This is a genomic window from Aeromonas intestinalis (genome assembly GCF_054052485.1).
The window spans coordinates 1-57,671 of the sequence record NZ_JBSTYK010000016.1 but is presented as its reverse complement, the minus strand read 5'-3'; the positions used below and the strand labels follow the sequence as shown (position 1 = coordinate 57,671).

The 57,671-nt window shown below is 61.6% G+C and carries 48 protein-coding genes and 1 tRNA gene (1 of these 49 running past the window's edge); 25 read left to right on the top strand and 24 right to left on the bottom strand.

Annotated features, from left to right (window positions below):
• The 4 genes from ACW5W7_RS18020 to ACW5W7_RS18005 all read right to left on the bottom strand — a co-directional run.
• On the bottom strand, positions 1-1,089 hold the 5' portion of the coding sequence (locus tag ACW5W7_RS18020; RefSeq protein WP_456502579.1) for a SpoVR family protein. The gene continues 432 nt to the left of window position 1, outside the view; the window shows 1,089 of its 1,521 coding nt (coding positions 1-1,089); its start codon is at positions 1,087-1,089; its stop codon lies off the left edge, out of view.
• A gap of 10 nt (positions 1,090-1,099) precedes the next feature.
• Positions 1,100-2,371: a YeaH/YhbH family protein gene (locus ACW5W7_RS18015; protein WP_456502578.1), complete on the bottom strand. Its 1,272-nt coding sequence runs from the start codon at positions 2,369-2,371 to the stop codon at positions 1,100-1,102.
• A gap of 25 nt (positions 2,372-2,396) precedes the next feature.
• Positions 2,397-4,319: a PrkA family serine protein kinase gene (locus ACW5W7_RS18010; protein WP_349917909.1), complete on the bottom strand. Its 1,923-nt coding sequence runs from the start codon at positions 4,317-4,319 to the stop codon at positions 2,397-2,399.
• Between the two features lie 560 nt (positions 4,320-4,879).
• Positions 4,880-6,802 carry a RecQ family ATP-dependent DNA helicase gene (locus ACW5W7_RS18005; RefSeq protein ID WP_456502577.1) on the bottom strand — a complete coding sequence of 641 codons (1,923 nt, stop codon included), beginning with the start codon at positions 6,800-6,802 and terminating at the stop codon, positions 4,880-4,882.
• A gap of 340 nt (positions 6,803-7,142) precedes the next feature.
• Between ACW5W7_RS18005 and sstT the strand changes: the two genes are divergently transcribed.
• Entirely contained in the window at positions 7,143-8,390 is a 1,248-nt protein-coding gene (gene sstT, locus ACW5W7_RS18000; protein WP_349917904.1) for a serine/threonine transporter SstT, read from the top strand.
• Positions 8,391-9,143: 753 nt separating this feature from the next.
• On the opposite strand, the gene ACW5W7_RS17995 is transcribed toward sstT, so the two are convergent.
• The 3 genes from ACW5W7_RS17995 to pabB all read right to left on the bottom strand — a co-directional run bounded on the left by ACW5W7_RS17995 (position 9,144) and on the right by pabB (position 12,726).
• The gene (locus ACW5W7_RS17995; protein WP_456502576.1) at positions 9,144-10,439 is read right to left on the bottom strand and encodes an HAAAP family serine/threonine permease; all 1,296 of its coding nucleotides are present in this window, start codon (positions 10,437-10,439) and stop codon (positions 9,144-9,146) included.
• 214 nt (positions 10,440-10,653) lie between these two features.
• A complete protein-coding gene (locus tag ACW5W7_RS17990; RefSeq protein ID WP_349922470.1) occupies positions 10,654-11,220 on the bottom strand; it encodes a CoA pyrophosphatase in 567 nt (188 codons plus the stop codon).
• A gap of 120 nt (positions 11,221-11,340) precedes the next feature.
• Positions 11,341-12,726 (bottom strand): aminodeoxychorismate synthase component I, encoded by a 1,386-nt coding sequence (gene pabB / locus ACW5W7_RS17985; protein WP_456502575.1) that lies wholly within the window; start codon positions 12,724-12,726, stop codon positions 11,341-11,343.
• Positions 12,727-12,928: 202 nt separating this feature from the next.
• On the opposite strand from pabB, the gene ACW5W7_RS17980 reads away from it, so the two are divergent.
• Positions 12,929-14,452 (top strand): fumarate hydratase, encoded by a 1,524-nt coding sequence (locus ACW5W7_RS17980; RefSeq protein ID WP_349917896.1) that lies wholly within the window; start codon positions 12,929-12,931, stop codon positions 14,450-14,452.
• 252 nt (positions 14,453-14,704) lie between these two features.
• Here ACW5W7_RS17980 and ACW5W7_RS17975 read toward each other — a convergent pair whose 3' ends face one another.
• On the bottom strand, positions 14,705-15,160 hold the full coding sequence (locus tag ACW5W7_RS17975; RefSeq protein ID WP_456502574.1) for a cell division inhibitor: 456 nt from the start codon (positions 15,158-15,160) through the stop codon (positions 14,705-14,707).
• A gap of 230 nt (positions 15,161-15,390) precedes the next feature.
• Between ACW5W7_RS17975 and ACW5W7_RS17970 the strand changes: the two genes are divergently transcribed.
• Both ACW5W7_RS17970 and ACW5W7_RS17965 read left to right on the top strand, forming a co-directional pair.
• On the top strand, positions 15,391-15,588 hold the full coding sequence (locus tag ACW5W7_RS17970) for a DUF4250 domain-containing protein (RefSeq protein ID WP_349917892.1): 198 nt from the start codon (positions 15,391-15,393) through the stop codon (positions 15,586-15,588).
• 394 nt (positions 15,589-15,982) lie between these two features.
• Positions 15,983-18,457 carry a glycogen/starch/alpha-glucan phosphorylase gene (locus ACW5W7_RS17965; RefSeq protein WP_456502573.1) on the top strand — a complete coding sequence of 825 codons (2,475 nt, stop codon included), beginning with the start codon at positions 15,983-15,985 and terminating at the stop codon, positions 18,455-18,457.
• 194 nt (positions 18,458-18,651) lie between these two features.
• Here the strand turns inward: ACW5W7_RS17965 and ACW5W7_RS17960 are convergent, their stop codons facing one another.
• The gene (locus ACW5W7_RS17960) at positions 18,652-20,037 is read right to left on the bottom strand and encodes an SLC13 family permease (RefSeq protein ID WP_349917887.1); all 1,386 of its coding nucleotides are present in this window, start codon (positions 20,035-20,037) and stop codon (positions 18,652-18,654) included.
• A gap of 154 nt (positions 20,038-20,191) precedes the next feature.
• Positions 20,192-20,632, bottom strand: a complete 441-nt coding sequence (gene trxC / locus ACW5W7_RS17955; protein WP_456502572.1) for a thioredoxin TrxC — start codon at positions 20,630-20,632, stop codon at positions 20,192-20,194.
• Positions 20,633-20,786: 154 nt separating this feature from the next.
• On the opposite strand from trxC, the gene ACW5W7_RS17950 reads away from it, so the two are divergent.
• From ACW5W7_RS17950 to ACW5W7_RS17940, 3 genes are all read left to right on the top strand, one after another.
• Entirely contained in the window at positions 20,787-23,585 is a 2,799-nt protein-coding gene (locus ACW5W7_RS17950; RefSeq protein ID WP_456502571.1) for a response regulator, read from the top strand.
• 140 nt (positions 23,586-23,725) lie between these two features.
• The gene (locus ACW5W7_RS17945; protein WP_456502570.1) at positions 23,726-25,462 is read left to right on the top strand and encodes an ABC transporter transmembrane domain-containing protein; all 1,737 of its coding nucleotides are present in this window, start codon (positions 23,726-23,728) and stop codon (positions 25,460-25,462) included.
• The gene (locus ACW5W7_RS17940; protein WP_456502569.1) at positions 25,459-27,210 is read left to right on the top strand and encodes an ABC transporter transmembrane domain-containing protein; all 1,752 of its coding nucleotides are present in this window, start codon (positions 25,459-25,461) and stop codon (positions 27,208-27,210) included. The genes ACW5W7_RS17945 and ACW5W7_RS17940 overlap by 4 nt, the downstream gene beginning before the upstream one ends.
• 72 nt (positions 27,211-27,282) lie before the next feature.
• Here the strand turns inward: ACW5W7_RS17940 and ACW5W7_RS17935 are convergent, their stop codons facing one another.
• From ACW5W7_RS17935 to ACW5W7_RS17920, 4 genes are all read right to left on the bottom strand, one after another.
• Entirely contained in the window at positions 27,283-28,464 is a 1,182-nt protein-coding gene (locus ACW5W7_RS17935) for a hypothetical protein (RefSeq protein WP_456502568.1), read from the bottom strand.
• Between the two features lie 509 nt (positions 28,465-28,973).
• Entirely contained in the window at positions 28,974-30,446 is a 1,473-nt protein-coding gene (locus tag ACW5W7_RS17930; protein ID WP_456502567.1) for an efflux transporter outer membrane subunit, read from the bottom strand.
• Entirely contained in the window at positions 30,439-33,522 is a 3,084-nt protein-coding gene (locus ACW5W7_RS17925; RefSeq protein ID WP_456502566.1) for an efflux RND transporter permease subunit, read from the bottom strand. Before ACW5W7_RS17925 ends, ACW5W7_RS17930 begins: the two co-directional genes overlap by 8 nt.
• Positions 33,519-34,613, bottom strand: coding sequence for an efflux RND transporter periplasmic adaptor subunit (locus ACW5W7_RS17920; RefSeq protein ID WP_456502565.1), 1,095 nt, complete (start codon positions 34,611-34,613; stop codon positions 33,519-33,521). The genes ACW5W7_RS17925 and ACW5W7_RS17920 overlap by 4 nt, the downstream gene beginning before the upstream one ends.
• A 166-nt stretch (positions 34,614-34,779) precedes the next feature.
• On the opposite strand from ACW5W7_RS17920, the gene ACW5W7_RS17915 reads away from it, so the two are divergent.
• Positions 34,780-35,700 carry a LysR substrate-binding domain-containing protein gene (locus tag ACW5W7_RS17915; RefSeq protein ID WP_456502564.1) on the top strand — a complete coding sequence of 307 codons (921 nt, stop codon included), beginning with the start codon at positions 34,780-34,782 and terminating at the stop codon, positions 35,698-35,700.
• 69 nt (positions 35,701-35,769) lie between these two features.
• Positions 35,770-36,243 carry a DUF4442 domain-containing protein gene (locus tag ACW5W7_RS17910; protein ID WP_349917862.1) on the top strand — a complete coding sequence of 158 codons (474 nt, stop codon included), beginning with the start codon at positions 35,770-35,772 and terminating at the stop codon, positions 36,241-36,243.
• Positions 36,244-36,320: 77 nt separating this feature from the next.
• Here the strand turns inward: ACW5W7_RS17910 and ybcJ are convergent, their stop codons facing one another.
• The gene (ybcJ, locus tag ACW5W7_RS17905; RefSeq protein WP_100860961.1) at positions 36,321-36,554 is read right to left on the bottom strand and encodes a ribosome-associated protein YbcJ; all 234 of its coding nucleotides are present in this window, start codon (positions 36,552-36,554) and stop codon (positions 36,321-36,323) included.
• 332 nt (positions 36,555-36,886) lie between these two features.
• Between ybcJ and ACW5W7_RS17900 the strand changes: the two genes are divergently transcribed.
• From ACW5W7_RS17900 to pdxY, 3 genes are all read left to right on the top strand, one after another.
• Positions 36,887-37,465, top strand: coding sequence for a VC2662 family protein (locus ACW5W7_RS17900; protein ID WP_456502563.1), 579 nt, complete (start codon positions 36,887-36,889; stop codon positions 37,463-37,465).
• Between the two features lie 76 nt (positions 37,466-37,541).
• Positions 37,542-38,297 (top strand): DUF429 domain-containing protein, encoded by a 756-nt coding sequence (locus tag ACW5W7_RS17895; protein WP_456502562.1) that lies wholly within the window; start codon positions 37,542-37,544, stop codon positions 38,295-38,297.
• 432 nt (positions 38,298-38,729) lie between these two features.
• Positions 38,730-39,593, top strand: a complete 864-nt coding sequence (pdxY, locus tag ACW5W7_RS17890) for a pyridoxal kinase PdxY (RefSeq protein WP_456502561.1) — start codon at positions 38,730-38,732, stop codon at positions 39,591-39,593.
• 33 nt (positions 39,594-39,626) lie between these two features.
• On the opposite strand, the gene ACW5W7_RS17885 is transcribed toward pdxY, so the two are convergent.
• The 4 genes from ACW5W7_RS17885 to cyaB all read right to left on the bottom strand — a co-directional run bounded on the left by ACW5W7_RS17885 (position 39,627) and on the right by cyaB (position 41,647).
• A complete protein-coding gene (locus ACW5W7_RS17885; protein ID WP_456502560.1) occupies positions 39,627-39,947 on the bottom strand; it encodes an antibiotic biosynthesis monooxygenase family protein in 321 nt (106 codons plus the stop codon).
• 125 nt (positions 39,948-40,072) lie between these two features.
• The gene (locus ACW5W7_RS17880; protein ID WP_349917850.1) at positions 40,073-40,579 is read right to left on the bottom strand and encodes a GNAT family N-acetyltransferase; all 507 of its coding nucleotides are present in this window, start codon (positions 40,577-40,579) and stop codon (positions 40,073-40,075) included.
• 106 nt (positions 40,580-40,685) lie between these two features.
• Positions 40,686-41,078: an NUDIX hydrolase gene (locus ACW5W7_RS17875; protein ID WP_349917847.1), complete on the bottom strand. Its 393-nt coding sequence runs from the start codon at positions 41,076-41,078 to the stop codon at positions 40,686-40,688.
• Between the two features lie 14 nt (positions 41,079-41,092).
• On the bottom strand, positions 41,093-41,647 hold the full coding sequence (gene cyaB, locus ACW5W7_RS17870; RefSeq protein ID WP_434662459.1) for a class IV adenylate cyclase: 555 nt from the start codon (positions 41,645-41,647) through the stop codon (positions 41,093-41,095).
• A gap of 265 nt (positions 41,648-41,912) precedes the next feature.
• Here cyaB and ACW5W7_RS17865 point away from each other — a divergent pair, with 265 nt between their 5' ends.
• The 4 genes from ACW5W7_RS17865 (at position 41,913) to ACW5W7_RS17850 (ending at position 44,284) form a co-directional block, all read left to right on the top strand.
• Positions 41,913-42,755, top strand: coding sequence for a DUF5718 family protein (locus ACW5W7_RS17865; RefSeq protein WP_456502559.1), 843 nt, complete (start codon positions 41,913-41,915; stop codon positions 42,753-42,755).
• Between the two features lie 213 nt (positions 42,756-42,968).
• On the top strand, positions 42,969-43,301 hold the full coding sequence (locus ACW5W7_RS17860) for a YnfA family protein (protein ID WP_456502558.1): 333 nt from the start codon (positions 42,969-42,971) through the stop codon (positions 43,299-43,301).
• A gap of 26 nt (positions 43,302-43,327) precedes the next feature.
• The gene (locus ACW5W7_RS17855; protein WP_456502557.1) at positions 43,328-43,780 is read left to right on the top strand and encodes an N-acetyltransferase family protein; all 453 of its coding nucleotides are present in this window, start codon (positions 43,328-43,330) and stop codon (positions 43,778-43,780) included.
• Positions 43,781-43,834: 54 nt separating this feature from the next.
• Positions 43,835-44,284, top strand: coding sequence for a GNAT family N-acetyltransferase (locus ACW5W7_RS17850; protein WP_456502556.1), 450 nt, complete (start codon positions 43,835-43,837; stop codon positions 44,282-44,284).
• An 84-nt stretch (positions 44,285-44,368) separates the two neighbouring features.
• Here the strand turns inward: ACW5W7_RS17850 and ACW5W7_RS17845 are convergent, their stop codons facing one another.
• Complete coding sequence (locus tag ACW5W7_RS17845) at positions 44,369-45,784, bottom strand: DEAD/DEAH box helicase (RefSeq protein ID WP_456502555.1); 1,416 nt, start codon at positions 45,782-45,784, stop codon at positions 44,369-44,371.
• Positions 45,785-45,991: 207 nt separating this feature from the next.
• Positions 45,992-46,468, bottom strand: a complete 477-nt coding sequence (locus ACW5W7_RS17840) for a glutathione peroxidase (RefSeq protein ID WP_456502554.1) — start codon at positions 46,466-46,468, stop codon at positions 45,992-45,994.
• 241 nt (positions 46,469-46,709) lie between these two features.
• Here ACW5W7_RS17840 and ACW5W7_RS17835 point away from each other — a divergent pair, with 241 nt between their 5' ends.
• Both ACW5W7_RS17835 and ACW5W7_RS17830 read left to right on the top strand, forming a co-directional pair.
• Positions 46,710-47,318 (top strand): 2OG-Fe(II) oxygenase, encoded by a 609-nt coding sequence (locus ACW5W7_RS17835; protein ID WP_456502553.1) that lies wholly within the window; start codon positions 46,710-46,712, stop codon positions 47,316-47,318.
• Positions 47,319-47,540: 222 nt separating this feature from the next.
• Positions 47,541-48,524 carry a D-alanine--D-alanine ligase gene (locus tag ACW5W7_RS17830; protein WP_349917827.1) on the top strand — a complete coding sequence of 328 codons (984 nt, stop codon included), beginning with the start codon at positions 47,541-47,543 and terminating at the stop codon, positions 48,522-48,524.
• A 63-nt stretch (positions 48,525-48,587) separates the two neighbouring features.
• Here the strand turns inward: ACW5W7_RS17830 and ACW5W7_RS17825 are convergent, their stop codons facing one another.
• Positions 48,588-49,001 (bottom strand): VOC family protein, encoded by a 414-nt coding sequence (locus ACW5W7_RS17825; protein ID WP_434662440.1) that lies wholly within the window; start codon positions 48,999-49,001, stop codon positions 48,588-48,590.
• Positions 49,002-49,174: 173 nt separating this feature from the next.
• Between ACW5W7_RS17825 and ACW5W7_RS17820 the strand changes: the two genes are divergently transcribed.
• A complete protein-coding gene (locus tag ACW5W7_RS17820; protein ID WP_456502552.1) occupies positions 49,175-49,948 on the top strand; it encodes a tRNA-uridine aminocarboxypropyltransferase in 774 nt (257 codons plus the stop codon).
• 144 nt (positions 49,949-50,092) lie between these two features.
• Positions 50,093-50,872: a TSUP family transporter gene (locus ACW5W7_RS17815; RefSeq protein ID WP_456502551.1), complete on the top strand. Its 780-nt coding sequence runs from the start codon at positions 50,093-50,095 to the stop codon at positions 50,870-50,872.
• Between the two features lie 3 nt (positions 50,873-50,875).
• On the opposite strand, the gene ACW5W7_RS17810 is transcribed toward ACW5W7_RS17815, so the two are convergent.
• Both ACW5W7_RS17810 and ACW5W7_RS17805 read right to left on the bottom strand, forming a co-directional pair.
• Entirely contained in the window at positions 50,876-51,754 is an 879-nt protein-coding gene (locus ACW5W7_RS17810; RefSeq protein ID WP_456502550.1) for a LysR family transcriptional regulator, read from the bottom strand.
• Positions 51,755-51,805: 51 nt separating this feature from the next.
• Positions 51,806-52,723: a DMT family transporter gene (locus ACW5W7_RS17805; RefSeq protein WP_349917817.1), complete on the bottom strand. Its 918-nt coding sequence runs from the start codon at positions 52,721-52,723 to the stop codon at positions 51,806-51,808.
• A 211-nt stretch (positions 52,724-52,934) separates the two neighbouring features.
• Between ACW5W7_RS17805 and ACW5W7_RS17800 the strand changes: the two genes are divergently transcribed.
• From ACW5W7_RS17800 to ACW5W7_RS17780, 5 genes are all read left to right on the top strand, one after another.
• Positions 52,935-53,825, top strand: a complete 891-nt coding sequence (locus ACW5W7_RS17800; protein ID WP_456502591.1) for a helix-turn-helix domain-containing protein — start codon at positions 52,935-52,937, stop codon at positions 53,823-53,825.
• 259 nt (positions 53,826-54,084) lie between these two features.
• Positions 54,085-55,719 (top strand): ATP-dependent endonuclease, encoded by a 1,635-nt coding sequence (locus tag ACW5W7_RS17795; RefSeq protein ID WP_456502549.1) that lies wholly within the window; start codon positions 54,085-54,087, stop codon positions 55,717-55,719.
• Positions 55,720-55,845: 126 nt separating this feature from the next.
• Positions 55,846-56,574 (top strand): hypothetical protein, encoded by a 729-nt coding sequence (locus ACW5W7_RS17790; RefSeq protein ID WP_456502548.1) that lies wholly within the window; start codon positions 55,846-55,848, stop codon positions 56,572-56,574.
• 57 nt (positions 56,575-56,631) lie between these two features.
• Positions 56,632-57,375: a hypothetical protein gene (locus ACW5W7_RS17785; protein WP_349917807.1), complete on the top strand. Its 744-nt coding sequence runs from the start codon at positions 56,632-56,634 to the stop codon at positions 57,373-57,375.
• A 210-nt stretch (positions 57,376-57,585) separates the two neighbouring features.
• Positions 57,586-57,662: transfer RNA gene (locus ACW5W7_RS17780), tRNA-Met, on the top strand.
• The last annotated feature ends 9 nt before the right edge of the window (positions 57,663-57,671 follow it).

Below are 57,671 nucleotides of genomic sequence, written 5' to 3'. Positions count from 1 at the left end.
GTTGGTGCCGGCATAGTCCGGGAACCAGTATCTGTCCTCCTCGGTCGGGTGTTCACAGATCCGCCGCAGATCGGTGAACATGGCAAACCCCAGGGCGTAGGGGTTGATGCCCGAGTAGTAGCGGCTGTTGTAGGGGGGCTGATAGACCACGTTGGTGTGGCTGTGCAGCACCTCCATCATGAAGCGGTCGCTGATCTTCCCCTCGTCGTAGAGGTGATTGAGGATGGTGTAGTGCCAGAAGGTGGCCCACCCCTCGTTCATCACCTGGGTTTGTTTCTGCGGGTAGAAGTATTGACTGATTTTGCGCACTATTCGCACGATTTCACGCTGCCAGGGTTCCAGCAGTGGTGCATTCTTCTCGATGAAGTAGAGAATGTTCTCCTGTGGCTCGGGAGGGTAGCGCCTGTCCTCGACTCCGGAGGCCTTGTGCTGCTTGGGCAGGGTGCGCCACAACTCGTTGACCTGGGTCTGCAGGTAATCTTCCCGCGCCTTCTGGCGCCGCTTCTCTTCGGCGAGTGAAATCTTCTGGGGCCGCTTGTAGCGATCCACCCCGAAGTTCATCAGGGCGTGGCAGGAATCGAGCAGCCGCTCGACCGCATCGATGCCGTGTTTCTCCTCGCACTCCGTGATGTAGTTCTTGGCAAACAACAGGTAGTCGATGATGGAAGAGGCGTCGCTCCAGGCCTTGAACAAATAGTTGTTCTTGAAAAAAGAGTTGTGACCATAGCAGGCGTGGGCCATTACCAGGGCCTGCATCGGCATGGTGTTCTCCTCCATCAGGTAGGCGATGCAGGGATCCGAGTTGATGACGATCTCGTAGGCCAGCCCCATCTGGCCGCGTTTGTAGTTGCGTTCGGTGTGAATGAAGCGTTTGCCAAAGGACCAGTGTTGGTAACCGATGGGCATGCCCACGCTGGAGTAGGCATCCATCATCTGTTCGGCGGTGATCACCTCGATCTGGTTGGGGTAGGTATCCAGCCGATACGACTTGGCCACCCGGGCAATCTCCTGGTGATAGGTCTCCAGCAGATCGAAGTTCCAGTCAGGACCATCGTCCAGGGGGGCTATTTTTCTCGCAGTTTCTACCATATGTGCTCCCTCAAGCCGCCTGCTTCTTGAACAGCTCCCGGAATACCGGATAGATGTCCTCTACCTTGCGAATGTGCTCCATCGCGAAGTGGGGGAATTGCTCGGCCACCGACTCGTATTCGTGCCACAGGGTCTGGTGGGCGCGGGTGGTGATCTCGATGTAGGAGTAGTAACGCACCCGCGGCATGATGTCGCGCAGCAGGATCTCCCGGCACTGGGGGGAATCATCCGCCCAGTTGTCCCCATCGGAGGCCTGCGCCGCATAGATGTTCCACTGGTTGGCGGGGTAACGCTCGTTGATGATGTCGTTCATCATCTTGAGGGCGCTGGAGACGATGGTGCCGCCAGTCTCCTGGGAGTAGAAGAACTCGTGTTCGTCTACCTCCTTGGCCTGGGTATGGTGGCGGATGTAGACCACCTCCACATTCTTGTAAGTGCGGCTCAGGAACAGGTAGAGCAGGATATAGAAGCGTTTGGCCATCTCCTTGGTGGCCTGATCCATGGAGCCTGACACGTCCATCAGGCAGAACATCACCGCCTGGCTGGAGGGGACGGGCCGCTTGACGAAGTTGTTGAACTTGAGATCGAAGGTATCGATGAAGGGGACTGCCTCGATACGGCGCTTGAGCTCCCGGATCTCCTTCTCGAGCTGCGCCATCTCGGCGAAGTGATCGTTGGGCTCACCGGCGAGCAGGGCAAGCCGCTCCTCCAGCTCGCGCAGCAGGCGCTTCTTGCAGGCCTGCAAGGCCATGCGCCTGGCCAAGGAGTTCTGCAGTGAGCGGACCACATTGATGTTGGCGGGCACCCCGTTGGAGGTGTAGCCAGCCCGATAGGTTTTCATCTCCATCAGCTGGTTGAGCTGGGTTTTCTGCAAGCGGGGCAGCTCCAGATCTTCAAACAGCAAGTCCAGATATTCATCCTTGGAGATCTGGAACACGAAATCATCCGCGCCTTCCCCTTGATCCGAGGCCTGGCCTTCGCCGCTGCCCTGACCACCGCCTCCTCCCTTGGGGCGGTCAATCTTGTCGCCAGAAATGAATTGATCGTTGCCAGGATGGACCATCTCCCGTTTGCCGCCCTGACCTTGATGGAAGTGGGGTTCACCGATGTCCTTGGTCGGGATACTGATGCTCTCGCCCTTGTCCACGTCCTGAATGCTGCGTTTGGAGACAGCATCCGAGACCGCTTGTTTGATCTGCTTCTTGTAGCGGCGGATGAAGCGCTGCCGATTGACAGCGCTTTTGTTTTTGCCGTTGAGCCTGCGGTCGATAAAATGCGCCATAACTCCCCCTTGAACCACGGCAGGGTCAGGATGACTTGCGTACCCTGAGATACCATTCGGAGAGCAGCCGCACCTGCTTGCGGGTGTAGCCCTTCTCCATCATCCGCTCTACAAAGTTGTCGTGCTTCTTCTGCTCTTCGGCCGACGTCTTGCTGTTGAAGGAGATAACCGGCAGCAGCTCCTCCGTGTTGGAGAACATCTTCTTCTCGATCACGGTGCGCAGCTTCTCGTAGCTGGTCCAGTTGGGATTGCGGCCCGCGTTGTTGGCCCGCGCTCGCAGCACGAAGTTGACGATTTCGTTGCGAAAATCCTTCGGGTTGCTGATCCCTGCCGGTTTCTCGATCTTTTCCAACTCGCTGTTGAGGGAGGCCCGGTCAAACAACTGGCCGGTTTCCGGGTCACGGTACTCCTGATCCTGGATCCAGAAGTCGGCATAGGTGACATAGCGATCGAAGATGTTCTGCCCGTACTCCGAGTAGGACTCGAGATAGGCGGTCTGGATCTCCTTGCCGATGAACTCGACATAGCGCGGGGTCAGATAACCCTTGATGAACTCGAGGTAACGATCATGCAGCTCCTGCGGGAATTGCTCGCGCTCTATCTGCTGCTCCAGCACATAGAAGAGGTGCACCGGGTTGGCGGCCACTTCCGCATGATCGAAGTTGAACACCCGGGAGAGGATCTTGAACGCGAAGCGGGTTGACAGGCCATTCATGCCCTCGTCCACGCCAGCGTAGTCGCGATACTCCTGATAGCTCTTGGCCTTGGGATCCGTGTCTTTGAGGCTTTCGCCGTCATAGACCCGCATCTTGGAGTAGAGACTGGAGTTTTCCGGCTCTTTCAATCGGGACAGCACGGAGAACTGGCCCAGCAGCTCCAGGGTGCCCGGGGCACACTTGGCATCGGTCAGTTCGCTGTTGAACAGCAGTTTTTCATAGATCTTCACCTCTTCCGAGACGCGCAGGCAGTATGGCACCTTGACGATGTAGACCCGGTCGAGGAAGGCTTCGTTGTTCTTGTTGTTACGGAACTGCTGCCATTCAGACTCGTTGGAGTGAGCCAGCAGTATGCCGTCGAAGGGGAGGGCAGAGAGACCTTCTGTGCCGTTGTAGTTGCCCTCCTGGGTGGCGGTCAGCAGGGGGTGCAGCACCTTGATGGGGGCCTTGAACATCTCCACGAACTCCATCATCCCCTGGTTTGCCTTGCAGAGCGCCCCCGAGTAGGAGTAGGCATCGGCATCATCCTGGGCGTAATGTTCCAGCATGCGGATATCGACCTTGCCGACCAGGGAGGAGATGTCCTGGTTGTTGTCATCGCCGGGCTCTGTCTTGGCGATGGCAATCTGATCGAGGATGGAAGGGCTGACCTTCTCCACCTTGAACTTGGTGATGTCCCCGCCAAACTCGTGCAGCCGTTTGGCTGCCCAGGGCGACATGATGGGGCGCAGATAACGGCGCGGGATGCCGTACTCTTTTTCCAGGATCTCGCCATCTTCCTCGATGTCGAACAGGCAGAAGGGGTGATCGTTGACCGGTGAGCCCTTGATGCGATAAATGGGCACTTTCTGCATCAGAGATTTCAGCTTCTCGGCGAGGGACGACTTGCCGCCGCCGACAGGGCCGAGCAGATAAAGAATTTGCTTCTTCTCCTCGAGCCCCTGGGCCGAGTGTTTGAGGTAGGAGACGATCTGTTCGATGGCCTCTTCCATGCCGTAGAAGTCTTTGAAGGCGGGATAGCGTGCGACGACGCGATTGGAAAACAGGCGGCTGAGGCGCGGATTGACCGAGGTGTCGATCATTTCCGGCTCGCCAATGGCAACCAGCAGCCGCTCGGCGGCGGAGGCGTAGCAGGATTTGTCCTGTTTGCACATATCCAGGAACTCCTGGATGCTGTACTCCTCCTCTCTGGCTTTCTCATACCGCTGTTGATAGTGCTCGAAGATGCCCATAAATTAGCCCTCGATTTAGTCGCTTACCCTGAAAAGAGTGGATCACTACTTTTGTTCTGTTTACCTCTTAAGCCTAGTCAACAGCCCCCAGTAATCCATCAACATCATTGGTTTAAGTTTACAAGGAAGCTTCCCGATCCTGATGTGGGAAGGAACAGCCAGTGTTCTTTGTATGTTACTGACTGTTAAATTATTTCTGCCATGACAGTGAGGTAAATGTCAAAGACATAAAAAATAAATATTTATATGGCAGGGACAGGAAACGAGACCCTGTGATGTGGAGAAACCACAGGCCAGATGGCGCAAGGGAGACAAGGGGATTGGCAGTGAAATGGCATTGCGCTTACGTTAACGTAATGGTGTTTGTTTGGTGCTTAAGCTCTAATTTTTACATTGACGCTACATTCTGGCTGCACTAGATTGGCCCTGTGTCGAGCAGTCATCGCTTTAGCAAGAGAGCGGGTGATTGTGCAGATACTAAGCTCTGTTTAAGCACGTTTCCGTTGGCTTGACCCTCGCATCCGCGAGGGTCTTATTTTTTTGGCGCCCGGTAAACATCCTTAGAAAATAGCGGGGTAGGCTCGTGATACTGCCGCCAGCACGTCGGCGAAGGGATGGGCTGCCAATTGGCCAAAACCCGCCAGGTTCTTTGCCTTGACGCGGGTGGAGAGCGGGGTGGCGATGCCGCACAGGAAGCGGGTCAGCACGCGGGGATCCTGGCTCTTGCCTAGGGCGACAAAGGGATCGCACCAGGCACGCAGACCGTGCTCATTGGGCAGGGGCGGGCTTGGCAGCACGGGCAGGTTGGCAATCTCCCCCCGACAGACGGAGCAGTGCCCGCAATGGGTGGGTGCCTGCTGATCGGCAAAATAGCGGGCCAACTCGTGGCTCAGGCATCGGGTTGAGGTAAAGAAGGCCAACAGCGCCTGCAACCTGGCCAATTCACTCTGCTCTTTTTGCGTGAACAGGTCGTGCAGCCGTGTGGCCAAGGGCTCGATGGCAAGATCCTGGCGCAATACCCGATACACTTCCGTCATCTGTTTGCTCTCGAGCTCGATCCAGCCCTGTTGCTGCAGATAATCCAGCGCCGCCGCCGCGCGGTGCCGCTCGCCCTGATACCCCTGCCAGAGCGCCTCGAAGTCCATGGTGCACCAGCTGCGAGCCTGGGGGGCACAGGCAAACAGCTGCTCCAGAAACTGGCGGCGATCGGGATTGAAACGAGCCAGGATTTCCCCCTTGTCCAGCACGAACTTGAAGCGATATTCGGCGAAGTAGCTGTAGGCCGGCGCAATGACCCCCTCCATTTCCAGATAGACCAGCAGGGTCTTGAGGGGCAGTTGGCGAATATTGGTGTCGTTGGAGAGCCGCAGCAGACCAAATTCCCACTCACTGCCACTTTGTTGCACCGTCTCGAGCAGCGCCAGTATGGCTGATCTGTCCGGGGTATCCCCATAGACGAAGTTCTCCAGCACCGGCAACTGGGCGCGATTGGCCAGCACGACGCAGCGGGAGGGCAGACCATCGCGGCCGGCGCGGCCTATCTCCTGGCTGTAGTTTTCGATGGATTTGGGCAGATCGTAATGAATGACCCGGCGGATATCGGCCTTGTCGATGCCCATGCCGAAGGCGATGGTGGCGACGATGCAATCCTGTTTGCCCGCCATGAACTCATGTTGGATCCGGCTACGCACGTCGCTATCGAGCCCGGCATGATAGGCGCAGGCCCTGATGCCTGCCCGCTGCAGGCGCTCGGCACACTGCTGCGCACTGTGCTGCAGGGTGACATAGACGATGGTGGGCGCCGCGGGCTCCTTCAGGATCTCGGCAATCAGCCACTCATCGCGCGCCTCGGGAGGCAGGGGAACGACGGCGAGATCCAAGTTGGGGCGATAGAAGCCGGTCACCACCAGGTCTTCCTTATCTATGCCGAACTTGGCCTGCATGTCTGCCATCACCGCCGGGGTGGCGGTGGCGGTGAGCAGCAATACCTGGGGAATGGCGAGCTCGCGGCGATGACTCGGCAGCTTCAGATAGTCCGGGCGAAAGTTGTGGCCCCACTCCGAGATGCAGTGCGCCTCATCCACCACCAGCATCGAGATCGGCACCCCGGCGATAAAGCGGCGAAAGCGTTCGTTCTTGAGGCGCTCCACCGAGATCATCAGGATCTTCAACTGGCCGTCGCTGGCCTGCTGCATCACTCGTCGACTCTCTTCCGCCGTCAGGCTCGAATCCAGGCTGGCAGCGGCTATGCCCTTGCTCTTCAAAAAGGCGAGTTGATCGTGCATCAGGGCGATCAGCGGCGAGATAACCAGGGTCAGGTGGGGCAGGGCGAGGGCGGGCAATTGATAGCAGAGGGATTTGCCCGCGCCGGTCGGGAAGATGGCGGCCGCACTCTTGCCCGCCAACAGGCGGCTGATCACCGCCTCCTGACCGGGTCTTAACCGATCAAAACCGAAGTGACGGGTCAACAGAGAGGGGATCATGGCAAGGCTCCAGCACAAACAAAGAGCGGCATCATACCACCCTTGAGGGCCGGCGGGCCGACCAAGGGACTGGAGTGGCGCTATTTTGACCGACGTTGATATTGTGTTATCGCTTTGTTGTAGATTTTTTGTGAGGTAACCCTGATATTTTTCAGTGATTATGTGGAAAAAACCGATGGCAGATGGGATATTCGTTGCCGCAGTCCCGCGCGTACTGGACAGGTCCAGAAGAAGACTTGCCAGGACAGACCACGCCGGTGAGAGACCGGGGTGACGGCGTGCGGGAGATTGCAAACAGGACTAATGATTCAAGCACCCAAGCGTGCACAGGGACTATTTGATGACACAACAACACCCCCTCATAAGACTGGTCAACAGCACCAGTCTGGTTAGCCAGATCCTGGTCGGTCTGGTACTCGGTATCTTCCTCGCCATGTTCATGCCGGAATGGGCAAAGGCAGCGGGCCTGCTTGGCAGCCTGTTCGTCGGTGCATTGAAGGCGGTCGCGCCGCTGCTGGTATTCGTACTGGTCATGGCGGCGATCATCGGTCACAAACAGGGTCAGAAGACCAGCATTCGCCCGCTGCTGGCGCTCTATCTGTTTGGCACCTTCGCCGCCGCCGTGGTCGCGGTGCTGGCGAGCTTCCTGTTCCCCTCCAACCTGCATCTGGTGGCGAACAGTGCCGAGATCACGCCCCCTGGCGGCATCACCGAGGTGCTGCAGACCCTGCTGTTCAACGTGGTGACCAACCCGGTGAAGGCGCTGATGGATGCCAACTACATCGGCATTCTGGCCTGGGCCATCGGCCTTGGCATCGCCATGCGCCATGCCAATGAGAGCACCAAGGCGCTGATCACCGACTTGTCCCACGGGGTCTCCACCATCGTCAAGGCAGTGATCCGCTGCGCCCCCCTCGGCATCCTGGGTCTGGTTGCTTCCACTCTGGCCGAGACCGGCTTCGGTGCCCTGCTCGGTTACGCCCAGCTGCTGGTGGTGCTGATCGGTTGCATGCTGTTCATCGCCTTCGTGGTCAACCCGCTCATCGTGTTCTGGAAGATCAAGCGCAATCCCTATCCGCTGGTGCTGACCTGCCTGAAAGAGAGCGGCGTGACCGCCTTCTTCACCCGCAGCTCCGCCGCCAACATCCCGGTCAACATGGCCCTGTGCGAGAAGCTGCGTCTGCCAGAAGACACCTATGCGGTCTCCATCCCGCTGGGCGCCACCATCAACATGGCCGGTGCTGCCATCACCATTACCGTGCTCTCCATGGCAGCGGTACATACCCTGGGGATGGAAGTGGATCTGGCCACCGCCATCCTGCTCTCCGTGGTCGCCACCATCAGTGCCTGTGGTGCTTCCGGTGTGGCTGGCGGCTCCTTGCTGCTGATCCCGCTGGCGTGCAGCCTGTTTGGCATCAGCAACGACATCGCCATGCAAGTCGTTGCCGTGGGCTTCATCATCGGCGTGCTGCAAGACTCTGCCGAGACGGCTCTCAACAGTTCCACCGACGTGCTGTTCACCGCTGCGGCCTGCATGGCCGAAGATGAGACCCTGCTGGACGCCGCGCCCCTGTCGCGCGAAGCCTGATAACCAAAGCTTTGAAAACCAAAGGCTTGATAACGAAAGCCTGATAACAAGGCATCAAGCCTGCGAGAACGCCCTCCAGTGAGGGCGTTTTTTTATGCCTGTGATCAAGATCAGAATGCCCTCTCGGACGTCCAGTCCCAAGGGGGGTGGGCCATAGCGCCGTGCCGGTCTGAGCTGGCATCGGGGAAATGGCCCTTCACCCTCGCCATTGCTGCAAACTCACTCAATCACTCAATCACTCAATCACTCAATCACTCAATCACTCAATCCCTCAATCATCATCCCAAACCTTGTCTTGCCAGGCTTCGCAGCCGCTGTGCACCAGCTCCAGGCTGCTGTGCATGGGCCCGCTGTTATCTCCGATGAGCAGGACGAAGGACGGGATGGGGATGGGAAGGATCACCGAAGGAGAAGGGGGCAGAGGGTATTGGTGTTGCAAGAGGCCGCTTGCGGCATGAGCAGGGGAACGCCTAGGGAGGAGAGGCGAGTGCCTGGCGTGATGGTCTGTCATCGGCAGGCAGTTGTGCTGACGCTGTGGTGAGGTCTTGCATCGTGCACCAGTGAACGAAAGTCGTGCCCAAGGTGAACCGAACCCGCTCAGTGGCGGCAATCAGCGAAGAAAGGGGGGGCCTTGTGTCATGCAGCGCCCCTCGATTACGTCAGTCTTTCCCTCCACACTGCGCCCACAAAAAGCGCCCATAAAAAATGCCCGCCAGGGTTGGCGGGCATGGATGGGTCAATAGACCGCGGTTATCAGAACAGCTGGTACAGGATGGCGGAGATGGCAATCAGGCCCATGGTCGCCACGAAGACGTTGCTGATCTGGCCCTGATATTTCGCCATGGCCGGTACGCGCTTGATGGCGTACATCGGCATCAGGAACAGGATGGTCGCGATGATGGGGCCACCCAGGGATTCGATCATGCCGAGGATGGAGGGGTTGATCACGGCCACTGCCCACAGGGTCAGGATGAAGAAGGCGATGATGAACAGCTCGACCTTCTTGGTGTTCGGGGTCTTGCCGGACTTGCGCATGTTCTGGACGATCATGCCCTTCAGGCCTTCACGGGCACCCAGGTAGTGACCGAAGAAGGAGGAGACGATGGCCACGAAGGCAACCAGAGGACCGAAGTAGGAGATGATCGGGCTCGCATGCTGGTTGGCCAGGTAGGAGAGCACGGCGATGTTCTGGGACTTGGCTTCTACCAGCTGGGCCGGTGTCAGGCTCATCACGCAGGAGAAGACGAAGAACATCACGAAACCCAGCAGGATCATGGCGGTGCGCTTCAAGATGGCGTCGGACTTGGCAACGGCGTTGTCACCATAGTCGCGGCGCTGGGCCAGGGCGAAGCTGGAGATGGCCGGGCTGTGGTTGAAGGAGAACACCAGTACCGGGATGGTCAGCCACAGGGTGGTGGCGAAGTCCTTGGCGGACGGCACCTGGGAGAGGGCCGCACCGGTCCAGTCCGGGATGAGGTAGAGGGAGATGCCCGCCAGGATGGCGATGAGCGGGTACACCAGGAACTCGGTGACCTTGAGCATCAGCTTTTCACCGGCCAGCATGACCGACATCATGCCCATGATGAGCACGATGGAGAGGATCCAGCGCGGCGGTGCCGTCATCTGCAACTGGTTCACCATGAAGCTCTCGACCGTGTTGGTGATGCCCACGCCGTAGATCAGCACGATGGGGTAGATGGCGAAGAAGTAGAGCAGGGTGATCAATTTGCCTGCGCCAATCCCGAAGTGCTCTTCTACCACCTGGGTGATGTCGGCGCCGGGATTCTTGGAAGACAGCACGAAGCGGGCCAGCCCGCGGTGAGCCAGGTAAGTCATGGGACCGACCAGCAGTGCCATGACCACCAGTGGCCAGAAGCCACCCATGCCAGCGTTGATCGGCAGGAACAGGATGCCCGCGCCGACGGCGGTCCCAAACAGACTGATCACCCAGGTGGTGTCCTGCTTGTTCCAACTGCGCGCTTGCAGCGGCTGCGTTCCTTGCGTTTGTGTGGTCGCGGCGTCTTGCGCGCCGGTGACAGTATTAGACATGTGTCTCACCCCGAATGTGTGTTTTGTTGAGTCGGCGCAAGAATACTTTCTTTTTAATCAAAAATGTTGATCAAATTCACCTTTGTTGAGCCGGAACCCCTACTTTCTTATGGAAATGTGATCAAAAGAATAAAAAATCAAAATTTCTTTATCATCCTCAATGTTAGTTGAGTGTTAAATGGATAATTTCTCAGCGTCGCTCGTTAATGGAATGTTATCTCGACAGATGCTGGGCTAGCTGGCGGATCATGCTGGCCGTGGCCCCCCAGATGAAAGAATCTTGCCAGGGGATCCAATAAATGGTGTGGCTCCTGCCACCCCGGGGCAGGGTCAGGGCGATGTGGTGCGCCGGGTTGAGCAAGTGGCTCAGGGGGACCTCGAAGGCCTGCTCCACTTCATCCGGGCTCAGGGTGAGCCGATAGTCGGCGTCCACCTGGGCGAGCACCGGCAAGACATCGTAGAGGGAGATGGTATTGAGGGGGGTGAGGCTGCCGATGACCCGGATCTGGGAGGCGGGGATCCCCAGCTCTTCGTGAGTCTCCCGCAGGGCCGTCTGGATGAGGTTTTCATCCTCCGGATCCTGGCGGCCGCCGGGGAAGCTTATCTGGCCAGGATGGTGGCGCAGTTGGGTGCTGCGCCGGGTCAACAGCAGGTGAAGTCCGGTGGGACGCTCCACCAGAGGAAGCAGCACGGCAGCCGGCTTGAGCCCTGCCAGCATCAGGCGATGGGCCGGGGCAGGGCGCTGCAGCAGGAAACGGGTCAGCAACTCGGTACGATTCAAAGCCATAACCCGTGACCCCGCAGTGAGGGGCGAAGAGTGACGGGGCACACTGCCCGCTTCCGATGGATGTCGCTCATCTCGTGCTTTCTCTCCTTGACGTTGATTTGTCCAATGGCTGGCTTAGTGTGCATCCAGCAGCGGCAGAATGCGGGCCACCTTGTCGTAGGTCTCCTGATATTCGCTGTCGACCTCGGAGTCGGCGATGATGCCGCCGCCCGCCCAGCAGTGGATCTGCCCCGCTTCGGCGATCAGGGTGCGGATGCAGATGCTGGTGTCCATGCGTCCATGCTGGCTCAGGTAGCCGATGCTGCCGCAGTAGGCGTTACGCCGCTGGGGCTCCAGCTCCTCGATGATCGCCATGGCGCGGATCTTGGGCGCGCCGGTGATGGAGCCGCCGGGGAAGCAGGCCCGCAGCAGATCCACCCCTTGCCAGCAGGCATCGAGCTCCCCGTGAATGGTGGAGACCAGGTGATGGACGGCGGGGAAAGATTCCACCGCAAACAGATGGGGCACGCTGACCGAACCCGGCCGGCTCACCCGGCCGATGTCGTTGCGCAAGAGATCCACGATCATCAGATTCTCGGATCTGTCCTTGTCGGCACTGGCCAGCTCGTCGGCGCGGGCCTGATCGACTAGCGGATCCGGGTGGCGAGGGCGGGTGCCCTTGATGGGTTTGGTTTCGATGTGGCGACCATCGAGCAACAGGAAACGCTCGGGCGAGAGGCTCAGGATCGCACTCTCAGGCAGACGCACAAAGGCCGAGAATGGTGCCTTGTTGGCGGCGCTGAGGGCGAGGTAGGCGGACCACTCATCCCCCTGATAGGGGGCGCTGAAACGCTGGGTGAGATTGATCTGGTAGCAGTCGCCCGCCGCCAGATAGGCCTGGATGCGGGCAAACTTCTCGCCATACTCGGCCCGGCTCATGTTGCTCTGCCAGGGACCTCGCAGGGTAAAGGGCTGGATGGGGGAGGCGCACTGCGCCGTCAGCCATTGCAATCGGCGGGCAAGCCCCGCCTCGTCACCCCAATGCACCAGTTGCCAGCGAGCGGTCGCGACCTCTCGCAGCAGTGCCCAGTCGTAGATCCCGACCGCCATGTCCGGCACCTGGATGTCGGCCTGCGCCTGGGTTGGCAAGCGCTCGAAACGCCGCCCCAGATCGTAACCAAAGAGCCCGAGGGCGCCACCAATAAAAGGCAGCTCGGCGCCGATGGCATCGCTCTGAATGGGTTGCAGCTCCCCCAGCAGGGCCAATTGCGTGCTGGCGAGCAGGGCGAGGGGGTCTTCATCGCTTCGCACCGTGCCCTCGGCTTGGCTCACGAGCGTGCAGGTTCCCCGGGTTTCTAGGGTGGCGAGGGGATCGGCGGTGATGATGTCGAAGCGATTGTCGGCGCCAAGGGGCCCGGCGGATTCCAGCAAGATGGTCCAGGGTTGCCGCTGCAGGCGGCCAAACAGGGTGTGAAGGGATGTTTGGGGGTCGAAATGGTGGATATGCAGTCTTGGTTTCATTTTTTGTTACACAGGCAACAGTTTGCACCCAGCTCCCTAGCCGGTAAGGGTGCTCAAGCGTATCATGACCGCCGGCATTTACAGAAAAACACGTCATAAAAACACGCCCTGCCTGTCGCGCTGTGTATGCACCGCCACTAAGGCTCGGCTCAAATGGAAGCCCTTGCTCGCATTGCTTGAGACAAGGACCAGTGAGGATGATATGAGCATCATTAAAAAACAGGACTTTATTGATTCTATTGCCGACGCCCTGCAGTACATCTCCTTCTACCACCCCCTCGATTTCGTCCAGGCCGCCAAGGCTGCCTATGACCGCGAGATCAACCCGGCCGCCAAGGATGCCCTGGCCCAGATCCTGATCAACTCCCGCATGTCCGCCGAAGGCCACCGTCCTCTGTGCCAGGACACCGGCATCGTCACCTGTTTCGTCAAGATTGGCATGAAGGTGCAGTGGGACAGCGACATGACAGTGCAGGAGATGGTGGATGAAGGCACCCGTCGTGCCTACACCAATCCGGACAACCCGCTGCGTGCCTCCGTGCTCGCCGATCCGGCCGGCAGTCGCAAGAACACCAAGGACAACGCCCCGGCCGTGGTGCACATCGACATGGTGCAGGGTGACAAGGTGGAAGTGAGCATCGCCGCCAAGGGCGGTGGCTCCGAGAACAAGTCCAAGATGGTGATGCTCAACCCGTCCGACGACGTGGTCGAATGGGTACTGAAGACGGTGCCGACCATGGGCGCTGGCTGGTGTCCCCCCGGCATGCTCGGCATCGGTATCGGCGGCACCGCCGAGAAAGCGGCGGTGCTGGCCAAGGAAGCCCTGATGGAGCACATCGACATTCAGGAGCTGATCGCCCGTGGCCCGCAAACCACGGAAGAGAAGCTGCGGGTGGATCTCTATGACAAGGTCAACAAGCTCGGCATCGGTGCCCAGGGTCTGGGTGGCCTCACCACTGTGCTGGATGTGAAGGTGAAATCCGCGCCGACCCACGCCGCCTCCAAGCCGGTGGTGATGATCCCCAACTGTGCAGCCACCCGCCACGTCCACTTCGAGCTGGATGGCTCGGGTCCGGCGGAGCTGACCCCGCCCAAACTGGAAGACTGGCCACAGATCACCCGCGAGTCCGGCGGCAACGTGCGCCGGGTCAACGTGGACGGCATCACCAAGGCCGAGCTCGCCAGCTGGAAGAGCGGGGATACCGTGCTGCTCTCCGGCAAGATCCTGACCGGTCGCGACGCGGCCCACAAGCGCATCGCCGACATGCTCAAAAATGGTGAAGGCCTGCCGGAAGGGGTCGATTTCACCAATCGCTTCATCTATTACGTCGGTCCGGTGGATGCGGTCCGTGACGAAGTGGTCGGCCCGGCTGGCCCCACGACCTCCACCCGGATGGACAAGTTCACCGACATGATGCTGGGGGAGACCGGTCTCATCGGCATGATAGGCAAGTCCGAGCGTGGTCCCAAGACGGTGCAGAGCATCAAGGAGCACCAGGCTGTCTATCTGATGGCCGTGGGGGGCGCTGCCTACCTGGTGGCCAAAGCCATCAAGAAGGCACGGGTGGTGGCCTTCGCCGATCTCGGCATGGAAGCCATCTACGAGTTCGAGGTGGAAGACATGCCGGTGACGGTCGCCGTCGACTCCCAAGGCAACAATATCCATGAAACCGGCCCGGCCTACTGGTCGGCCAAGATTGCCGAGCTGGACGTCAAGCTTTCCTGAGGTGTGTTGACGGGCATGCCAGCCATGGGATGCCTGAACATGCAAGGCTGGGTTTTGGGCTCACGGCAATGATAAAAGGCGACCTCAGGGTCGCCTTTTGCATGGGTGAAAGAGCGTCATTTCCATCCCAGAACCAGCCTCCAGACCCTGACTCCTGATAACCGCCAATGGCTACCGTTTGTGACTGCCCCGGTTGGACGCGCTATCCACTCACCACGCCTTCCTCGGCCTTCGCTTCCCCATCAGCCTGCCTCAGTGATTGAGATAGATATCCTGACCACCGTAACCAAGGTTCGGGTGATGGGGGAGGCGTTGTGACTCGAAGAACCGGGTCAGCACGCCGGTACCTTGCCCCAGTCTCTTCAACTTGGCGCGATCCAGGGCGACCTGTTCGGGTAGCCAGGTCAGCACGGCGGCGCAGTGGCCGTTGCCGAGGCTCTGCTCCAGCATGCGCTGCCAGTTCTTGATCTTGGCACCGTGCACCACCAACACCCGGGCGGGATCGATCCCCTGCGCCTGCCACTGCTCGGCCACTGGCAGGCCAGGGGGGGCGATGAGCAGGATCCAGCCGCCATTATCCTGACTGAGCCGTCCCAGCTCGCTCAGCAGCGGCGTCTCGGGCTGTGCGGCCTGCTCTACCTTGGCCTGGTGGCGAGTGGGCCAGGGGGCCATCAGACCGGCAGGGGAGGATGGGATAGGGTGGCTCATATGTTTTCCTGTATGAATAACCATGCTGTATGTGTATACAGTAGTTGTAACGAGCGCCAGTGACAAGTCGTTTTCGGTCAAAAATGTGAGCCCACTAACAGGATGTTTTGTTATCTAATTGAATTTAAATGAAATTTACACTCAACCTAAGTTGGGTGTTTTTTGCGCTATGGACAAAGCGGGGGCAGGGGGTCATGGTTATACAGTATGTATGACAAGGAGGGATCGGGATGGATGTCAGCACCTTGCAACGACTGGACGCCAATATTCTGCTCGGGATCATCAACGAAAAGCTGCGGCTGGAGTGCGATGGTCTGGAGGAGCTGTTGGCCTACTACGACATGACGGAAGATCAGCTGGCCGCGCGTTTGCAGCAGATCGGCTATCACTACGACCCCATGAGCAACCAGTTCAAGGCTCATGGGTAATATGACGAGAAAAGGTGCTCCAACTGGGGCACCTTTCTTTTATTGTGGAAATGATCCTGTGAAGATTGAAATCGCTTTCACATCCATTCAGGAATGTCGTTATTTTCATGTATTTTCAAACGCTTTCAAGTATTGAAAGCCTATTCATGAACACGCTCGTTTCGTTTTTATATAACCACATGATTTATTTGAATATTAATATTTCATCTAATCTTGATTCGGAAAGGGTTTTCAGGCTTGAACTGTCATTTCCATACGTTAAAGTGTGACTCGCGTTAACGTTTCATTCAGCGGTTTTGGCTAGTATGCTCATGCCGGAACATATTCAGATATAACAACAGTGCCGGTCCCGAGATGGGATAACATTTTTATTTGTAACGAAGGAAAATGGTGTATGGCTACCAAGAAGAAGACAGACCAGGATCTCCAACTGGATAAAGATCAGCTTAAAGCGAGCATCGTGCGTCACCTGCGTTCTACCTTGGGGACAAGCGAACAGAAAGCCTCGCCGGAAGCGTGGTGGAAAGCGACGGCCGCCGCCGTCAACGAACAGGTATACGAGCGCCTGACCCGTACTCAGCAGACTCACTTCAAGAAAGATACTCGTGCGATTCACTATCTCTCTGCTGAATTCCTGATGGGGCGCCTGACTTCCAACAACCTGCACAACCTCTCCCTTTACAAGACCTGCGAAGAGGCCTTGGGGGAGCTCGGTCTGGAACTGACCGATCTGTGCGAGCAAGAGCCTGACATGGCCCTTGGCAACGGCGGCCTTGGCCGTCTGGCCGCTTGCTTCATCGACTCCCTTGCCACCCTGAACTACCCGGCCGTGGGCTACGGCATTCACTACGAGCACGGCTTGTTCCGTCAGGAATTCCAGGATGGCCGCCAGATCGAGCGTCCGGACTCCTGGCGCGAATACGGCAACCCCTGGGAGATCTGCCGTCCCGAATCGGTGCAGGAGATCCCGCTCTATGGCTACGTGGAGACCGTATTTGGCGACAACGGCGGCCTGAAGAAGGTGTGGCATGCCGGTCGCAAGATCAAAGGGGTGCCCTGGGATATCCCGGTCGTCGGCTTTGGCGGTCACACCGTCAACATCCTGCGGCTGTGGGAGTCCCGTGCCTCCGAATTCTTTGACTGGGACGTGTTCAACGCCGGTGGCTATGTGGACTCCCAGGCGGAGAAGGCCCAAGCCGAGACCATCTCCAAGGTGCTCTACCCGAACGATGAGACGGATGCCGGCAAAGAGCTGCGTCTGATCCAGCAATATTTCTTCTGCGCCTGTTCCATCAAGGACATCATGCGCCGTTACAAGCGTGCTCATGGCAGCGACTTCAGCAACTTCGCCGCCCAGATCGCCATTCAGCTCAACGATACCCACCCGACCGTGGCCATTCCCGAGCTGATGCGCGTGCTGGTGGATGAGGAAGGACTGAGCTGGGAGGCCGCCTGGGCCATCAGCTACGGGGTCTTCTCCTACACCAACCACACCCTGCTGCCGGAAGCGCTGGAGAAGTGGAGCGTCAGCCTGTTCGAGAAGGTACTGCCTCGTCACCTCGAGATCATCTACGAGATCAACGCCCAGTTCCTGAACAAGCTGGTGGAACCCAAGTGGCCGGGCGACGATGCCATCAAGGCCAAGCTCTCCATCATCGAAGAGGGGACGGTGCGCAAGGTACGCATGGGCAACCTGTGTGTCATCGGCTCTTCCAAGGTCAACGGTGTGGCCGAAATCCACTCCAAGCTGGTGAAGGAGGATCTCTTCCCCGAGTTCGCCGCGCTGTGGCCAGAGAAGATGTGCAACGTCACCAACGGCGTGACCCCGCGCCGCTGGCTGCTGGCCTGCAACCCCGAACTCGCCGCACTCTACAACGAGGTGGTGGGCAAGGAGTGGCCGCTGCAACTGGACAAGCTGCGCACCGTTACCCAGTTTGCCGACGACAAGGCATTCCAGCAGCAGTTCATGACCATCAAGCGCCACAACAAGGAGAAGCTGGTCAAGGTGATCAAGGACGAGACCGGCATCGAGGTGAGCGCGGAGGCGATCTTCGACGTGCAGATCAAGCGTCTGCACGAGTACAAGCGTCAACAGCTGAACCTCATCCACATCATGGCGCTCTATCGCCGTCTGCTGGCGAACCCGGACTACGACATGCACCCGCGGGTGTTCATTTTCGGCTCCAAGGCGGCCCCTGGCTACAAGCTGGCCAAGGACATCATCTATGCCATCAACAAGCTGGCTGAGCGGGTCAACAACGACGCCCGCATCCAGGGCAAGCTGAAAGTGGTGTTCATGCCGAACTACCGGGTAAGCCTGGCCGAGAAGATGATCCCGGCAGCGGACGTGTCCGAGCAGATCTCCACCGCCGGCTACGAAGCCTCGGGGACCGGCAACATGAAGATGGCACTGAACGGCGCCATCACCATCGGCACCCTGGACGGGGCCAACATCGAGATCGCCGAGGAAGCGGGTGCCGAGAACTGCGCCATCTTCGGGCTGAACGTGGACGAGGTGAAGGCGTTGAAGAGCCGGGGCTACAACCCCTATGACTTCTACTATGCCAACTCCGAGCTCAAGGCCGTGCTGGACTGGTTCGACACCGACTACTTCACGCCGGGTCGTCCGGGCGAGCTCTCCTCCATCAAGCGCTCCTTGCTGGAAGGGGGGGATCCTTACCTGACCCTGGCGGACTTCGCCTCCTACTCGGATGCCCACAAGCTCATCGATACCTGGTATCGGGATCCGGCGCTCTGGGCGAAGAAGGCCATCATCAACTCGGCCACCATGGGCAAGTTCAACTCCGACCGCTCCATCCAGGATTACGTGGACCGGATCTGGAATCTGAAAGCCTGCAACGTCGGCTAAGTGCATTGACTCCCAAACCCCCGCATTGCGGGGGTTTTTTATTTCATGAAGAATGGATTTTACAGGGTGAGTTCACTGCCAGAGGCGCACATGGTGGATGACATGATGTGCGACATGGTGGGAAGGCAGCGGGATCGGTGGATACAAGAAAGGCCCCGTCAGGGGCCTTGTCGAGGGGAAGGAGAGACGCCTTCTCAGTGCAGGATATCGCCGAAGCAATAGGCCAGCAGGGTCAGGATGACGGTGAACACCAGGTTCAGCACCAGGCCGGCCCGCATCATCTCGCGCTGCTGGATATGACCGCTGGCGAAGACGATGGCGTTGGGCGGCGTGGCCACCGGCAGCATGAAGGCGCAGGAGGCGCCGACCGCGATGAGCACGGAGACGACGATGGGGGAGACCCCCAGCGCTTCGGCCACCCCGGCAAACAGCGGCACCAGCAGAGCGGCGGTGGCGGTGTTGGAGACCAGCTCGGTCAGGAACACCACGAAGGCCGCGAGGCAGAGCAGGATCACGAAGATCGGCATGGTGGACAGGCTGCTGGAGAGGTGCTCCGCCAGGAAGGCGTTGGCACCGGTCTGCTTCAGGATGGAACTCAGGGTCAGACCGCCCCCGAACAGCAGCAGCACGCCCCAGTCGGTGTTCTGGTTGATGTCATCCCAGTTGGCCACCCGGCTGACGGCGATGGCGAGGATGGCCCCCATGGCGATCAGGGTATCGAACTGGGGAATGCCCCCCAGCGCCGAGGCGATGGGTTGGGAGCCAATCCACAGCAGCACAGTGGTCAGGAAGATGGCCAGGGTCGTCTTGCGCTGACCGGTCCACTCGATGGTGACTTTCTCGGTGCTGACCTGATGGGAGAGGTCGGGACGGGTGACCAGGTAGAGCAGGCCGATGCCCACCGGCATGAAGATGAGCACCACGGGAATGCCGAATTTCAGCCAGTCGGTGAAGCCAAGGCCCATCTGGGCGGCGGCGATGGCGTTGGGGGGGCTGCCCACCAGGGTGCCGATGCCGCCGATGCTGGCGCTGTAGGCGACGCCCAGCAGGACGAAGACCAGGGTACGGCGCTCCTTGTGGACGTCGAGCCCCTTGAGCATGCCGAGGGCGAGCGGCAGCATCATGGCGGCGGTGGCGGTGTTGCTGATCCACATGGAGAGGGCAGCCGTGATGGTGAACAGCACGATGGCCGCCCAACCGAGGTGCCCCTTGGCCAGTTGCATCACCTTGGCGGCGATCTGGGTATCCAGCCCCTGCTTGGAGAGGGCCGCCGCCAGTGCGAAGCCGCCAAAGAAGAGGAAGAGCACGGGGTTGGCAAAGTCGGTGAGCGACTTGCTCATGTCAAACACCCCGAGCAGGGTGGCCAGCACCGGGATCGAGATGGCGGTGATGGTGATGTTCACCGCCTCGGTCAACCAGAGGATGGCGATGAAGATGAGGATGGCGAGCCCCTTGTTGACCATGGGATCAAAGGGGAGCCAGGCGAGCATGGCACAGAGCAAGAGGACGTCAGCGATGACGATCCCGGCCTTGACGTCGAGCCAGCGTGGGGGTGCAGAGGGTACGGCAGAGGTATGCATGATGTGTTCTCGGTTAATTTATGGTTGTTGTTGTGTTGCCGAGGTTACATTTGATCCCCTGTTTGAAACAGGGGTAAGTGAGCAAAGCATGTGGCGTCTCACAGAGTTAAAAAGAAATTAAACACCATGAAAACAAAAATTAAACATTGTGTTTTCATTTGTCCTGGGGAAGGGAGGAGAGCAGCCACTCCTTGAACAGGCTCTTTGGCAGCGAGCCGCTGCGTTGGGCCAGGATCTGCCCGCGTTGGAACACCATCAAGGTGGGAATGCTGCGAATGCCGTAGCGACTGGCGATGGTACTCTCTTGCTCGGTATCGAGTTTGACGAAACGGATGCGCGGTGCGAGCTCTCGCGCCATCTCCTGAAACACCGGGGCAAACTGCAGGCAGGGGCCGCACCAGCTGGCCCAGAAGTCCACCACGACCGGCAGGTCGGAGGCGATCAGGGTATCGAACTGATCGCTGCGTCCCGTGACCGGGGCGAGACCAAACAGGGGCTCCCGGCAGCGACCGCACTTCGCGGTCAGGTCCACTTTCTCGCTGGGCAGGCGATTGCGGGTAAAGCACTGGCTACAATAGGTAGTGATAGATGACATAATTGCGTCCTTATTTCATTGCCTTGCAACAACTTTGTTGCATTGATCGCGCCGACTAACGGTAACATAGCAGCCAGTTATTTTTCACAGTTGGCGGTCCGGCCGTGACACCTCGTCACCGGATAGTTGACCATGACATGAGAATCGAGACGGGATGAAGAGTGTTGCACGCGTCAATCGTGTTGTCCTGAGCCTTATCATCGCATCTTTGCTGGGGTTTTCGGCCTATTGCTGGCAACTGCTCAGCCAGCAGCAGCGTGCCTCCGAGTTGAGCATGGCCGCCGAGCTGGTCCTCAACCGCATCAATACCGACACCGTCTATCTGCTGGGGCGCGAGAAGGCCAGCGATGGCAGCGTGCAGCAGCGGCTCAGCCTGCTCTCCAACGTGCTCGACAAATTTGTGACCCAGATACGCGAAGACCCGGATCTCGCCGACGATCCCAAGTCCCAGGCACTGCAAAAGGACATCGACGGTTATCTGCTGGATCTCGCCAGGCTCTACACCATGGAGATGACCATCGAGTATCTGGAGCCACGTTTCCAGAGCCAGCTCGATGCCGTGCTGACGCAGCTCCCGAGCGAGACTCGGCTGCACCGGGATCTCACCGATCTGGCCAGGATCAGCCACTACCTCAGACGCAGTTGGGATACCCACGATCTGCGCCACCTGCAACAGCTGCAGCAGCGCATCGGCGACGACTATGCCGACAATGGCAAGGTGACGGCCATCAATCAGCTCAGCCAGGATTTCAATCAGCAGGTGATGGAGTATCACCGCCTGCGCAACCAGATCATCGAGATGCGGGGGCTGGCCTCCTTGCCGGTCTGGAAACAGGACAAGCTGGATCTCGCCTCCTCCCTCAAGAGCCGCTTCTATCTGATGGTGCTGGGCGGGGCCCTGCTCTGCTTCTCCCTGGTGGCGGTGACCCTGTGGCGACGCAACCAGAAGCTGAGCGAGCTGTCCCGTCACACCGGCTTGCTGGCTCAGGCCAAGAGCGATTTTCTGGCCAACATGAGCCATGAGATCCGCACCCCCATGAACGCCATCATCGGATTCAGCGCCCTGGCGCTGCAGACGGATCTCAGCCAGCAGCAGCGGGACTACCTCAGCAAGATCAAATCCTCGTCCGATACCCTGCTGCTGCTCATCAATGACATCCTGGATCTCACCAAGGTGGAGTCCGGCAAGCTGACCCTGGAGGAGATCGATTTTGACTTGAGCGAGCAGCTTGACTCCCTGGCGGCCATGTTCGCGGATCTGGCGGAGCGCAAGCAGATCGAGGTCATCATCAACAAGTCCCCGGCGGTGCCGGACTTCCTGCGCGGGGATCCCCTGCGCCTGGGTCAGGTGCTGGTCAATCTGGTCAACAACGCCATCAAGTTCACCGAACGGGGGGAGGTGGAGCTCTCCATCACCCTGGTCAACCAGCACCCCATGCGGGTCTGCTTCAGCGTGCGGGACACCGGCATCGGCATCGCGCCGGACAAGCAGACCCAGCTGTTCCAGCCCTTTACCCAGCTGGAGGCGGGCAACACCCGCAAATATGGCGGCTCCGGGCTCGGTCTCAACATTTCCCAGCGGCTGGTCGGGCTGATGGGGGGAGAGATTTCGGTGCAGAGCAAGCCCGGGGTGGGTTCCACCTTCGAGTTCGAGATCCCCATGTCCCAGGCGGTATACGGGGTATCCGGGCGGCGGGTCTTCTTCGAGCACCAGCCCCTCATCCTGATGATGGACGACAACGAGTTGGTACTGGAGCTGGCCAAGGACATCCTGGGCCGGGCCGGCGCCTGCGTGATGACGGTCAACAGCGTCTCCCGCGCCCGTCAGGTGCTGCGGGAAGAGGGACAGAACATCCGCCTCGCCATCCTCGACTGGCGCATGGGTCAGGAAGATGGTCTGGATCTCGCCCTCGAGATGCATCAGCACAGCCAGTGGCAGCGTCTGCCGGTGCTGATGACCAGCGCCTGGGCCCGGGAAGGGCTGCACGGGCGCATGGAGAGCATGGGGCTGAGCCACTTCCTGGCCAAACCCATGACCGAAAACGCCCTGCTGGCCAAGGTGGACGAGATGCTCAACGGCAGCTCCCACGATCGCAATGTACGTCAGGCCGAGGTCCAGGGGGATCAGCAGCATTTCCGGGAGCTGCTGCAGGGCACCCGGGTGCTGCTGGCCGAAGACAACCGGGTCAACCAGCAGCTCATCGTGGAGTATCTGCGCCGCATCGAGGCCGTGGTCACCGTGGTGGGCAACGGACGCGAGGCGGTGGAGCAGGTGGCGGAGCAACCTTTCGATGTGATCCTGATGGACCTGCAGATGCCGGTGCTGGACGGGCTAGATGCCACCCGCCAGATCCGCAAGATGGTGGACAAGCACGACGTGCCCATCATCGCCCTCACCGCCAGCGCCATGCCGGGGGACAGGGAGCGTTGTCTCGGGGTCGGCATGAACGGCTATGTGACCAAACCGGTCAGCAAGCTGGATCTCTACAACAACCTGCTGCAGTGGGTGAAGGGTGCCAGCGCTCAGCGCCGGACCAGCCCCGAGGTCAAGCCACCGGCGCTGATGGGGGTGCTGGATCTCGACGATGCCCTGCGCCGACTGGAGCAGGACAGGGAGGCACTGCAGATCCTGTTCAAGCTCTTTCTCTCCGAACACAAGGACGATCTCTGGGACATCCGCTCCGCCCTGCGTCGCCAGCAGCCCGAGGTGGCAAGCCGACTGCTGCATACCCTCAAGGGGGTCTCTGCCAACATCTCCGCCGCGCGTCTGCAACTGCTGGCCGGTGAGCTGGAGTGGCGGCTGCGGCTGCAGGGGGATCTGAGTGAAGAGGAGCTGGCACAGTTGCAGCTTGTCTTCAGCCAGACCCGGGAGGAGGTTTCCCACTTCCTGCTGAGCGGGGATCAGCAGGAGCCAACCATGGGCCTGTTCGGCGGGCGGGACGAGCGGCTGTGACATCCGGGGGATAGCCATCGTTCTCAAGCTGGCCGCTTCAGGCTATGATGACCCGTTCACCTCGCCCCCGTTTCGGGGGCGATTGTCTTGAGCATCTCTTATGACCAAGCGGCCCTGGCGCCGCGAGCAAGGATCCTGATGTGAGCGTATTTCTGCGGCTGGGCTGGTTCTTCAAGGATCAGTGGCGGCGTTATCTCATCGCCATCACCCTGTTGATGATGGTGGCCCTGCTGACCGTGATCCCGCCCAAGGTGGTGGGTTGGGTGGTGGATGGCGTGACCAAGGGGGGGCTCGACAACGCCACCTTGATGCAATATCTGGCGGGGCTCTTGGGGCTGGGGGTCGTCATCTACCTGCTGCGCTATGTCTGGCGCGTCATGCTGTTTGGTGCCTCCTACCGGCTCGCCTATGTGCTGCGCAACCGGCTCTTCACCCACTTCACCCGCATGAGTCCGGACTTCTACCAGCGCCACCGCACCGGCGATCTGATGGCCCACGCCACCAATGACATCCAGGCCGTCGAGATGACGGCGGGGGAGGGGGTGCTGACTCTGGTGGACTCCTTCATCGTCGGGATCCTGGTGCTCTCCATCATGTGCAGCCAGTACTCCTGGCAGCTGACCCTGCTCTCCCTCTTGCCCCTGCCGGTGATGGCGTTTTTCATGAACCGTTTCGGGACCCAGATCTACAAGGAGTTCAAGGCGGCGCAGGGGGCCTTCTCGCGCCTCAACAACAAGACCCAGGAAGCCCTCTCCGGGGTGCGGGTGCTCAAGTCCTATGCGGTGGAGTCCTTGGAAGACAAGGGATTCGCCGAGCTGACCCGCCAGGCGGGGGAGCGCAACATGGCGGTGGCCCGCATCGATGCCAAGTTCGACCCCGTCATCTACCTGTGCATCGGTTGTTCCTATTTTCTGGCGGTGGCCGGCGGCAGTGCCCTGGTCATGCAGGACAAGCTGACCCTGGGGGAGCTCACCAGTTTCACCATGTATCTGGGGCAGCTTATCTGGCCCATGTTTGCCATCGCCTGGCTGTTCAACATCATAGAGCGCGGCAGCGCCGCCTATTCACGCATCGAGACCCTGCTGGCGGAGCGTAGCGATATCGAAGATCCCGCCGAGCCCCAGCCGCTCGCGCACCCTTTCCCGCTGGTCATGCAAGGGGTGGATTACCGTCTCGAGTCCCGTACCCTGCTGGCGGGAATCGATGTCTCCATCGCCGCTGGCGGCATGCTCGGCATCGTCGGGCGCACCGGGGCGGGCAAGAGTTCCCTGCTCAAACTGCTGATGCGTCTGGCCAACCCCAGCGGCGGCCGGATCACCATGGGCGGCGTAAGCATCGACAGGCTGGCCCTTGGGGAGCTGCGCAACCAGTTCGCCTATGTGCCCCAGGAGCCGTTTTTGTTCTCCACCACCATTGTCGCCAACATCGCCCTCGGCCGGCCGGATGCCAGTCGGGAGGAGGTGGAGCGGGTGGCGCGCATCGCCTGCGTGCACGACGACATCACTCGTTTCCCTCAGGGCTATGAGACCGAGGTGGGGGAGAAGGGGGTAACCCTATCCGGCGGCCAGAAACAGCGGCTCGCCATCGCCCGCGCCCTGCTGCTGGCGGCCCCCATCCTGGTGCTGGACGACGCCCTCTCGGCGGTGGACGCCCACACCGAGCAGCAGATCCTGCAAGCGCTGAAGGCCCACCGACGCACCCTCATCCTGGTGAGCCACCGCATGACGGCGGTGGAGCAGGCGGACGAGATCCTGGTGCTGGAGCAGGGCCGGATCAGCGAGCGGGGCCATCACGGTGCCCTGATGACCCACAACGGCTGGTACGCGGACATGGTGCGCTACCAGCGCCTGGAGCAGGACGTGGAGGAAAATCTGTGAACCCGACCATCAAGCGACTGCTGGCGTATTGTGCCCGCTACCCCCGCTGGCTGATTCAGGCGGGTATCTGCCTGCTGCTCGCCACCGGTGCCGAAGTGGCGGGGCCGCTGCTCATCAAGCTGTTTATCGACGACTACCTGGCGCCGCGCCAGCTGGTGTGGCCCGAGGTCGCCGCGCTGGCGGCGGGTTACCTCGGCCTGCAATTCCTGTCGGCGGCCGGTTTCTACCTGCAATCCCTGCGCTTCAATCGCATCGCCCAGGCGGTGGTGCAGCGCCTGCGCGAACAGGTGTTTGCCACCGCCATCCGCCTGCCGGCCCGTTACTTCGACAAGCACCGCTCGGGCTCCCTCATCTCCCGCATCACCAACGACACCGAGGCCATCATGAACCTCTATGTGCAGGTGATCGGGCTCCTGGTGCAAAAGGTGGTGCTGTTGTGCGGCATCCTCATCTCCATGGCCCTGCTGGATCTGCGGCTGATGCTGGTGTGTGCCACCCTGCTGCCCCTGGTGGGGGCCGTGATGTGGCTCTACCAGAAATTGAGCGTGCCCGTGGTGCGGGCCACCCGCAGCCTGCTCTCCGACATCAACAGTCGGCTCAACGAATCCCTGCAGGGGATGCCGGTGATCCAGGCCATGGTGCAGGAGCGCCATTTCGCCAGGGCTTTTGCCGAGGTGAATCAGCAGCACTGGCATGCCCGCCTCAAGAGCTTGAAAATCAACGGCATCCTGCTGCGCCCCCTGATCGATCTCTTCTACATGATGGTGCTGATAGGGCTGCTGGCCCTGTTCGCCCACGAGGGATTGAGCAGCGGTGGCGCCATCCAGGTGGGGGTACTCTACGCCTTCATCAGTTACCTCGGGCGGATGATCGAGCCTCTCATCGAGATGACCAACCAGCTCAACCAGTTGCAGCAGGCCATGGTGGCGGGGGAGCGGGTATTCGCCCTGCTGGACGAGTCCCGGGAGAGCACGGACGGTGAAGAGGCGTCACTCGAGGGGCGGGTGAGCTTCGAGCAGGTGAGCTTCTCCTACGACGGCCAGCAACCCGTGCTGCGAGAGGTGAGCTTTTGTACCCGTCCCGGCCAGATGCTGGCGCTGGTGGGCCATACCGGCAGCGGCAAGTCTACCGTCATCAGCCTGCTGATGGGCTTTTACCCCATTGGCAGCGGCACCATCCGCTTCGACGATCATTCGCTCGAGGCGCTGTCGCTTGCGGCAGTGCGCCGCAGCATCGGGCTGGTACAGCAGGATCCCTTCATCTTCGTCGGGACCTTGGCAGAGAACCTGCGCCTAGGCCGTGACGGCATCGACGAGGAGACGCTCTGGCGGGCACTGGACGAGGTGCAGTTGAAGGACTTTGTGCAGCGTCTGCCGGATGGGCTCGCAACAATGATGGAGGAGGGAGGCAAGAACCTCTCCGCCGGTCAGCGTCAGCTGCTTTCGTTTGCCCGGGCGCTGGTGGGGGATCCGCGCATCCTCATCCTGGATGAAGCCACCGCCAGCGTGGACTCCCAGACCGAGCTCGCGCTTTCCCAGGCGCTGTCGGCGGCGCGCCGTGGCCGCACCACCATCGCCATCGCTCACCGGCTTTCCACCATCGTCGATGCAGACGAGATCCTGCTGCTGTCCCGCGGTCAGGTGAACGAGCGGGGCACCCACGGCGAGCTGATGGCCGAGGGGGGCCACTACGCCCAGCTGTTCGAGATGCAGAGCCAGGGGGCCTGGCTCGAGGAGAAGCGAGCCTGAGCGGGGGGATCGCTAAAGCTTCAGATAAAAAAACAGCCGGCAGATGCCGGCTGTTTTTGTTTGGTTCACCCGTCAGACCGTGGCCTTGCTGCGGGCCAGCAACTTGGGCTGCAGCGGCGGGAAGTCGTCATTGAAGAAGGTGTCGGCCTCTTCAATCTGCGCTTTGCGCTGCTTCTGGATGAAGCTGTCGAAGTCGCGCTTGATCTCGGGATCTTTCAGCGCCTCGTAGTCGAACACATTGGCCGCATAGAGGTAGTTGAAGTGGATGTCCACGAACTCGCTGCTGGCGCAGGCGGAGGTGAACTTGCTGTTCTGACGGTCGAAGTTGACGCGGTACTGCTTGATCTTGGGCACATAGACCAGCTCGCTGCCGACCTTGAACACCTCCACCGTGATGCCCACCGTGATGGTCTTGTAGTAGTCCTTGTTGTTCTCCACCCCGAAGCGGATGGCATCCCCCTGTTTTTGCAAGAATTTATTGAAGCTGGCCAGGGCCGTGGTGCCCTGGCTCACCACCACGTCCATGATGAAGTTGATGAAGTCGGTGGCGATGCTGATCCCCTTGATGTGGCGGCTGTAGCTCTGCTGATCGATCTTGCTCGGCCCCATCAGCGGGATCTTGGAGAGCGCCCTGGCCCAGAGATCCGCATCCGTCTTGTACTGATCCCCGTAGGCCTCGGCATAGCGATTGATGTAGGCGGTGACCACAGAGGTGATGGCGATGAGGTAGGCCTTCTGCTCGGCGAGCTTGGCCATGACGGCGGGATCATCCAGCAGCTCGTTGGCCACGATGAACTCCACCAGGCCGTCTTTGTCGGCATAGGGGTCGTTCGCCACGGCCCTGGCGAGGGGCAGGTTGGCATCGTTGAAGAAGGACTCGGCCTCGTCGAACTGATCCCGGCTGTTGAGGCGATTGGCGGCGGCTTCGCGTACCAGCTGGCAGAGCAGCAGCTCGGCCTCATAGTCACTGACGCGCAGCAGCGGCAGTGCCTCCTGGTTGCTGCCAAAGGTCTTCTTGTAGGCGAGGTTGAAGTCAACCAGCACCGAATTGCAGCCGCAATCCATGGCGAAGTCGACGTGGTAGCTCAAGGGGCCCGAGGGCAGCGGTTTGCTCATCTTGCCCTTGACCGCCAGGTTGGCGTAACACTTGAGGTACTCCCTGCCAAACAGCTCGTAGGCGCGGTTGTTGTTGAAATCGAGCTGGAAGGTGCCGGCGCTCTCGCCGCCGTTGAACAGCAGTTGATTGTTACCCATCTCTCTCTTCCTTGTGTTGTGCGAAAAGGTGCTGTGCGAAAAGGTCGCCCGTGGCCGATGGCCAGTGACGGGCCTGCACAGCCTAGTGAGGGATGGGGCATCTGGTTACTGTGACTTATTCCAGTGGCGCGGCGGGGAGGCTGGGCTAGCGCGCGTGGGGAGGGAATTAGTCGTTGGTTTTCACCCGGCTAGGGCTGTCATCTCCCTGACACAGTGGCGCCGACCTGTTGAAAAAACTGCGGGGCAGGGGGCGAAATGGCGTCTGTTTCGGTCAGCATGACCTCTTTGGTCATTTGCCAAATCAATAGTGATCGCTTTTACATTTGATTTATCACTGGGAAGAGGGGGCCTGAAGGTCTGCTTGAGGGCGTTTCGGCACGTTCAACGGCCCCAAAAGATGAGCCCCGGCGCAATGCCGGGGCTCGGTGTGGGCCAATCCTGTTGTGGACGGCGCCTTGCGGCCTCAGGCCACACCAGGGACGGACCAGTCGGTACGGGTGAGAGAGGGGTTATCCCTCGGTCGGCTGGGGGGCCTGCCAGTCTCCTCCCAGGGCCTTGTGCAGCAGCACCACGTTGGTGGCGGTGCCGAGGCGCGCCACCACTTCGGCATCTTTCAGGCTGTTCTGCTGGCGCTCGGCGTCCAGCACCTGCAGGTGATCGACCAGGCCTGCGCGGTAGAGACTCTTGGCCTTGCCGAGGGCCAGCTCGGCCTGCTGGCTCGCCAGGTGCAGGTGATCCCGATACTGCTGGCTGTTGCCGTAGGCGATGAGGGCGGTCTCCACCTCGTTGAAGGCGGCATTGACCGTGTGCTGATAGGTGAGCGCCGCCTCCTCGAGACCCGCCTCCTGCGCCTTGACCCTGGCCTCGCCCCGGCCGCCGTCGAACAGATCCCAGGAGAAACCGGCCCCCAGAGCCCAGGCGGTGGAACCTGATTTGAACAGGTCATCGACATCCCCGGCCACCAGTCCCGGGCTGCCGGTCAGGAACACCTTGGGGTAGCGGGCGGCGATGGCGGCCCCCAGCTCCTGGTTCTTGGCGGCGATGGCCCGCTCGGCGCTCGCCACGTCGGGTCTGCGGGTCAGCAGGCTGGACGGCAGGCCGGTCGGGATCAGCGCCTCCATGACGGGCAGGGGACGAGGGGTGAAGCGGGCCTGGGTCCGGGCGACGGGCTCTCCGAGCAGCAGTGCCATCCGGTTCAGGTGCACGTTCCTGGCCGTGTCGAGGAGCGGCAGGCTGGCCTGGGTGGTGGCGAGGGCCGCACGGGCGTTGGCCAGATCGAGATCCGAGCCATAGCCGTTGCGATGCAGGGATTCAACCATGGCCAGGGTCTCCTGCTGGGAGCGCACGGTATCGGCGGCGATCAGGCTGCGCGTCTCGGCGCCGCGATACTGTAGGTAGTTGTTGATCACGTCTGCCGTCATGGCTGTGATCAAGCCCTTGCGCATGATGCCCGCCTGCTCGGTGCGGATGGCGGCGGCCTGACTCAGGCTGTCGATGCGACCGAACAGATCCAGTTCCCAGCTCGCGTTGGCGCCGATGAAGACGGCAGTGGGATCCCGCTCCATCAGTTGTACCGAGCCGCCACCGAGGGCGCCCGGCAGGGGCAGCGGGCTCACCGCCGGCCCCGTCAGATCGCCGTTTTCACTGAGGCGCAAATCGGTGTAGCCGCCCCCCAGACTCAACGTGGGCACCTTGAAGGAGGCGATGGCCTCCTGATAGGCCTGGGCCTGCTGGATGCGCTGGCTCGCTATCTTGAGGGTGATGTTCTGGCGCTGGGCGGCCAGCACCAGGGCATCGAGCTCGGGATCGTTGAACTGGTGCCACCATGCGAGGGGGCTCTCCCCACCGACCTGGGTGCCCGGGGTGGCCTGGTTCAGATAGACCTGGCTGACCGGGTGGGTCGGGGTCTGGTAGTCGGGGGCCAGACTGCAGCCCCCCAGCATCAGCAGGGCGATGAGGGCACTGAGGCGGCACTTATTCATGGGAGTGATCCTTGTCTGTGGCCTGCGGCGCGCGGCCTTGGGCGCGGTGCTCACGGGCGAAGAAGAGCATGTAGAAGGCGGGCATGGCGAACAGCGAGAGTACGGTCGCCGCCATCAGGCCGCCGATGATGGTGGCCGCCATCTGATCGAACAGGCGATCGGTGAGCAGCGGCACCATGCCGAGCACCGTGGTCAGCGCCGCCATGGAGATGGCCATGGTGCGATTGATGGTCGCCTCCTTGACCGCATCGATCAGCAGGCGGCCGTTGCGCCGCTCCAGCTCAATCTGATCGAGCAGGACGATACCGTTTTTGATGATCATGCCGGTGAGGCAGATCATGCCGACGATGGCCATGAAGCCGAACGGTTTGTCCATCAGCAGCAGACTCCAGATAATGCCGATGGAGGCCAGTGGCAGGGTGATAAAGATGATGAGCGGCTGGCGATAGGCGTTGAACAGGGCCATCAGGATGATGAACATCATCACCACCGCCTTGGGGGTCTGCAGCATGAGATCGTCGACGGCACGCTTCTCGTCGTAGTACTCGCCGCCCCAATGCATCGTGTAGCCTGCCGGCAGTACCATGGCCTCCAGCTCGGGCGCCAGTTGCTGGCGTACCACGGAGGCGGTGAGCTCCCCGTCCACCCCGGCCTGGACCGTGATGGCCGGCAGCCGATTGCGGCGCCAGATCATGCTCTCTTCCCCGCCGATCTCGATGTCGTCGAGCACCTGGCCGAGCGGCACGCTGTGCAGGCCGAGGGCGGAGCGCACCGGCAAGTCTGCCATGGCTTCCAGGGTGCTGTTGGCGCTGCGCAGCTTGATGGGAATAAGGTCATCCTGCTGGCGCAGGGTGCCAATCTGCAGCCCTTCGGTCGCGGTGTGAACGGCCATGGCGATGTCGGTATTGCTGACCCCGGCCTTGCGGGCCGCCGCCTGGTTGATGACGGGGGTGACCACCTTGCTCTGCTGGCGCCAGTCGTCGCGCACGTACTTGGTGTGTGGGTTGGCACGAATGATGGCCTGGGCCTGCTCGGAGAGATTGTGCAGCACGGCGGGATCCGGCCCCTCGAAGCGGGCTTCGATGCTGAACTTGTCCTTGGTGGCGAGCTTGAGATCACGGAAGCGCGGCTCGGCATAGGGGAAGCGGGTGGCGAGCCAGGCATCACCCCTGGCTACCAGGGCGGGGATGTCGTCAAAGCTGTGGGTGTTGATCAGGATCTGGCCGTAGCTCTGATCCAGGGGCTCGGGCTCGACGGTGACAGAGAAGCGCGGCGCACTCTCACCCACGTAGCTGGAGATGCTCTTCACCTCGGGCTGGGCCAGCAGCCACTGCTCAATCTCCTTCATGTCCGCCGAGGTGCTCTCGATGCGACCCCCGTTGGGCAGCCAGTAGTCGAGGAAGACGATGCTACGATCTGAGCTCGGCATGAAGTTCACGTTGAGCAGCGGCGCAGCGAGGCCGGTCAGCAGCAGCAGCGGCAAGACGGTCAGCATGGCCTTCTTGGGGTTGTCCACGGTCCAGTGTACGGCGCGGCGATAGAGACGGGCCGCCTTGCCTTCCGGCTTGCCGCTCTCATCTTCGCTCGGTGCCTTGATGAAGGCCCAGCACATCAGGGGAGTGATCAGCATGGCCACGACCCAGGAGAGCAGCAGGGAGCTGACCAGCACCTGGACGATGGAGATGGAGAACTCCGCCGAGTCGGTCTGGGAGAGCAGTACCGGCGTGGCTCCGAGGCAGGCGACCACGGTCGCGCCGAGCAGGGGGACGGCCATCTCCTTGATGGAGTCGATGACGGCGTCATCCCGGTTGATCCCTCTGGCCAGCTTGGCGATGAAGAGGTCGACGATGACGATGGCGTTATCCACCAACATGCCGAGGGCCAGGATGAAGGCACCGAGCGAAACCCGTTGCAGATCGACCCCGGTGAGGTTCATGTAGATCAGAGTAAACAGAATGTTCAGCAGCAGGCTTGCACCGACGATGGCGGCGCTTTGCCAGCCCATGAAGATCATCAGCACCGCCACCACGATGGCGATACTCTCGAGCAGGTTGAGCACGAAGTTGTTGATGGACTTGGTCACCTCTTCGGGTTGGAAGGCGATGATGCCCACTCCGGTGCCGAGGGGTTGCTCGGACTCGAACTGCTGAAGCACGGCAGTCAGTTCATCACCGATGCTGACCACGTTGATGCCGGTCTCGGGGCTCACGGCGAGGGTAATGGCCTGCTGGCCGTTGAAACGACTCTCGGTCTGGGCCGGAGTCTGGTAATCGAGGTAGACGTCGGCGACGTCTCCCAGACGCAGGGTGCCGCGCTTGTTACCGACGAGGCCGGTGGTGAGCATCAGATTGCGGACATCCTCGACGTTCTGGTAGGCGCCGGTCTGGGCCACCCGCAGGTTTTCGCGTCCCATGTCGTACTCACCGGCACTGACCGGCATGTTCTGGCTGTTGAGCTGGGCGATGAGCTCCGCCATGGAGATGTGGCTGCGGGCGAGACGTTCGCTCGACACATCGATGTTGACCACCTGCTCGCGGATGCCGTGCAGCTGCACCTTCTTGACCCCTTTGACCGCCTTGAGACGGCGCTGCAGTTCGCGGGCCTGATCCTTGAGCTGATGCATGGGAATGTCGTCCCCGTAGACGGCGAACAACATGCCGTACACTTCCGAGAATTCATCCTGCACTATGCTGATCTGCGCTTGGGGCGGGAGGGCGAGCTTGACGTCCTGCACCTTGCGGCGCAGCAGATCCCACTGCTGTGGCAGCACATCAGAACTGTATTTCTCCTGCAAATCGACGAATATCATGGAGCTGCCGGGGCGGGAGAGGGATCTCAGCTTCCACAGCGACCCCATCTCCTGCAATTTGGTCTCGATGGGATCGGTGACCAGACGCTCCACCTCCTGGGCAGTGGCGCCGGGGTAGAGGGTGACGATGACGGCACTCTTCACCGTGAAGGTGGGATCTTCGAGCTTGCCGAGATCGAAATAGGAGTAGATCCCGACCAGGGTGCAGAGGATGGAGAAGAAGACCACGAAGGTCTTTTGTCGCAAGGCAAAGGTGGAGAGGGTCATGATTGGGCACCCACCTGCTTGATGAGCGTAACGGACTGGCGTTCTTTCAGCAGGGCGCTGCCGGCGGTGACCACCCGATCGCCTGCGGTGAGCGCGCCTTTGACGCAGAGCTCGTCGTGGTGCTGGCTGACGATCTCGACCGGCACGCCGATGGCCTGACCAGCCCGCACCGTCATGACCCGGTTCTGCTTGCCCTGGCTAGTGACGGCGCTGACCGGCAGGCAGTGGATCTGGTCACTGCCCGGCAGGGGTAGCGCTATGCTGACCGACTTGCCCGGGACCAGCTCGGGGGAGTGGTCCAGCAGGCGGAAGGTCACCTCATGGGTACGCTTCAAGGGGTCGGGCAGGCTCGCCACCTCGCGGCTGACGGCCCTGACGGGCACATCCTGTCGATACCAGGTGACGCTCGCCGCCATGTCGTTCTTCAACTGGCCAATCTGCTGCTCCGGCACGTCGACCACGGCTTCGAGGACGCTTGGCTGATGCAGGGAGAAGACGGGCACCCCGGGGGCCGTCTGCTCATGCTCGTCGATGAAGCGCTGGCCTATCACGCCGTCGAAGGGGGCGCGCAGCTCGCTATAGCCCAGGGCATCTTCGGCCTTGGCGAGGGATTGTTGCAGCGTCTGCACCCGTGCCCTGGCCTGGGCGCTGGCGCTGGTGGCCCTGTCCAGGTTGATCTTGGCCATGGCATTGTCACCCACCGCCTGGCGAGTGCGGGTCAGCTCGACCTCGGCCAGCCGGCTCGCGGCTTTGGCTTCCTTGAGCATGGCGGCGGTTTCATCCCGCTGAACCCGAAAATCGTGGGGATCCAGCCTCGCGATCACCGCTCCCTTGCTCACCTTGTCCCCCTCTTTCACCAGGATGGCATCCAGGGTGCCGGGCACCCGGAAGGCGAGGTTGGCCCGCTGGTGGGAGCGAATTTCGCCGCTAAAGCGCAGGGTCTGCTGGGCAGAGCCCTCGCTCAGGGTGATGGCGTTGACCGGGCGCGGCGTCTCGGCCTGGGGCGGGGTGGCTTCACTGTTGCAGCCGCTTAGCAGAGTGCCGAGGACGATGACAGAGAGGGATGAAAGGGGGAAATACCGGTGTTTCATAGGTAAAAGTCCAATGATTCAGAGACTAAAGGACTATTTTATCCTGTGATATATGTTCGATAATCAGCCTTTGACTGCCAACACTGTCTCGATTTGTGAGACAATTGAAGAAGGCCGCAGGCTTGCCATGGTGGCGAGGCCAGGCGGGAAGACGGGGAGGTAAGGGGTGAGGATCGACGATCTCAAGTTGTTTCTGTCGGTGGTGGAGCTGGGGGGCTTTACCAGTGCGGCCGATGCACTGAACATTCCGCGCTCCAACGTGAGCCGCCGGATCAAGGATCTGGAAACCGAGCTCAATGCCAAGCTGCTCACCCGCACGACCCGGCGGTTGACCATGACCCCGGTGGGGCTGGAGTACTACAACAACCTGCAGCACATCATCAGCCAGCTGGATCAGACTCACGAGCAGATCCGCACCCAGAGCCATCAGCCGGTGGGCAACATCAAGATTGGGCTGCTCAATGACTCTGACATCTTCATCCACGACATCATCAAGTGCTTCCTGACGCGATATCCGAAGATCAACATCGAGCTGCACCTGAGCAGCGTCGGCTACCGAGACATCCTGAACTACGGGCTGGACGCCAGCATCCACATCGGCGATGTGATCGACAACAGCTTCGTCGCCCGCACCATCATGCCCTTCACCCGCAAGCTCTACGCCAGTCGCGAATATGTGGCGCGCCACGGCAGGCCCGCCTGCCTTGCGGATCTGCACCATCACAACGTGCTGGTGACGCGCCTGCCGGATGGCCAGCTGGACAACAAGCTTACCTTCAATCACGGGGAGATCCTGATCAACAGCCGGATGATCTCCAACAGCTCCTACTACATCCGCCATGCGGTGTCCGAGGGGGACGGCATCGCCGTGCTGCCCGAGCTCACCATGCGTGCCCAGGTGGAGAGCGGCGCCATCATCGATCTGCTGCCCGAGTATGAGACGACCCTGGACAACATCTGGCTGGTCTACCCGAGCCGCAAGGGGCTCTCTTACGCGGCGCGCCTGTTCATCGACTATGTGCTGGAGGAGGTGGCGCTGCTGCTCAAGGAGAACGGGGGGATCCTGGGGCGTTCAGGGAACGGCTAATCGGCGCTTGCCTCTGAGGGGGGATGCTGGCAACATTTCATTCACACTCACTCATCGGATCAGTTTGCAATGGACCTGCAACGCCTCAAAGCCAACCTCGCCCTGCGTCTCTTCGCCTGGCGCTACATTCCCGTCATCGGCTTCTGCGCCCCCGTCATCGAGCGGATGGACGCCAAAGCCCTGCGCATCCGCATTCCACTGGGCTGGCGTACCCGCAATCACCTGGGCAGCATGTATTTTGGCGCCCTGGCGACCGGCGCCGATCTGGTCGGTGGTCTGCTGGTGATGGAGAAGGGGCGGCAGCGGCGCAAGAAGGTGCATTTCGCCTTCAAGGATGTGCAGGGGGAGTTTTTGAAGCGGCCGGAGGCGGACGTGCGCTTCGATTGCGAGGCCGGGGAGGCCATCGATGTCATGATCGACGAATCCCTCGCGACCGGGCAACGCATCAACCGCCCCATCCAGGTGGTGGCCACCTGTCCGTCATTGAACGGCGATGAGGCGATGGCGCGTTTCGTGCTGACCCTGTCGATCAAGGCCAGCTGAGTCACAGACTCACATTCTGAAGAGGGCTCGACCCATGGCCGGGCTCTCCTGCCATCAAGACCCGATGGCGGTGATATTCACTCGATCTCGGGGCTGATCCCTTCTTTCACCACCACTTTCATGCCGTTGAAGTTGACCACCTGGCCAGCCACTATCTTGCAACGCTTGCGGGTCTCGACCTGGCCATTCACCTCGACCAGACCGTCGGCGACCAGCGCCTTGGCCGCGCCACCGCAATCGGCCCACCCCTGATGCTTGATGAGATCGCACAGGGCGACGAAGGGGTGACCCTCGAGCAGAAACGTTTCCATGATGAATCCTCTTGCTGACGATGAGTGCCGAAAACGGCAGGGCGGCTATTTTAGGCAGTTAGGGGCAACAGGAAAAGAGCCAGAGCCGGATTGAGGCAGAAAAACTGCTGTCAGGCTACGAGATGACAGGAGAGGGCGTAATGCCATTTACCAGTGCTATCGGTATGTCAGACCCTCTACCGGTCAAGGGAGTGACTGAGCAAGGGCGCGCATCCCGTCACAAATGCCGCCGCGGGGTGACGGGAGGTGACGCAGCCGCGGGGTGGCCGCCTCGTGCCCGCGGTGCGGCTTTGCTAGGGTAACGGTTTCACCTCCACTCCCAGGATTTATCGATGAAGTCTCTCGCCTTGCTGCTCACCAGCGGTACTCTGGCTTTGGGTGCTGTGACCTTGAGCGGCGCCGCTCAGGCCAGTACCCCGGTCCAGATCTCCCTGCCCGGCGTCAATCTGCCCGCTTCCCATCAGGTGGAAGGGGCGCGCGCCTCCTTTCTCTATGGCCGTACCGGTCAGGTGAAAGGCATCGATCTGCCGGTGTTTGCGCTCTCTGACGTGGATCAGTTCACCGGCCTGCAGCTCGGCATCTTCTTCGGGGCTGCGCGAGTGCGTCACCAGTTTGGCGGGGTCGCCATCAACGCCGTCAACTGGCACGAGGGGCAGGACACCGGGGTCAACCTCGGTTTCGTCAACCTGACCAACAACGTGAAGGGCCTCAACTGGGGGGCGGTGAACATCGCCAAGGGCAATGCCCTGGCCAACGTGGGCTTCGTCAATTATGCCGAGCGCACCACCTTCCAGATTGGCTTTGTCAATGCCACCAAACACCTGGATGGCTTGCAGATCGGCCTGGCCAACTACGCCGAGAACGGTGTCTTCCCCATTCTGCCCCTCATCAACTTCAAGAAATCCTTCTAGGTCGTGGTCTCGCCCTTGCTTTGGCGGGGGCAGGCATTACCCTGTGCAGCATCCTGAACAGAAAGATGTGATTGAAATGACGACTGCTCATATGGATGCCATCGGCATCGGCTGGGATGTGCGAGGCTGGCAGGGCAATGCCCAGGCGGTGGCCGTGGTGGGCTGGCAGGCGAGGACGCAGCAGCTGCATTGGCTGGGTATCTCCCCCCTGTTTCGGCTGAGCTCCCGGGTGGCCCCGGATCTGGATGCCCTACTGCGCCCGGCGCTGCAAGACGAGATGGGACTGATGCAGGTGCTGGCCTGCCCGCAACTGGCCCTTGGCATCGATGCGCCCCTGGCCTTCCCGCGCGCCCTTGCCGAACTGCTGGCGGGGAGGGGACCCGAGTGCGCCGTGCCCCAGCGGGAGATAGACAACCCCTTCGCCTATCGCGACTGTGATCGCTGGCTTCATCGGCAATACAAGAAGAAGCCGCTGTCGGCCACTTTCGACCGGCTCGGTAACAACGCCACCCTGGCGATCTCCATGTTGCCACGGTTGGCGGATTTGCAGCTGGTGCCGAGCCGGGTGGCAGAGGCCGATCGCGCCGTGCTGGAGACTTATCCAGCCCTGGCCAAAACCGCTGGCAGAGCCTCGCTGGCGAGAGGGGATATAGCGGCTCATCTGCCGGCGACCTTGGTGCCAGGCACGGATCCCTACGATGCGGCCCTCTGCGCTCTGGTGGCGCTGCAATATGCCGCCAAGGGCGCCGTCTCTGTGTTGCCCCCCTTGCTGTCAGCCCCGGCGGACTTCCCGCTGGATGAGGGCTGGGTCTATCACTTCGCTCAAGGGTGATCCCAAGGTAGAAGCAGCCACCTGATTCATGAGTTGTCTCTGGGTCAGGTGGCGTGATATTCACCGTCGTTTGCTCTTCTGCCCGGTTTGTCTGCGCGCCATTCTACCCGCCATCCGCCATCCGCCATCCGCCATCCGCTTTTATCCCTGGCTCGCGTTGTCTGTTTCATCGCACCTATTCTGGTTTAAAAATGCTCTCATATGCCATCAAACTAAAATATTGCAGTCCGATTTCAGGCTGACGCAACATCGAAGACAACCGAGACAAGAGGCTTGGCAGGGAGCCGGGGATGGCGAGGTTGGTAGCGGGCGCCGCCACTTTCTCGGGTTTTTGATGGGGAATTACCGGTTTGTGCCGCGAATCGCTGGAACCGCCGTCTCTTCATCCGATATATTGCCTGCTTTCCTCATGCTTCTTCTGCGGTGGTTTCCATGAAACGCATTCTCTCTATCCAGTCCCACGTGGTCTTTGGTTGCGCCGGCAACAGCGCCGCCGTGTTTCCCATGCGTCGTCTCGGCATGGAAGTCTGGCCCATCAACACGGTGCAATTCTCCAACCACACCCAGTACGCGGCAGGCTGGCAGGGGATGGCGATGCCCGCCGGCCACATCAGCGCGCTGTGCAAAGGGCTGGGAAATATCGAGGTGTTGGGACAGTGTGACGCCGTGCTGAGCGGTTATCTCGGCTCTGCCGAGCAGGGGGACGAGATCCTGGCGGTAGTGGCGGCGGTCAAGCTGGCCAACCCGGCGGCCATCTATTTCTGCGACCCCGTCATGGGCCACCCGGAGAAAGGTTGTATCGTCGCCCCCGGCGTGACCCGTTTCCTGACCGAGAAGGCCTTGCCGGTGGCGGACATCATGGCGCCGAATCTGCTGGAGCTGGAGACCCTGTGCGACACCCAGCTGGCGGATTTGGAGGAAACCCGTGCCGCGGCGCACCAGCTGCTGGCCAAAGGGGTGAAGATGGTACTGGTCAAGCACCTGGGCCGGGCCGCCAGTCAGGTCGGCCGGTTCGAGATGCTGCTCGCGACCGCCGAGGGGGATTACCTCATCGCGCGTCCGCTCTACGAGTTTGCCCGCCAGCCGGTGGGGGTGGGGGATCTCATCAGCGCCCTGATGCTGGCGAACCTGCTGGCGGGCTTCGATGCGGTGGCGTCCTTCGAGCGCACCAATGCGGCGGTGGATGCGGTGCTGCTTCGCACCTGGCAGGTCGATGCCTATGAGCTGCAGCTCATCGATGCGCAGGCGGCGTTTGCCGAGCCGCAGATAACACACAGGGCTGAGCAACTGGCCTGATGAGGGTGATCAGCCCGTCATGTGATGGGCTGATCAGCGTGAGACCGCCTGCTCCGAACCGTCCAGGATCACGGCTTGAAAGTGCTCGACCGTGGGGAAGGGGTCGTAGAAGTGGTGCAGCGGCGCCTTCCACTCCTGATATTGGGGGGAGCCCCGAAAGCCCTGGGTGTGATCCTCGAGTCGTTGCCAGTTGACCAGCAGCAGGTAACGGTCGGGATCGGCCAGGGACCGTTGCAACTGGTGACCGGCGTAACCCGGCATGGTGCTGATGATGCGCTGGGCCTTGGCAAACGCCTGCTCGAAGGCGGCGCTCTGGCCCGCAATGACCTGCAATGGGGCGACTTCCAATATCATGGGGACTCCTTGTTCGGTAGCGGGTTGCTTTGTAAAGAAGCCTCATCTCAACAACTTATGCCCCAATAAACAAGGCCAGCCTCGCGGCTGGCCTTGTTTATGATGGGCGTTCAAGACACCCCGACTCAGAGCTGCTTGTAGAAGAACTGGGTCGCCGCCAGGGTGCCGTCTGCGCTCTTGGCGAAATTGGGGATCTGGCCCGCCTCCACATAGCCGAGCTGGCGATAGAGGTTGGAGGCAACATCCCCCACCCGGGAGTCCAGCACCAGCAGGGTGCGATGGGCGTCGCGGGCCCCTTGCTCCATGGCGAGCATCAGGGCGCGGCCCACCCCCTTGCCACGGGCCTCGCTGTGCACCATGAGTTTTTCCACTTCGGCCCGGTGGCCACCGTTGGCCTTGGTGCTGAGGGAGAGCTGCAGGGCGCCGACCAGATGGTGCTGATCGAAGGCCACCCAGAGCTTGCGCACCCCGTCGGCCAAGTCGGCCTCGATGCCTTGCCAATATTCCAGTCCCTGCTCTTCTTGCAGTGGAGGCAGGAAGCCCACCGAGGCGCCGCTGGCCACGCTGTCTTGCAGCAGGGTGATCAGTGCCGGTTTGATGCCTCTGGTGCTATCGACCTCAAGGATCTCCATTGAAACTCCTCATCGTTTCTTCATTGCCAATAAATAGGGTCATCACACCCTGAACATAATCTGGAGCAGGCTCTTCACTGCCCATGCGCGGCACGGCGGATGCTTATCAGCGGATCAGACCCTGCTCCGCCAGCCACTGAAACAGCAGGCGGGAGACGGGAGAGATCTCATCCAGATGACGGCTGTCCAGCCAGCGCAGCTCGGCGATCTCCGCCGAGGCGGTGGGCGTGCCCTCGGCCTCGCCGGTGTAGCAACGCAGCCTGACGTTCACTCCCTCGGGCTTGCCATCGGCCTGGGCGCTGAACTCGCAGGCAAAGCGCAGGGAATCCGGCTTGAGATGCACCGAGAGCTCCTCATCGATCTCCCGGATGAGGGCTGCCTCGTCACTCTCTCCCGGCTCCCGCTTGCCGCCGGGGATGTAGTAGATGTGCTTGCCGTGGGAGCGCGCGCACAGCAGTTGTTTATCCTGAAATGTGAGCCAGGAAAGTTTGTCTATCATGTAAAACTCCATTTCTAAAGTGACTCCCGCTGCTGTTCGCACAGTGTGCGGTAGGAGCGGCTTTCCCGTTGTGCATCGTCAAGGCCGAGCCGGGCCGCCAGCGCCAGCAACTGCTGGCGATAGCCCGGCAGGGCGGCCTCGTCGTCGGTCATGATGGCCAGCTCGGCGAAGTCGCCGAGCCCGGTCAGGTGATCCAGCGTGAGGTGGAAGGGGCCGAGGAAGTAGATGCTGCGCCGCTTCTCGATGCAGAGCACCTGCTCATACCCCAGGTTGTGCAACATGCTGATGGCCTTGCCATCGTCGCTGATGTTGACCGCCTCGCAGCGATCCGCGCCCGGCCCTTTCAGGATCCACAACCGAATGCCGGACGGCGCCATGGCACGGATCACCAGACTCTTCCCCTCGGCGGCTAGGGTACGCGCCGGGGTATCGAAGTAGCAATCCCGCTCCTGGTTGTCCTCCAGCATCACCTCGGGACTGAGGTGGTCGAGGGCCGCGAGAAGGGCGGTGCGATCGGCGAGGCGATACTTGAATTCCACCTCGAAACGGCCTTCAAAATGTGTGGTCATGGCTGGCAACGGGCGCTCATCCGACAAACGAATAGCGCAGACTAGCAAAACTACGGGGCTTGCCCAAGTGACGGGATCACAGCCTGATGCCAATTGTCTGTTTTATGCTCACTCGACCCGGTAAAACAGGCGTTGGCGCACAGCTTGATGGCCGCCGGCTGGGCGAGGAGAGGGGGCTGTGCTTTAATATTCTCCCTCTTTGGCGGTAGTCACCGACCATGAACAACGACAGCGGCGGCAGGGGCCGGCGCGAGTGGAGTCACAGATGCAGATAACCGAGAGCAACTTCATCGGATTGGGGGTGGCGGGCAATTTCGCCGGCCATCTGGAGCAGGCGGGGGAGGCGGCGGACTTCGTGGCCGTGCAGGTCACGGACAAGGCGGCCCCCAAGGCACTGTTCCCCTTCTATGTGCCCTCCCACCCGGGCCAGCTCGGGGTCTTCCCCTTGAGCGGTGACGCCATCTTCCTGCCCGAGGCGGCGGTGAGCGGCGACGAGAAGGTACAGATAGAGCCGGAAGTGGCGCTCTGGTGCGAGCTGGCCTACGCCGGGGATCAGGTGGTGGCCATCCATCCCCGGGCGTTTGCTGCCTACAACGACTGCTCCATCCGCCGCCCCAACGCCAAGAAAATCAGCGAGAAGAAGAACTGGGGCCCCGAGAGCAAGGGGCTGGCCGCGAACCTGTTGCCGCTCTCCCACTTTGCCAAGGGCTGCGAGCTCGATGATTACCGCATCGCCTGCTATCTGGAGCGGGGCGGTGAGTTGCATCCTTATGGCGTTGACAGCGCGGCGCTCGGTTACAGCTACTTCCACGGCCAGCTGCTGGACTGGGCCATCGACAAGTTCAATCATCAGCAGGATGAGGGGCCGGCGGAGCACATCCAGGGGCTGCTGGCCCAGGCCGGGCGCCCGAGCCACGCCCTCATCAGCATTGGCGCTACCCGTTACACCCCCTTCGGTGAGACCCACTTCCTGCAGCCGGGGGACACCGCCTGCGTGCTGGTCTATCCGGGCAGTCGCTACAGCGAGCAGGATATCCGGGAGGCCATTCGCAGCCGGACCTTCGGCGCGGATGTCTCTGTGCTGCTGCAGGCGGTGAAGACTCGCTGAGAGAGTCCCCTGTGCTGAGGCCCGCCAGTTGGCGGGCCTCAGCCCTGATACCGCAAACCGTCGCTTTCAACTGCCTTGCCCCGCCTTGATGTTATCCCCACGGCTGCCATGTCCCCTCCAAAGCTCGCCGAGCTGCCTGACCAATTGCAGAGTCTGTATATAACAGTATGATTTGCCAAAAGAAGCGAATCCCTGCAAGGAACCTCACTGCCCATGATTGAATTCAAGACCCTGGCCCTGTTTCTGGTGACCGCCATCGCCGAGATTGTGGGCTGCTATCTGCCCTATCTCTGGCTGAATCAGGGCAAAAGCGCCTGGTTGCTGCTGCCGGCGGCCCTGAGCCTGGCCCTGTTCGCCTGGCTGCTCTCCCTGCACCCGACCGCCGCGGGCCGCGTCTATGCCGCCTATGGCGGCGTCTATATCTTCGTGGCCATCCTCTGGCTCTGGGCGGTGGATGGCATCAAGCCCAGCCTGTGGGATCTGGTGGGGGCCGGGGTGGCCCTGCTCGGCATGGCCATCATCATGTTTGCCCCCAGGCCCGCTTGATATCGATGCCAAGGGAGATCAGCAAGATGACTCATGTGGTGATCAGAGCATGCGAGGCGCGGGATCTGGCCGGGCTGCTGGCCCTCTACCAGGAGCTCAGACCCCGGGATCCCGTGCTCGATGAGCAAGCGGCGCGCGAGGGGTTGACGGCCCTGCTTGGCCAACCCCATGTCCGCATCATGGTGGCCCTGGTGGATGGCGAGCTTGCCGCCAGCTGCCAGCTCGGGATCATCCCGACCCTCACCAACGGCGGCCGGCCCTTTGGCATCATCGAGCACGTGATAACAGGCGCGGCGTTTCGCCGCCAGGGGCTCAGCCATCGGCTGCTCGAGCGCACCCTGGCACTCGCCTGGGAGCTGGATTGCTACAAGGTGATGCTGCTCTCGGGGGAGGGGCGCGAGGCCGCCCACCGTCTCTACGAGGGGCTCGGCTTCAAGGCGGGCATTGAGCGGGGCTTTGTCATCAAGGCGCCGCGCTAAGTGGGGCACCAAGTGCCAGATTAGGGCCCCGTTCACGACACATGCGAGGTATCGATGAAGATTGAAGCCGCACGCCAGTGCGATCACCCGACCCTAATCACCATCTGGGAAGCCTCGGTGCGGGCCAGCCACCACTTCCTGCCAGAAGCGGACATAGTGGCCCTGAGATCGTTGATCCTGGAGCACTATTTCGATGCCGAGCGCCTCTATGGAGCCAGGCTGGATGGCAATCTGGTCGGTTTTATCGGGGTGGCTGACGGCAACATCGAGATGCTGTTCGTCGCCCCCGCCGGGATGGGGCAAGGGGTGGGCCGCCAGCTGGTGAGCCATGCCATCGCGGCACTCGGGGCGCGCCGGGTGGACGTGAATGAGCAGAACGAGCAGGCACTCGGCTTCTATCGACGGATGGGCTTCGTGGTGGAGGGACGCTCGCCTCTGGATGGGGAGGGCAGGCCCTATCCCTTGCTGCATCTGGCCCTGGCCGACAAGCCCGGGGCGGATTGAATCAGCAGCGAGTAGAGTCAGTTTGACAATAAAAAACCGCCTTTCGGCGGTTTTTTTTATTGTCTGATGGATGGCAACCAGGCCTCACTCCTCGTTGGAGTTGTCCTGATAGTCGTCGCGCTGGGCCTTGGGCAGGCGGCGCAGGGGGGCGAAACCGGTATCCTCGCCACGCACCTCTTTCTTGCGCGCCGGGGCTGCGGGTTTGCTGCTACCCCCCTTGGCGGGACGCTTGCCTGCGGGCTTGGCGGATTGCCCCTTGCCGGCGCCGTTTTTGCCGCTGTTGTGCCTGGCGTTGGCATGACCCCGCTCCCGCGACGGGTTCTGCAACTGCTTGTTGCCCGGCAGGGTCTGGCGAGTCGGCTTGCCGATTGGCTCATAACCCTCCTGGATTTCGCTCGGGATGCTAAGACCGATGAGGGCCTCGATGGCCTTGAGCTGATCGTGCTCATCCAGACTCACCAGGGAGATGGCCTCGCCGCCGCGCCCGGCCCGGCCGGTACGGCCGATGCGGTGAATGTAATCTTCGGCCACCTGGGGCAGCTCGAAGTTGATGACGTGGGGCAGATCGTCGATGTCGAGGCCACGGGCGGCGATGTCGGTGGCGACCAGCACCCGTACCTTGCCCTCACGAAAATCCGCCAGCGCCCGGTTGCGGGCACCCTGGGTCTTGTCGCCGTGGATGGCGACGGTGTCCAGGCCATCCTTCACCATCTGCTCGGCGAGCCTGTCGGCAATCTGCTTGGTGCGCACGAACACCAGCACCCGCTGCCAGTTGTTGCGACCGATCATGTGGGAGAGCAGCTCGCGCTTGCGCTCTCTGTCCACCTTGATGATGCGCTGGTTGACCTGCTCGGCGGTGCTGTTGGTCGGGCTCACCTCGATGAGGGTCGGGGTCTTGAGCAGATCGTCCGCCAGCGCCTTGATGTCATCGGAGAAGGTGGCGGAGAACAGCAGGGTCTGCCGCTCCTCCGGCAGCGCCTTCATGATGCGGCGGATGTCGGTGATGAACCCCATGTCGAGCATGCGATCCGCTTCATCCAGCACCAGCACTTCCAGGGCGCTCAGGGTCAGGGCGCCCTGGGTCAGCAAGTCCAGCAAGCGGCCAGGGGTGGCCACCAGGATATCGATCCCGAGCTTGATGGCATCGAGGTTGGGCTTGATGCTGACGCCGCCGTAGGCGACCAGGGTGCGAAATGGCAGGTGGTGGGCGTACTTGACGATGCTCTCGCCCACCTGGGCCGCCAGCTCGCGGGTCGGGGTCAGTACCAGGGCGCGGACCTGGCGACGGCCACCGCGGCCGTGGTTGGCCAGCAACCGGTGCAGCATGGGCAGGGTGAAGCCGGCCGTCTTGCCGGTGCCGGTCTGGGCGCCGCCCAGCACATCCTGTCCCGCCAGAATGGCCGGGATGGCCTGCTGCTGGATGGGGGTTGCCTGTTCGTAACCCAACTCCTTGACGGCGCGCAGAATGTGCGGTGACAGACCCAGTTCATTGAATGACATCTTTGCGAAAGACTCCGAGCCTTGGGCTCAACGGGGGCGGCGCACAGTGGCCGCCACGACATGGAAAGATTATGGGCGCGTAATATAGCAGAACTAGGGCCAAGGCGCAGTAACCCTGTGGCGCAGGGAGCAGGGCGGTGTGTTGCCCATGAAAAATGCCTCCGCAGCACGTTGGGAGGCATCTCGAATGACGAAGGAGGGGGCGCCTTAGAGCAGGGCGCGGATCGGGGCTTCAAGCTCCTCTGGCTTGGTCTGGGGGGCGAAGCGGTCCACCACCCGGCCTTCGCGGTCGATGAGGAACTTGGTGAAGTTCCACTTGATGGCTTCGATGCCGAGCAACCCGGGTTTTTGCTGCTTCAGCCAGCGATAGAAGGGGTGAGCCTGATCCCCGTTGACCTCGCACTTGGCGAGGATGGGGAAGCTCACCGGGTAATCCACCGAGCAGAAGCGGGCTATCTCCTCGGCATCCCCCGGCTCCTGGTGACCGAACTGATCACAGGGGAAGCCCAGCACCAGCAGGCCTTCTGGGCCGAACTGGCGATGGAGGGCCTCAAGAGCGGTGTACTGGGGAGTAAAGCCGCAGCGGCTCGCCACGTTCACCACCAGGATGACCTTGCCGTGCAGGTCTGCGCTGGGAAAGTCGCTGCCATCGAGTCGCTGCAGGGGGAAGGAGGCTAGAGACATGGGCATATCCTTTTCACATGATCCGTTGATAACCGTTTGTTGATAAACCTCGGCGGACAAGAGCCGAGTGATATCAGCACGTTAACGGCCAGTGAGCCGAGCAGCAAGGGAAAAAGCGGGCGCCGCGGCCTTTTCCCCGCACGCATTGATGGCGGGACTTCTCAAGAGAAGCAAACCGGTTTGTGCCAAGGCGCCGAAGTCGCTACAAAGCGCACTCTCTTCATTCGCTGCGAGCCCTATCTTGGACTATCAGGCCGTCATGGATGCCATTTACACCCGGGGATGGGTGATCGTGGACGATTTTTTAACCGCCGACGAGGTGGATGCACTCAAAGCCTGCCTGCCGCGCGACTGGCAGCCGGCTGGCATCGGGCGCGAGGGGCTGCATCAGGGCAATACCGACATTCGCCGGGATCAGATCCACTGGCTCGAGCCCGATCTCGGGGGACCGGTGGCGGATTATCTGGCCCGGATGGAGGGGCTGCGTCTGGCCGCCAACCGCAACCTGATGCTGGGGCTGTTCGACTACGAGGCCCACTTCGCCCGCTACCGGGAGGGGGATTTCTACGCCACTCACCGCGATGCCTTCGCCGGGCGATCCAATCGCCGCCTCACCTCGGTGTTCTACCTCAACAACGGCTGGGCCCCGGAGGCGGGCGGGATACTGCGGGTCTATGACGATGACGAGCAGTTTCTGATGGATGTCTCTCCCAGAGGAGGGCGGCTGGTGCTGTTTCTGTCAGAAGAGTTTCCCCACGAGGTGCTGCCTGCGAGCCAGGAGCGTTACAGCATCGCCGGCTGGTTTCGGGTCAATGGCAACGGGGCCGGGCGGGTGGATCCCCCTCGTTGAGGGGGCAAGACCATTTTTGACACAGGGACGGGCCCCATCCCCCTTTTTCTGGCCTCATCCGGGGGGAAAGAGGGGGCGCATCGGCTGACAAGGCTTCGCCTCCCTTGCTACACTGCCCGCACTTATGTTCGTTTCAGGCTTCGCCCGGTTTTCGTGCGAGGATCGCGCGATGGCATTATCACCGTTCATGACGAAGCCGCTTCTCCCAAGGGATCACATCTAATGAAGAACATGCATGTCTTGCTGCTGTGCGGCGGCGGTGGCGCCGAGCACGAAGTCTCTCTTCGCAGCGCCAATTTCCTCGAGCAACAACTCGGTCTGCTGGCCGGGGTCGAGGTGACCCGGGTCGAGATGTTCGCCGATCGCTGGCTCAGTGCCGATGGCCGCGAGTGCAAGCTGGGGCTCGACAAGCTGCTCTCCTTTGACAGTGTGGCCCGTCCGGTGGACTTCGTGGTGCCCTGCATCCACGGCTACCCCGGCGAGACCGGTGATCTGCAATCCTTCCTGGAGCTGGCGGGTCTGCCCTATCTGGGCTGTGACGCCGAGGCGAGCAAGATCTGCTTCAACAAGATCAGCACCAAGCTGTGGTTCTCCGCCCTCGGTATCCCCAACACCCCCTACCTGTTCCTGACCGAGCAGAGCGAAGAGAGCCTGGCCGAGGCAAAAGCCGGGCTGGCCAAGTGGGGCAAGGTCTTCATCAAGGCGGCGTCGCAAGGTTCGTCGGTCGGCTGCTATGCCGCCAGCAACGAGGCCGAGCTGCTGCAGGGGATCAAGGACGCCTTCGGTTATTCCGAGCAGGTGCTGATCGAAAAAGCGGTCAAGCCCCGCGAGCTGGAAGTGGCGGTCTACCAGTACGGCGACGAGCTGGTGGCCACCTATCCGGGGGAGATCTGCGTGCCCACCGACAAGTTCTACACCTATGAAGAGAAGTACAGCAGCGCCAGCCACACCGAGACCGCCCTGCGGGCCGAGGGATTGACCCAGGCTCAGGCCGATGCCATTCATGAGTACGCCCTCAAGGCGTTCCGCCAGCTCAAGCTGACCCACTTGTCGCGCATCGACTTCTTCCTGACGGAAGAGGGTGAGATCCTGCTCAACGAGATCAACACCTTCCCGGGGATGACCTCCATCTCCATGTTCCCGAAACTGCTGGCCCACCACGGCCACAACTTCGCGCACTACCTCGAGCAGATCCTGCGCAAATAACGCCGGATTGGTACAAGCAAGAGGGGCCCACGGGCCCCTCTGTCATATGGGTGGCAACCCGCTTTACATGGGGGCCGAGGTGAACAGCCAGATATGGGCGCCCTGCGGGTCAGCAATGAGCGCCATGCGTCCGACGCCGGGGATATCCATGGGGGGCACCACCACGGTGCCGCCGTGCTGGGCCACCCTGGCGAGCCGTGCATCCACGTCGTCCACCGCCACATAGGTTGCCCAATGCGGGGGCACCCCGTTCATGTCGGGGTTGTCCCGGGTGGACATGACCCCGGCCACCGGTCGGCCGTTGGCCACCAGCATGGGGTAGTCGAACCCCTCCAGCGCCGTCTGCTGCACCTGCCAGCCGAGCACCTGGGTGTAAAACGCCACCCCGGCATCGCGATCCGGCACATAGAGCTCGTGCCAGGTGAAGGTCGACCCCTCCGCCAGGGCGTGCTCCTTTGCCATGTCTTGTTCTGCCATCTTTGCTCCTTGTCCCATCGGTTGCCCGGGCCGGGTGGATGGGTGACGACCAAGTATAGGAGGGGATGGCAGGCATGCCGGCGCTCCGGTGAGCCACTGCTTGCGAGCCATCATGGCGCTCGCTACAATCCGCCCCCTTTACCCGTGAACCCGCATCCCGAGCGCCTCCTCTCATGAAGCCCATCCCCGATCACGCCGTCAATCGCCTGCGCATCTGGCGCAAGAGCGTCTCGACCCGACCCTTTCTCGCCCGTGGCGGCGCCGTACCCCGCTGCGAGGCGTGCCAGCTGCGCCACGACTGGTGTGCCTGCGAGTGGCGCCCCGCACTGAAAGCCGAAGCGGGTTTCTGCCTGCTGATGTATGACAGCGAACCCATGAAGCCCTCCAACACCGGTCGCCTCATTGCCGACGTGTTGCCAGGCACCACTTGGGCCTTTCTCTGGAAGCGCACTCAGCCCCATCCCGAGCTGCTGGCTCTGCTGGCGGATCCCGCCTGGCAGCCCTATGTGGTGTTTCCCGCCTGCGAGAAGGCGCCGGCCCGCCTCACCACCGAGGTCGTGCCGCTCCCCGGCAAGAAGCCGCTCTTCATCTTGCTGGACGGCACCTGGCCCGAGGCGCGCAAGATGTTCAACATGAGCCCCTATCTGGACGGCTTCCCGGTGCTGGCCATCAAGCCGGATGCGCTCTCCACCTATGGCATGCGGGTTGCCCACCACGACGAGCACCTCTGTACCGCCGAGGTGGCGGCCTGCGTGCTGGAGGTGGCTGGCGAGATCAGGGTGGGGCAGGCGCTGCAGCACTGGTTCAATCTCTTCAGCAGCCGCTACATGGCGGGTCGGGTGAGCCGGGCGCCGGGAGAGGATGAACAGCCGCTGCTGCGGGCCCTCGAGGCCATCAAGGGGGAGGCGGCCTTGCAAGGCGCAGGCGAGGGGAGCCACGGCCTCTGAGTCGGGACTATTGATGAATATCAGGAATCAATTGGCTGCCATCGTTTCGTTGGCTTCATGAGCCGGGGCTCGCTAGGATAGCGGCCTGCTGACTCATTCAGGTTCCTGGCTAGCGCCGGCGCCGCAATCACACGAGGTCTATGGATGGAATTGGAACTGTATACCCTGCTCGCCCTGTTCGGGGTGGCCCTTGTCGCCGGTTTTATCGATGCCATCGCCGGGGGCGGGGGCCTGTTGACGGTGCCGGCCCTGCTGGCCACCGGCATGCCGCCGGCCCTGGTGCTCGGTACCAACAAGTTGCAGAGCTGCTTCGGCTCCTTCTCCGCCACCTGGTTCTATGCCCGCCGCGGCCTGCTGGAGTGGTCCATCATCTGGCCCGCGGTGATCTGCACCTTCATCGGCGCCGCGCTCGGCACCCTGGCGGTGCAGACCATAGACGCCGCCATCCTGGAGCGGCTGCTGCCCTTCCTGCTGGTGGCCTTCGCCTGCTATTTCTACTTCTCCCCCCGGGTGAGCGATGCCGAGAGCCAGCGCCGTCTCAGCCCCATGCTGTTTGCGTTGCTGGTGGGGGGCGGGGTCGGTTTCTACGACGGTTTCTTCGGGCCGGGCACGGGGTCGTTCTTTGCCATCGGTTTCGTGGCGTTGGCGGGGTTTGGCATGGCGCGGGCCACGGCCCACACCAAGCTGCTGAATTTTACCTCCAACATCGCCTCTCTGCTGTTCTTCACCCTGGGGGGCAAGGTGGTGTGGAGCGTGGGGCTCTGCATGGCCCTCGGCCAGTTCATCGGCGCCCGGCTCGGCTCCCGGCTGGTGCTGAAAAAAGGGGTGAAGCTGATTAAACCATTGCTGGTCACCGTCTCCTTGCTGATGTCCGCCAAATTGGTATGGAGCCAGTATCCTGAACTGTTTTCCTGGCTTCACTGAGCATTATCTGCGGCCGGGCTGCTGCTCTTTATCGAGCCCGGCGAAGTGCCCCTTGATGGCCGCTACCAGGCGGGCGATGCGGGATCGCTTCAAGCTGTTGGGGCGATAGACCAGGTGCAGGGGGCGCCCCAATCCCGGCAGGGGGCGGGCCTGTACGCCTTGCTCTCCCACCAGGGCCAGCAGGCCGGCGGGTAGCAGCACCGGGCCTATGCCCGCCTTGGCGAGTTCAATCAACGCCAGATAGGAGTCGAGCTCCATGGCGGGCTCGAACCCTTGCGCCGCCAGCGGCTCGCGCAGATAGCGGTTGGAGGGGTTGTCCAGATCCATGGTCAGGATCTTGCGCATCTCCCCCTGATCACCCAATTCCTCTTCCTGTTGATCTCCACCCACCAGATAGAAGGGCTCCGTCAGCAGGAGTTCGGCGCACAGGCCGTGCCCGGGCGGCAATCTGCCTGCACAGATGCCGAGCAGGGCGTCGCCGCCGCGCACCCGGGCCAGGATCACCGGGGTGTGGTGGGTGGAAAGGGCGAGGTGGGGATCCTGTCCGAGATAGTCGTGCATGAAGCGGGCGAGATAGCCCGCCAGCAGCGTCTCCGAGCAGGCGACGGGCAGGGGGCTGCCATCGGTGAGGATCTGGCTGTCCGCCAGCACCCCCTTCATCTCGGCCAGGCTCGGTGCCACCCGGGCCAGCAGCTCGCGGGCCTGGGGGGTGAGCCGGATCTGGCGCCCGTCCGGCTCGATCAATTTCTTGCCAAGGCGCAGCTCCAGCTGATTGATGCGCTTGCTCACCGCCGACTGGCTGATATAGAGGCGGCTGGCCACCTTGGCCATGGTCCCCTCGCTCGCCAGCAGGCAGAGTGTCTCCAGCCCTTCCAGTAACATGTCGCCTCCCGGCCTCTTGGTTGGAAGTCGCTACCTTAGGGGCTGGCGGGATCAGGGGCAAGTACCGTTTGCAGCCCTCGAGAGCGGCCAGCGCCACGCCTTGACGGGAGGGGCGAAGATCACCAGGTTGCCGATGAGGCTGACCACCACCCCGACGATGGAGACAGTCTGCCAGACGAACCCCTCGTACAGGGTCGATAGGCTCAGCGCCACCAGGGGAAAGAGCACGGTGGCATAGGCCGCCTTGCTGGCCCCGATGCGCCCCACCAGGGTGAGGTAGGCGGTAAAGGCGATGACGGAGCCGAAGATGGCCAGGTAGATCATGGCTGCGACATAACGGGGCTCGGTGGGCAGGGTCAGGGACTGACCGAGCAGGGCGACCCAACCGAGCAGAAGCAGCACCCCGTAGACCATGCCCCAGGGCACCATCTGCAGCACCTGGTAGCCCTGGCGCTGACCCCGGGCCGACACCAGGTTGCCGAGCGAGAAACAGAGGGTGCCAGCGCAGGCGAACAGCAATCCCTTCCAGCCATTGGCACCGAGCTGGGCATCCGCCAGCACCGGCCAGAACAGGAGCAGGGTGCCGAGCAGTCCCAATACGGAGCCCTGCAGCCAGCGCAAGCCGGGGCGCTTGCCCTCGAACAGCCAGAGGTTGAGGCCGTTGAAGATGCTGGCACTGGCGAAGATCACCGCCGACAGGCCGCTCGGGATGTAGAGGGTGGCGTGGTAGAAGCAGAGGAAGTTGGTGGAGAACAGCAGGGCGCCGAGCAGGGCGGCGTAACGTTGCCCCTGCCAGGGCAGGCGTGGGAACCGGCCGGTGATCGTGAGCAGGGCAAACAACGCCAGCGCCGCCAGGGCGAAGCGATAGAGCACGGACACCTCGATGGGGATGGGGCCGAGCTGCCAGGCGATGGCAATCCAGGTGCTGCCCCAGATGAGGACGGTGGAAATATAGAGCAAGAGGTTCATGGGGTTTTCCGCGGATCAAGATGACAGGATCCCAGCATGGGCCCGGTGCGCAACGCTGGCTTACAGCATCTTGCGGTTTTTTGCCGCCAGGGGCAGCGCCCGGGCAGGGCCCACGATAAGATGAGGACAAAGGCGAATATGGGCCCACGGGAGAGTGGGCCAAGTAGCGCGGCCAACGAGGAGAACCGAGGTGCAACAGGCAATGCAGCCAATGATACCGCCCATCAGACAGGCGGGGGTATTCGATGCCCTGGTCAGCACGGGGGCGCGGCTGGAGAACGCCTGCTGGCTGGAACCCGGGCTCGGCTTTGCCAGCTGGTGCAACCGCTACGATCAGACCCGCTATCACAAGCCCGGTCATCACACCATCAGCGTCTATCTGCAGGGGGGCGAGCAGACCGAGCGCCTCGATGGCCCTGGCGGCCACGGCGGAACCGGCAAGGTGTGCATCATGCCGGATCACCACAGATCCGAGTGGCTGGTGCGCGAAGAGTTTCGCTTCTTCCACCTCTATTTCAGTCCGGCCCACCTTGCTCGCATCGCCGAGGAGGCTTGCGACAAGGAGGGACGGCACCTGCTGCTGGAAGACAAGACCTTCATCGAGGATCCCCTGGCCGCGGCCCTGGTACAACAGCAGTTGATGGGGCTGGACTGGCAGATGGACGGGGATCGCATGGCGCTCTCTCACGGCGCCTGGATGCTGATGCTCCATGCCTATCGCCATCACACCCGGGAGTCGCCGGCCCTGCCCCAGGTGCGTGGCGGGCTGGCACCCGTGACTATCCGGCGGGTGCAGGAGTACCTGCTGGCCCACCTGGCGGATCCCGTCACCTTGAGCGATCTCGCCCGGGAGGCGGGTCTGAGCGAATATCATTTCGCTCGCATGTTTGGCCAGAGCCTTGGCTGTCCGCCCCATCGCTATCTGCTGGGGCTGCGTTTGCAGCGGGCCAAGCAGTTGCTGGCGGGGCCCGAGTCCCTGGCCGGGATCGCCGCCCTGTGCGGTTTCTCCTCCCAGGCGCACCTTGGCAACCGCTTCAAGGAGGCCTTCGGCCTGAGCCCGGGCCAGTGGCGTGGTCAGCTGTCATCTGGCTGTCACGGTTGAGGGGCACACTGCGAAGCCATGGCGGCACTTGGCTGCCCTTGTCTCAAACGGAGTGCCCATTGAATCATCGCAAACGTCAGACCCGTACCCGCCACCTCTGGTTCAGCCACTGGAATGGCCCCAAGATCCGCCTTTGTGCCCCTGCCGCCCCCGAACCCCTCGTGCCTCACAGTTCCCGCTGAAAATCGTCGCAACCCGGTAGGTTTTTGCAGGCAACTTTGCCACTATGGCTCCATGTATATGGATCTGGTGTGGCTGAATGTTTCTGGAACGTATTGAAGTCAAAGGTTTTCGTGGCATAAACCGGCTCTCGCTCGGGCTGGATCATACCACGGTGCTCATCGGTGAAAACGCCTGGGGCAAGTCCAGCCTGCTGCGTGCCCTCTGGTGCCTGCTGGGGGATGCCGAGCCCTATCAATTCACCGCGGATGACTTCCATCAGCCGGAAGATCCTGAGCTGGCCGCCTCCCGCACCCTGCAACTGGTGCTCACCTTTTGTGAATACCGCCCCCAGATGTGCCAGCACTCCCGCCGTTTGGCTCGCCTCGGTGCGGCCTGGATCCCCCACAAGGACAAGTTCCACCGGGTTCACTACCGGGCCAGCGCCGAGTTGCAAGATGACGGCAGCGTGCTGACGATTCACGATTTTCTCGATGGCATCGGCAAGAGCCTGGAGGTAGAGAACAACGACGATCTGGTGCAACTGCTCATCACCATGAACCCGGTGTTCCGCCTGCGGGATGCCCGCACCGCGCGGGGTGGCATCGAGACCCTGCCCTGGGGAGATCTCAGTACCCAGCGGCTGGGAGATCTCTCCGGCAAGCTGACGGACGAACCCCAGCGCATCGGCGAACCCGAGTTGAAAGAGGCGTTGGAGGCGGTGCGTCAGCTGATGGATCACTACTTCCGCGCCCTGGCCCCCATCAAGCACAAGCCGCGCAGCCAGCGGGAGATCGTCAATCGCCCCATGACCCTGCGCAACCCCGGCAACCTGCAGGTGCTGCTGCGCAGTGCGGACAACCGGGCGCTGCAACTGGCCATGGCGGGGATGGCGGCCATGCTGCTCAACGCCCGTGGCAACCGGGAGCTGGAGGAGGGGGCCAGACCCATCATGATACTGGAAGATCCGGAGAGCCGGCTGCATCCCACCATGCTGGCCCTGGCTTGGGGACTGCTGGAGCAGTTGCCGGGGCAGAAGCTGCTCACCACCAACTCGGGGGACTTGCTTTCGTCACTGCCGCTCAATCAGGTGCGTCGGTTGGTACGGCGCCAGCAGGATATCCTCTGCCAGCAGCTCGGTGGCGAGCGCTACAGCAGCGACGATCTGCGCAAGATAGCGTTTCACGTGCGCATCAACAGGCCCATGTCCCTGTTCGCGCGTTGCTGGCTGCTGGTGGAAGGGGAGACCGAGATCTGGCTGCTCTCCGAGCTGGCCCAGATCTGCGGTTATAGCCTGCGGGCCGAGGGGGTGCGGATCATCGAGTTTGCCCAGTGCGGCCAGGCGCCCCTTATCAAGGTGGCCCGGGACTTTGGCATCGAGTGGCACCTGCTCACCGACGGCGACGAGGCGGGGGTCAAGTACGCGAGCTCCGCCCGTGCCCTGCTCAAGGGGGAGCGCGAGCGCGATCGGGTGACCCAGTTGCCGGCGGCGGACATCGAGCACTACCTCTACCAGAACGGTTTTGAATCCGTGTTCCGGCGTGAAGCCGGGGTCGGGGGGCGCTCGACCATGAGCCCTTCTCGCATCATCACCAAGGCCATCCATCATCGCAGCAAGCCCGGCATGGCGCTGGCGGTGGTGGAGGAGGCGGAGCGCCTCGGCAGTGATCGCATTCCCCCGGTGATCAAGCAGATGTTTGGACGGGTGGTGGCGCTGGCTCGCGGCCAGGGCTGATCGGTGCGGATCGTCGGCCGTTGGGGAAGGGGGCGAGTTTGGGTATACTCGCCCCCTTCTATATGAAGCCGCGCACCTATGGTTGGCGCGCGTCACGCCTACTTTTTGTCTGTTGCTGGAGACCCTATGTTCGTCCAACTCCCTTCCTGGCTCTTCCCCCTGACCGGCCTGATGGCGCTGGGGGCCCTGATCGCCCTCGCGCTGGTGCTCTGGCGCGGCGATCTCTGTCCGGGACAGCGTTCGCGGATCACCACCCAGCTCTTCTCCGTCTGGGTCATTACCGGTCTCTCCCTGATGCTGGCCATCGAAGCCGGGATGAGCGGCTGGCTTATCTGGAGCGGGGGGGCAGCCCTGGTGCTGGGAATTGTCCTGTCGCTGGTCCAGTCCCGCCTCGAGGGTAAACGCGCCATTCCCGCCACCCTGCTGTGGCTGCCGGCCCTGCCGCTGGCCCTCTATGGCACAGGCTTGCTGCAACTGCTGGGATGGGTGAACGGCTTGCTGCAGATGGTGCTGCTGGGATCGGCGTTTGCCCACCTGATGTTGCTGCGGGCCCGTCACCGCTTGCAGGCGTTCAATGTCCTGCTGCCGGTGGCCGGTCTGGTGGCGGCCATCGCCAGCCTGCTCTGGTTCGTCGCCCTGATGATGATGGCGGAGCCTGCCACTCAGGTGCTGAGCGCCCTGCAACCCTGGGTGCTGACCCAGGCCGCGCTGCTGATCGCCGCCTTGCTGCTCTGGTTCACCCCCCTCTATCGACAGCAGGAGACGGCCCCCGTGGTGCTCTCCGTGACGCTCTGCGGTCTGCTGATCGCCGAAATCGCCGCAAGTGGCGCATTGCAGCAGTTGTCTCTGCCTTGAAAGAGAAAATCGGTTATGGTGTGGGTTCACAACAAGACAAGCAGGGGTGAGATGGGGATGAATACGGACTGGGTCAGTCGTATCACGGGGGGATTGTTGCTCCTGGCTGTCAGTGGGGGTGTCCAGGCGTCGGCGCGGGATATCAAGGAAGCGGACAAGCTGGCGGACGATCCCACCAAGGTGGTGACCCAGCTGGGGGCCAGTTACACCGATGAGTTCAAGGTGTCGGGTTCCATCGGGATGGGGCCGGTCAGCAAGCTCAACGCCTCCATCAACAAGGATGGCAGCGAGTGGCGGCTGGGGGGCTCCTGGCTCTCCGATATCGGCATCTTCAACTTCAACTTCCGCAAGAAGCAGTTTGATCATGATGCGGAGCAGACCAGCTACAGTCTCGGCACCTTCATTCCCCTGAGTGCCTTCGGCTTTGCCCCCGCGGGCTGGCAGATCTTCCCCATGGCGGGGGTCAGCTACAACGACGGGGACATCGCCTGCGAAGTCGGCACCCAGGGCTGTGGCTCGGTGGACATCGATACCGGCTCGGAGTTCGTCTTGATGCCCAATACCAGCAAGGGGGGATATCTTGGCGTCTTCACCCTCAAGCCGCTCTCGCCCAAGTGGACCTTCATTGCCTTCGGGACGGGGTCTATGGGGTCGAACGATTATCATGGCTACTTTGCCGGTCTCGGCATGGGCTACAAGATCACCAAGCGTCAGTCCATCAGCACCTATGCCTATGCGTCGGACAACAATTATGGGAATGATCAGCAACTGGGGATCGCCTATCGCTATCAGCTGAACTGATGGCCTGGACAGGGAATGTTGAGACGGACCTGCGGGTCCGTTTTTCGTTGTGAAAGGGGATGAACGAAGAGGTGGCGGCGTTAACTGCATAAAAACAAAGCGGTTTGTCCGGCAAAGCAGCAAATAGCGGCGGCTTAGTACACACACTCAACTTTTTCAAGATTTTTGCTTGCAATATTTGGGATGGAGCCTATTATTGGCCACCTCGGACGCGGGGTGGAGCAGCTCGGTAGCTCGTCGGGCTCATAACCCGAAGGTCGTCGGTTCAAATCCGGCCCCCGCAACCAACTCTTTGC

Coding starts and splice junctions, on each gene's coding strand:
- ACW5W7_RS18015 (WP_456502578.1), bottom strand. CDS start 2,371: ATGGCGCATTTTATCGACCGCAGGCTCAACGGCAAAAACAAAAGCGCT.
- ACW5W7_RS18010 (WP_349917909.1), bottom strand. CDS start 4,319: ATGGGCATCTTCGAGCACTATCAACAGCGGTATGAGAAAGCCAGAGAG.
- ACW5W7_RS18005 (WP_456502577.1), bottom strand. CDS start 6,802: ATGATCCCCTCTCTGTTGACCCGTCACTTCGGTTTTGATCGGTTAAGA.
- sstT (WP_349917904.1), top strand. CDS start 7,143: ATGACACAACAACACCCCCTCATAAGACTGGTCAACAGCACCAGTCTG.
- ACW5W7_RS17995 (WP_456502576.1), bottom strand. CDS start 10,439: ATGTCTAATACTGTCACCGGCGCGCAAGACGCCGCGACCACACAAACG.
- pabB (WP_456502575.1), bottom strand. CDS start 12,726: ATGAAACCAAGACTGCATATCCACCATTTCGACCCCCAAACATCCCTT.
- ACW5W7_RS17980 (WP_349917896.1), top strand. CDS start 12,929: ATGAGCATCATTAAAAAACAGGACTTTATTGATTCTATTGCCGACGCC.
- ACW5W7_RS17975 (WP_456502574.1), bottom strand. CDS start 15,160: ATGAGCCACCCTATCCCATCCTCCCCTGCCGGTCTGATGGCCCCCTGG.
- ACW5W7_RS17970 (WP_349917892.1), top strand. CDS start 15,391: ATGGATGTCAGCACCTTGCAACGACTGGACGCCAATATTCTGCTCGGG.
- ACW5W7_RS17965 (WP_456502573.1), top strand. CDS start 15,983: ATGGCTACCAAGAAGAAGACAGACCAGGATCTCCAACTGGATAAAGAT.
- ACW5W7_RS17960 (WP_349917887.1), bottom strand. CDS start 20,037: ATGCATACCTCTGCCGTACCCTCTGCACCCCCACGCTGGCTCGACGTC.
- trxC (WP_456502572.1), bottom strand. CDS start 20,632: ATGTCATCTATCACTACCTATTGTAGCCAGTGCTTTACCCGCAATCGC.
- ACW5W7_RS17950 (WP_456502571.1), top strand. CDS start 20,787: ATGAAGAGTGTTGCACGCGTCAATCGTGTTGTCCTGAGCCTTATCATC.
- ACW5W7_RS17935 (WP_456502568.1), bottom strand. CDS start 28,464: ATGGGTAACAATCAACTGCTGTTCAACGGCGGCGAGAGCGCCGGCACC.
- ACW5W7_RS17930 (WP_456502567.1), bottom strand. CDS start 30,446: ATGAATAAGTGCCGCCTCAGTGCCCTCATCGCCCTGCTGATGCTGGGG.
- ACW5W7_RS17925 (WP_456502566.1), bottom strand. CDS start 33,522: ATGACCCTCTCCACCTTTGCCTTGCGACAAAAGACCTTCGTGGTCTTC.
- ACW5W7_RS17920 (WP_456502565.1), bottom strand. CDS start 34,613: ATGAAACACCGGTATTTCCCCCTTTCATCCCTCTCTGTCATCGTCCTC.
- ACW5W7_RS17910 (WP_349917862.1), top strand. CDS start 35,770: ATGGACCTGCAACGCCTCAAAGCCAACCTCGCCCTGCGTCTCTTCGCC.
- ybcJ (WP_100860961.1), bottom strand. CDS start 36,554: ATGGAAACGTTTCTGCTCGAGGGTCACCCCTTCGTCGCCCTGTGCGAT.
- ACW5W7_RS17900 (WP_456502563.1), top strand. CDS start 36,887: ATGAAGTCTCTCGCCTTGCTGCTCACCAGCGGTACTCTGGCTTTGGGT.
- ACW5W7_RS17895 (WP_456502562.1), top strand. CDS start 37,542: ATGACGACTGCTCATATGGATGCCATCGGCATCGGCTGGGATGTGCGA.
- pdxY (WP_456502561.1), top strand. CDS start 38,730: ATGAAACGCATTCTCTCTATCCAGTCCCACGTGGTCTTTGGTTGCGCC.
- ACW5W7_RS17885 (WP_456502560.1), bottom strand. CDS start 39,947: ATGATATTGGAAGTCGCCCCATTGCAGGTCATTGCGGGCCAGAGCGCC.
- ACW5W7_RS17880 (WP_349917850.1), bottom strand. CDS start 40,579: ATGGAGATCCTTGAGGTCGATAGCACCAGAGGCATCAAACCGGCACTG.
- ACW5W7_RS17875 (WP_349917847.1), bottom strand. CDS start 41,078: ATGATAGACAAACTTTCCTGGCTCACATTTCAGGATAAACAACTGCTG.
- cyaB (WP_434662459.1), bottom strand. CDS start 41,647: ATGACCACACATTTTGAAGGCCGTTTCGAGGTGGAATTCAAGTATCGC.
- ACW5W7_RS17865 (WP_456502559.1), top strand. CDS start 41,913: ATGCAGATAACCGAGAGCAACTTCATCGGATTGGGGGTGGCGGGCAAT.
- ACW5W7_RS17860 (WP_456502558.1), top strand. CDS start 42,969: ATGATTGAATTCAAGACCCTGGCCCTGTTTCTGGTGACCGCCATCGCC.
- ACW5W7_RS17855 (WP_456502557.1), top strand. CDS start 43,328: ATGACTCATGTGGTGATCAGAGCATGCGAGGCGCGGGATCTGGCCGGG.
- ACW5W7_RS17850 (WP_456502556.1), top strand. CDS start 43,835: ATGAAGATTGAAGCCGCACGCCAGTGCGATCACCCGACCCTAATCACC.
- ACW5W7_RS17845 (WP_456502555.1), bottom strand. CDS start 45,784: ATGTCATTCAATGAACTGGGTCTGTCACCGCACATTCTGCGCGCCGTC.
- ACW5W7_RS17840 (WP_456502554.1), bottom strand. CDS start 46,468: ATGTCTCTAGCCTCCTTCCCCCTGCAGCGACTCGATGGCAGCGACTTT.
- ACW5W7_RS17830 (WP_349917827.1), top strand. CDS start 47,541: ATGAAGAACATGCATGTCTTGCTGCTGTGCGGCGGCGGTGGCGCCGAG.
- ACW5W7_RS17825 (WP_434662440.1), bottom strand. CDS start 49,001: ATGGCAGAACAAGACATGGCAAAGGAGCACGCCCTGGCGGAGGGGTCG.
- ACW5W7_RS17820 (WP_456502552.1), top strand. CDS start 49,175: ATGAAGCCCATCCCCGATCACGCCGTCAATCGCCTGCGCATCTGGCGC.
- ACW5W7_RS17815 (WP_456502551.1), top strand. CDS start 50,093: ATGGAATTGGAACTGTATACCCTGCTCGCCCTGTTCGGGGTGGCCCTT.
- ACW5W7_RS17810 (WP_456502550.1), bottom strand. CDS start 51,754: ATGTTACTGGAAGGGCTGGAGACACTCTGCCTGCTGGCGAGCGAGGGG.
- ACW5W7_RS17805 (WP_349917817.1), bottom strand. CDS start 52,723: ATGAACCTCTTGCTCTATATTTCCACCGTCCTCATCTGGGGCAGCACC.
- ACW5W7_RS17800 (WP_456502591.1), top strand. CDS start 52,935: ATGATACCGCCCATCAGACAGGCGGGGGTATTCGATGCCCTGGTCAGC.
- ACW5W7_RS17795 (WP_456502549.1), top strand. CDS start 54,085: ATGTTTCTGGAACGTATTGAAGTCAAAGGTTTTCGTGGCATAAACCGG.
- ACW5W7_RS17790 (WP_456502548.1), top strand. CDS start 55,846: ATGTTCGTCCAACTCCCTTCCTGGCTCTTCCCCCTGACCGGCCTGATG.
- ACW5W7_RS17785 (WP_349917807.1), top strand. CDS start 56,632: ATGAATACGGACTGGGTCAGTCGTATCACGGGGGGATTGTTGCTCCTG.